Raw genomic sequence first — 57,671 nt, forward strand, 5'->3', positions numbered from 1 at the left:
AAATCGTTTGTTATCGAGTGCCACATAGCCACGTTTCTGAATGGTGTCAAGAGTCGGCGCATACGTAGAAGGTCTGCCTATTCCGAGTTCTTCCAAAGTCCGTACCAGTCTGGCCTCTGTATACCTTGGTGGAGGCTGTGTGAAATGCTGCTTCGGATCTACATCCTTTGAGAAGACATTATCGCCCTTCTCAAGTGCCGGAAGCAGGTTTTCCTTTTCTTCCTGCTGGTCATCACTGCCTTCAACATATACCTTCATGAAACCGGGAAACTTAACTGTAGAGCCTGTTGCACGGAACATGACATCATTTTGTGCAAGATCGATGGAAACAGTATCTAAAATTGCAGGTGCCATTTGACTTGCGACAAAACGTTCCCAAATTAGCTTATACAATCTGAATTGATCGCGGGACAAGTATTCCTTTACGGACTGTGGGTCTTTCATGGTAGAAGTTGGACGGATTGCTTCATGCGCGTCCTGGGCATTAGCCTTTTTAGTTTCTTTTCGTTGTTCAGTCGAAAGAAAATTCTGGCCAAATGTCTTTTCTATGTATTCTACCGCTTCCTTTTTAGCCGTCTCGGAAATCCTGGTGGAGTCTGTCCGCATATAGGTGATCAATCCTACGGTTCCTTCCTTCCCAAGTTCAATTCCTTCATACAACTGCTGTGCAAGCATCATCGTTTTCTTAGCACGGTAGTTGAGCTTACGGGCCGCTTCCTGCTGCAGGGAAGAAGTGATAAACGGCAGGGCCGGATTACGTTTGCGTTCCTTTTTCGTGACACTTTGGATTTCAAAGGCGTTGCCTTCCAATCTTCCAAGAACGTTTTTAACATCCTCTTCAGACTTCAATTCAGTCTTTTTTCCATCAAGTCCATAGAAGCTGCCCTCAAATTCCTTTGAATCATTGGTGATGAACGAACCCTTGATAGTCCAATATTCCTCAGGTATGAATGCATTGATTTCATTTTCTCGATCGATGATCAGTCGGACAGCAACTGATTGAACACGCCCTGCACTTAATCCTTTTTTAACCTTCTTCCAGAGAAGCGGACTGATATTATAGCCTACAAGACGATCAAGAATTCTTCTTGCCTGCTGTGCATCCACTACATCGAGGTTGATAGGCCTTGGATGCTTAAAGGATTCCTTGATGGCATCTTTCGTAATCTCATTGAAAACAACCCTGCAGTCCGAATGCAGATCAATATCAAGGCTATGTGCCAAATGCCAAGCAATTGCTTCCCCTTCGCGATCCGGGTCAGCTGCGAGATAAATTTTCTTGGCTTTTTTGGCTGCTGTCTTCAGTTCCTTAAGTACAGGTCCCTTTCCTCGGATGGTAATGTACTTTGGCTCAAATTCGTGTTCCACGTCCACACCCATTTGGCTTTTAGGCAAATCCCTGACATGTCCCATCGATGCTTTTACTTTATATTTTTTTCCCAAATATCGTTCAATTGTTTTTGCTTTAGCTGGTGATTCCACTATCACTAAGTATTCTGACATTCAATAATCCTCCTCAAGAGGGTAAATTCTTAGAAAAAATTGGCCTAATGCCATTTGTTTTCTCAAAGTTTTTAACAACCACTTTTTATATTCAATTTTTATCAAAAGGTAAATTTTCTCGTTTTTTAATTTTGGATCCTCTGAAAATAAGTGTATGCTGTATAACTCCCTGTTGATTTCCGTTCCAGGCGGCAGCGATCGCGGGAGTCTCACACCTTGCACTCCAATCAACAGGGGCGGCAGGTGACGCATAACGTCCTCACTATATTTTCATTTTTCACGCTGTAAATCTTTTACATGAAGGGCCCTGTTAAAAGAGAAGTGATGTTTATTGTGTATACTAGCTGTTGATTGGAGCAATAGGCGAAGACTCCGGCGGGTGTTGCGTTTAGTGGAGACCCCACAGGCGTAGCCGAGGAGGCTCCACTAACGTCCCGCGGAAAGCGAAGTCTAGTGCGGAAATCAACAGCGGTGTTCACAGAGTCTGTATTTAATTACTGAGTTCATTAAATCTTCACCATTATTAAATATTAAAGATGGGTTTGTCAAACAACTACCCATTACTACTTCTTCTTTTCCCTCCTATTTCTATCAAATAAACGAAGAAATCATTCTTTATTTGTGGAAAAGGAGGTTCGGCGCTTCCTTCTATTTACTATGTAGTCAGATATCGCGCTTTTCATACTTGCTTGCATGAAAAAAAGTACAACTTATGAATATCGTTGTACCCTATAATAATATAGACATATAATCATTTGTAAAGTAAAAATAGAAAATTATTATAAAAAATTGAAATTTATTTGTCATTTTATATGAAAATTTTAGAAAATTCCACTATTGCAGTTCATTTAGTATATCATGGTGACTCATCACCAGTTTGGCACCTTGCTGTATCAAGCTGTTTGTTCCTGCTGCGGTCGGTTCCATAATCGATCCCGGTACAGCAAAGACGTCCCTGCCTTGTTCTAGAGCCTGATCTGCGGTAATCAAGCTACCGCTTTTTTCTTTTGCTTCTATTATAATAACCCCTTCGCTTAGTCCACTGATAATTCGGTTCCTTTTTGGAAAATGCCACCTCACGGGAGATGAGAATGGAGGGTATTCTGAGACCAGCAGATGTTCTACTGTAAGATAGTCGGCTAGCTTCTGATTTTCTTTGGGGTAGACTTTCATTACCCCGCCACCTAGCACCGCAATGGTCCCGCCTTTATTTTCTACAGTCAGCCTATGGGCATGCGTATCGATCCCCTTTGCCAGACCGCTTACGGTGACAAACCCTGCTTTTATTAACGGCGGTATTATTTTCTGAAGGGATAACCGACCATTTTCCGTCATATTTCTTGTCCCGACCACCCCCAGAATCCTTGCTTTCAACAATTGTGGGTTACCTTTTGTATATAAAACCAATGGTGGACCGTATATCTCCTTCAGTAGAGGAGGATATTCTTCATCAAATATTGTGATTATACGAATCTTTTCCTTTTCATAGACGTCAAGTAGGTGGTCAAATTGGAGGTTTTTCATGTAATCAAAGATGGTAAGAGATTTTTGATGAGAAAGAGAAGTGAGCCGGGAGATTTCAGAAAGAGAAAGTTGGTGAAAGTTTGCAAGGGTAGGGTCCATTTTAATCAGTTCAATAATCGAAGAATCGTTCAGAAAAGGGCAATGATGAAGGGCAATGAATCTTTTTTTCCATCGTTCCATACGGTCGCAGCACCTCATTAAATTTTTTTTGGATATGATAAATAGGAATAGCCGTCTCCGACTATTCCTTTTCAATCAATTATTAATGTGTTTTACATTTATCGTAAATGCCTTGTTCTTTGATCACTTTGATAAGTGTTTCTCCCATTACAGAAGGAGTATCTGCAACTTCGATTCCACACTCATTCATTACACGGATTTTCTCATCAGCTGTACCTTTACCACCAGAAATGATTGCGCCGGCATGGCCCATACGTTTTCCTGGAGGAGCAGTACGCCCACCGATGAATCCAACGACAGGTTTTGTCATATTTTCTTTCACCCATAGAGCCGCTTCTTCTTCAGCAGTTCCACCGATTTCGCCAATCATGATTACTGCATACGTATCTTCGTCTTCGTTAAAAGCTTTTAACACATCAATGAAGTCTGTACCGTTGACTGGGTCTCCACCGATACCTACTGCTGTAGATTGGCCGATACCTTCTTGGGATAACTGGTGAACTGCTTCATACGTAAGTGTACCAGAACGGGAAACCACCCCTACATGGCCTTTAGTATGGATGTAGCCAGGCATGATTCCGATCTTGCACTCATCAGGAGTGATGACACCAGGACAGTTAGGACCCACTAGGCGAGTCTTTTTCCCTTCCATATACCGTTTCACTTTAACCATATCAAGAACCGGGATATGCTCAGTAATACAAATAGCCAAGTCCAATTCAGCGTCAACCGCTTCCATGATTGCATCTGCTGCAAACGGAGCCGGAACATAGATTACAGATGCATTGGCACCAGTAGCCTTTACCGCTTCTTCAACTGTGTTAAATACAGGTACACCTTCCACTTCAGTGCCGCCCTTACCAGGTGTTACACCACCAACGATCTGTGTACCATACTCCAGCATCTGCTTTGTGTGGAACAGAGCTGTAGATCCAGTAATACCTTGTACGATAACTTTTGTATCTTTATTAATAAATACACTCATGTATGTCCCCTGCCTTTCTTATCCTACTTGCGCTACGATTTTTTGTGCTCCATCAGCCATGGATTCAGCTGCAACGATATTCAGACCAGATTCACGTAAAATCTGTTTTCCTAAGTCAACGTTCGTACCTTCCAAACGTACAACCAGAGGAACTTCAAGTCCTACTTGTTTAGCTGCTTCCACTACTCCAGTAGCAATGATGTCACACTTCATGATTCCACCGAAAATGTTAACAAAAATTCCTTTTACATTATCATCAGAAAGGATAATCTTGAAAGCTTCTGTTACTTTCTCAGCAGTAGCACCGCCCCCAACGTCCAGGAAGTTAGCAGGGTCCCCACCGTAATGCTTGATGATATCCATTGTTGCCATCGCAAGACCGGCACCGTTAACCATACAACCGATGTTTCCATCCAGGGAGATATAGCTTAGGTCATATTTGGAAGCTTCGATTTCTTTTGCATCTTCTTCTTCCAGATCACGATATTCCACAATGTCTTTATGACGGTAAAGAGCATTTGCATCAAAGTTCAACTTTGCATCAAGTGCCATTACCTTCGCATCACCAGTTACAACTAGTGGATTGATTTCAGCAATCGAGCAATCTTTTTCTACAAAAGCGGTGTATAAACTCATCATGAATTTAACAGCTTGTCCCACCAATTCTTTCGGGATGTTGATGTTGAACGCAATACGACGAGCTTGGAATCCTGTTAATCCAACAACAGGGTCAATTACTTCTTTGAAGATTTTCTCAGGCGTATGCTCAGCCACTTCTTCAATCTCTGTTCCACCTTCTTCAGATGCCATTAACACAACACGGGAAGTTGCACGGTCCAATACTAACCCGATATAATATTCTTTCTTAATATCGCAGCCCTCTTCAATAAGTAAACGTTTTACTTCTTTACCTTCAGGGCCTGTTTGATGAGTAATCAATGTTTTGCCTAAAATCTCGTTCGCATATTCGCGGACTTCATCCAGATTCTTCGCAACTTTAACGCCGCCGGCTTTACCGCGACCACCTGCGTGGATTTGTGCTTTTACAACACAAACTTCTGTTCCTAATTCTTTCGCAGCTTCTACTGCTTCTTCTACAGTAAATGCAACGCGGCCATTTGGAACAGCTACCCCGTATTTTCTGAGGATCTCTTTTCCTTGATATTCATGGATATTCATTTCCCATCCTCCAATCTTATGTATCGCAAAAATAATAGTTAAAGGGTCTTTTCGCATACATTGTTGTTTTTGACGTAGCCAATGTAAACACGCAAGATTACTTACTTTCGTGCTCTTTTCCCGTGTAATAGATTTATTTTCATTTAATTTAACAGGGATAAATGCAGCAGAAAATCCAAAAGCCGATTTTTTACGGGCAAAAGCAACAAACTTTACGAAAAGAGCCTAGTTAAAAAATAGACTGCGCTTTCATTTTATTAAAAGGTTTGGCAAATGTCTACCTTTCTGCAAAAATATTATACTATTTTCAAAAAATTATCATTTGACACCTAGATTTTGTATTAAATGAGCTTTAAAAATGGCGATAATCGAATTTTTGACAGATTATTCAATTATTTTGTTATTTTAATAAACCTTCTTGATTGACCAATTCGGATGTTTCAGCTTTCTCCTTTTGATTCAACTGATACACAAAGGACAGCACTTCCGCTATCACCTCATACAGCTCCTCCGGGATGCTTTCGTTCAATTCGATTTCGAGAAGCATCTCTATCAGAGCTGAATCCTCCTGAACCGGGATATTGTGCTTCACTGCTTCCTGAATGATGTTTTCCGCTACAATGCCCCTTCCTTTTGCACTGACAACCGGCGCGGAATGCTTCGCTTTATCATACTTCAAAGCAACTGCTTTCTTTCTTTCCATAGACGCTTTACCTTGACTATTGCTCATATTCGAAAGTCCACTCCTTCCCCGGAAGTGCTGAATATCTTTTTGACAAAATCCAGAGGTAACTCTTCAAGCCCATCTTCTTGCTTATGAACTGTTTTAATCGCTGAGAGAGTATAACCCTTCTGGTAGAGATTTTCTTTTAGCTGAGGGAGCCCCTTCTCCACCAAATCACCTAATGGAGGGTAGGAGTGGTGGATGGACAAGGTAATCACTCTTTGTTGCACGAACAAGTCGACCAAAGTGGTGGAAAAGAGCGGTAAATCGAGATAAAGGACAATACGGCAATAATCAGGATCAATTCCCTCGCCCTTTTTCTTTTTGGAACTCAGATGAACATACCACTCCCTGGATTCTTTCTCGACCACAACCGGAATAGGAAGGAATAGGTGTTGGAATGACCCCTCTTCCCTGCTAAGAAGCTGAAAACCTGTTAATTTATTTACGAGCTTTGCAACAAAGCCGCTTTCCTCCATATTCATCATGCCCTTCGCATATTCGAGCAGTAAGGGCTTAAGCTGTTCTAACGGCTGGCTTGATAAGGGCTGTTGTGAGTGGAGTCTTTGAAATAGGGTATTTTCATAATCCAACCCCGTATTAGAAAATAGTTGTTTCAAAAACAGCACTATTTCCTTTTGTGATTGGAGAGGGGCGGGAATTGCAATCTTTTCAAGCTGCGCTTGCAGTTTCAATGTTTCGGGGCTTGCTTCCTTTGACACACTGATTAGTTGTTTCACCTTTTCCATAGTACTACCCAAAGATTCATCATCGAGCAAGGCTGCAGTCAGGAATGGCAGATTTTTATGTACAGCTTCAGGTGTGGCAGCATTTCGAACGATCAAGAATTTAGTCAGCTCCATCGTGATTTCCTTTTGAGCCCCTTGATACCGATCAATCACTTTGGCCAGCTGTTGAAGGTCAGGGGGAGCGAGCTTCACCCCCACTTCCCTTATATGGTGCTCCAGCCTATGTATAGTAGACTGCGCTTGAAGATGTTGCAGCCCTTTTGATGGCGTTCTGTTCCCGGGCAAGGATTGTGTAGCATTTTCAATGGCTGATATGGTGCGGTCCACTCTGAGAACCAACCCTTTTTCTTCCCTCATACTATGAAACACATATTCTTTTCCCACTTCAACAACCCCTGAGATCTTGGCTGAAAAAGAGACTCCCCCTTTTTGAACGGTAAAAAGAGCACCATTCAGCTGCTCTGTCACCTTTGCCTGAAATATGTCCGGCAGCTTATGTTTGCCCTTTTCCAGTTTATTTAATAGACCGTCCGGAATTCTATGCTGTATAAGCTGCCAAATATTCATCGCGCTATTCCCCTTTTTCTCAACTCACAACCAATTCTTTTACCGGGGAAAAGGAATGTCGATGCTCCTTCATGATTCCCACTTCTTTTATTGCCTCAAGATGTTCACTTGTTCCATATCCCATGTTCTTTTCGAAACCATATTCAGGGTATTGTGCCGCAAGTTCTTTCATATACGAATCACGGGCCTCTTTGGCAAGCACAGAACTTGCTGCAATCGAAATACTCTTAGCGTCCCCTTTGATAATGGAAGTCTGAGAAATGTCAAGGTCGAGTTTCATGGCATCGATCAGGAGATGATCCGCTTTAACTGATAACTGTTCAATCGCCAACCTCATCGCAAGCTTTGTAGCTTCGTAGATATTAATCCTGTCGATCGTCCTGGAATCCACAACACCAATACCAAAGCTTACCGCATGCTCTCTTATATACTCATTGAAAAAAGCGCGCTTGGAAGCTGATAACTTTTTGGAGTCTGTCAGACCTAGAAGTTGAAAATCTTTCGGCAGGATGACCGCTGCTGCAATCACAGGTCCTGCCAGCGGCCCGCGGCCGACTTCATCTACCCCTGCAATATGGTGACACCCTTGTTGATAAAGGGAATTTTCATATTGGCTCATTTCTTCAAACTGTTTATGTAATTGCATGTCCAGCTCGATTCCTTTTTCCCATCGCTTCACTAGAGCCTTTACGCCCTTCCGTTCGTCGCCTTTCAGGGAGTCCAGAAAGGGATCATCGGCGCTTTTCAACTCTCTCAGCTTTGCTTCTATCTCTTTTATCGGAGTATTCTTCATTGTGTTTACCTCTCATTTTTCATTATCTGGTATAAATAAAAAAAGGCAGCAAAAATTGCTGGCCTCCTATAACTGTACAGGTGCTTCAAAGCTAAGTTTTCCGAGCTTCTCTTGTCTTATTTCCCTGATGACAAGCTCTGCAGTCTTATCGTAGTCCACATGGCCGCCACTCATCATACAACCACGTTTGGAGCCGATTGCATCGAAGAGATCCACTATATCTTCAGGGATTTCCTCCAGTGCATAGCGTTCACGCAGTCTGTCCGGGTAGTGCTCCGTTAGGAAACGCAACGCAAAAACTGCAATATCCTGAAGATTGATGATGGTATCTTTGATGGCCCCTGTAGTCGCAAGACGATATCCGACCATCTGATCTTCAAACTTCGGCCAAAGGATACCAGGGGTGTCCAATAGCTCGAGCTCTTTTCCAACCTTCACCCATTGCTGGGCTTTGGTCACTCCGGGACGGTCACCGGTTTGTGCGATATTCTTTTTTGCCAGCCTGTTGATCAAGGTGGATTTCCCTACGTTCGGAATACCCACAATCAAAGCCCTGATCGCTCGGGGTCGAATCCCGCGGGACTGCATTTTATCGAATTTTTCTTTCAGCAGCTCTTTTGAAAGGGAGGATATCTGCTGAAGGCCCTTCCCTGTCTGGGAGTCGATGGCTATCGCCTTTGTTGTTTCCCCTTTGAGGTTGAAATATTCCAACCACTGCTTGGTGATTCTTGCATCTGCCATATCCGCTTTATTCAACAGGATGATACGAGGCTTGTTTGCCACAATCTCATCGATCATCGGGTTGCGTGAAGATACTGGAATACGAGCATCCACCAGTTCGTAAACGATATCTATTAATTTTAGTTTCTCTGTTACCTGTCTCCGGGCTTTTGCCATATGCCCCGGGAACCATTGAATTGTCATTGCCTGATGCCTCCTGAAATCCTTACCGAAATATTGCCTTAATCCACCATTCTAAGATCAGCCAATGGCCAGTATACGATATTCGTCTTGCCTAGCACTTCCTCTTGACTTACAGTGCCAATATGACGGCCATCCCTGCTGTAACGGCGGTTATCCCCCATGACAAAGATGTGGCCTTTTGGAACAACCTTTGATCCGGTGCGCTCTTCCAAAGTGAAATCCTCGGTTAGAGGACCGTCCCCTTGCAGCTGTTCCTTGTACTTGTCCAAATATGGCTCTTCGTACGGTTCACCATTGATGTACAGCACATCATCACGGTATTCTATTTCATCACCCGGCAATCCGATTACACGTTTGATATAATCCTTGTCTTGTGTTGCATGGAAGACGACAATATCAAATCGTTCCGGATCACCAATTTTATATCCGATTTTATTGACAATCATTCTGTCTTTATCATGAAGAGTCGGCATCATGGATTCTCCGTCTACCACTATAGGTGCGAAAAAGAAATAACGAATGCCTGCTGCCAGTAAAACAGCGATTGCCAAAGCTTTTACCCATTCCCAAAGCTCATTTTTAGAACGTGCCATATCAGTTCCTCCGCTACTCTCAATTAGTGTGTAACAACATGGATGAAAATATATGCCAGACCGGCCAAGCATTAACGATCGGTCTGAAACTCCCCGAATATAACCTTGTCTATCAATTGCCTATATGTATTCTCTTCCTATTATATACCTTCTTTTGGGTTTGGGAAAACTCCAAGCGCCATAGATTTCTGATTAACAAAAAAAGAGCTTGTCACCAAGCTCTCCCTTTTATTATCGAATTTCTTTGATACGCGCTTTTTTACCACGTAATGCACGAAGATAGTAAAGTTTCGCACGACGTACTTTACCACGACGAACTACATCGATTCCTTCAATCTTAGGAGAATGAACAGGGAATGCACGCTCTACACCTACACCGTAAGAGATCTTACGAACAGTAAATGTTTCGCTGATGCCGCCGCCACGACGCTTGATTACTACTCCTTCATACACCTGAATACGCTCACGTGTACCCTCGACAACTTTAACGTGTACACGTACAGTGTCTCCGGAACGGAAAGCTGGAAGATCAGTTTTCAATTGACCTTGCGTAATTTCTTGAATTAATTTTTGCATAGTTTTCTACTCCTTTTCCACAGATGTTCATTCCATACTTCTGATGCAGCGGAACATCGTTTTAAGACATAGCTAGGCTAAGTCACAAAGAGTATAATAGCATATTGAATAAAAAAAATCAATATCTCTTATCCTCTTTTTTAATCTCCTGCAACCATTCTTCCTGTTCTTTCGTCAACGAATATCCTTCAAAAAGATCTGGTCTTCTCTCCCATGTTCTCTTGAGCATTTCCTTGGAACGCCATTTTTCGATGTGCGCATGATTGCCTGACAATAATACATCCGGCACCTTCATCCCCCTGAAATCAGCAGGCCGTGTATAATGGGGGTGTTCGAGCAGACCTGTGCTGAAGGAATCCTGCTCATGAGATTCCACTTTTCCGAGGACATCAGGTAAAAGCCTTACCACACTGTCCACGATGACCATGGAAGCCAGTTCCCCGCCAGTCAGGACAAAATCCCCGATAGACAGCTCATCTGTTACGATGTGTTCTCTGATTCGCTCATCATAGCCTTCGTAATGGCCGCAGATGAAGATCAGATGTTCTTCCTTGGAGAGCTCCTCCGCTTTCTTCTGTGTGTAGCGCTCGCCTTGAGGGCACATAAGGATGACACGGGGCCTTTTGGCAGTGGTGGATGCCCTCAGGCTTTCCACCGCATCAAAGATGGGTTGAGCCTTCAGTACCATCCCAGCACCACCCCCAAATGGGTAATCATCTACTTTTTTATGTTTATCCGACGCGTATTCACGAAAATCCGTCACCCGATACTCCACAGCCCCCTTGTCGGCCGCCTTTTTTAAAATGGAGGATTGCAGGACACCTGGAAACATTTCAGGGAAGATGGACAGTATATCGATCTTCATTATCAGAACAGCCCCTCTAATGGCTCGATGATGATGGTCTTTTCTTTTACATCCACCTTTTTAACAACCGATTCGATGTAAGGGATCAGGATGTCTTTCCCTTTTTGAGGCTTCACTACCCATACATCATTTGCCCCAGGTGTCAGCACTTCCGATACCTTGCCGATTTCCTCCATGTTTTCCTGCAGCAACACCTTGCAGCCGACGATTTCATGGAAATAGTATTCCCCTTCTTCCAAGTCCCCTAACTGATCCTCAGGAACCTTGACAATGGCTCCTTTCAGGTTTTCCACTTGATTGACGTTATGAAATCCTTCAAACGTCAGAAGATCAAAGGACTTGTGAACTCTTCTCGTCTCCACCACTACTTCAAGCGGTTCCTTCTGATCAGGCAGGAATAGATAAAGGCGGTTTCCTTTTTTATAGCGCTCTTCCGGGAAGTCGGTTCTTGATACAATCCGGACTTCTCCCTTGATTCCATGCGTATTCACCAATTTTCCCACATTATACCATTTCGACACACGTAGCACCTCCATATACATTTTCCTCGGACATCTATGTAGCATTATTTTACCCTGATTCACTTAAATAACCTATTAAAAATGAATTCCGTAACATATGGAACATCCTCTAAAACAGGAAAAAGGGAAGCTATAAAGCCTCCCCTACTCCAGTATTTCTAATTGCACTCGTTTATTTTCATGAGAGGCAGCAGCGAATAATACAGTTCGAATCGCTTTTGCAATTCTTCCCTGCTTGCCAATCACTTTCCCTAAATCATCTTGATGTACTGCGAGTTGATACGTGAGGGCATTACCTGTTGCCTTTTCAGTAACAACCACCTGCTCTGGATGATCTACCAACGACGTCACAATTGTTTTAATCAGTTCTGTCATCTGATCTCTTATTTGCTTAATTTAGCATTGTGGAATTTTTCCATAATACCTTCGTTAGAGAAAAGGTTACGAACAGTGTCAGAAGGCTTCGCGCCATCTTGTAACCATTTTAAAGCTAGATCTTCATTGATTTTAACTTCAGCTGGTTGTGTTACAGGATTGTAAGTTCCAACTGTTTCAATGAAACGTCCATCACGAGGAGAACGAGAATCTGCTACTACGATACGATAGAATGGGGATTTTTTAGAACCCATACGTTTTAAACGAATTTTAACTGCCATAAATATAAGCACCTCCGAAAATATTTCACACAAGATAGTATGATAACAAGTAGTTACTTGTTTGTAAAGTGTTTTTTCTTGTCACTTGATTTATTAAGAGAAAAAATGGTGTGAAAGGCTTACATGAAAGGAAACTTGAATCCGCCTTTTTTGCCTTTTCCTTTTTGCATGTTCGTCATTTGTTTCATCATTTTTTTCATCTCTTCGAATTGTTTGAGTAGACGGTTCACTTCCTGTACAGGACGTCCGCTTCCTCTTGCTATCCGTTTTTTTCGGCTAGCATTGATCAGATCTGGATTTTCTTTTTCTGCTTTTGTCATGCTTTGGATAATCGCTTCCACATGACCAATCTGCTTTTCATCTACCTGGACGTTTTTCAGGCCTTTCATTTTGTTCGCACCAGGTATCATCCCCAAGATTTCATCGAGAGGGCCCATGCTTCTTACCTGACCTAACTGCTCCAGGAAATCATCAAACGTAAAGCTCATCGTACGCAGCTTCTGTTCCAGCTCTTTCGCTTTCTCTTCGTCTACATTCGATTGTGCCTTTTCAATAAGTGTCAGCACATCCCCCATACCTAAAATACGGGAGGCCATACGCTCAGGATGGAAAGCTTCAAGGGCATCCAACTTTTCTCCCATACCAATAAACTTGATCGGAGTATTCGTTACCGCCTTAACAGAAAGCGCCGCACCACCACGAGTGTCTCCATCCAGTTTTGTCAATACAACTCCCGTCAAGCCCAGCTGTTCGTTGAAGCTTTCCGCTACATTGACAGCATCCTGACCAGTCATCGCATCCACCACCAGGAAGATCTCATCCGGTTTGGAAATTTCTTTCACCTGTTTCAACTCGTCCATTAACGCTTCATCAACATGCAGACGTCCGGCAGTATCGATCAGCACATAATCATGGTGCTCATCTTTTGCCTGTTGGATGGCCTGCTTCGCGATTTCCACTGGACTAACCTTGTCTCCAAGGGAGAAAACCGGCATGCTTAATTGTTTTCCTAAGGTTTCAAGCTGTTTGATTGCTGCAGGACGGTAAATATCGGCAGCTACTAGAAGAGGCTTTCTATTGTGTTTTTTACGCAATAGGTTTGCCAGCTTTCCGGTAGTGGTCGTTTTACCAGCACCTTGTAGACCTACCATCATAATGACGGTTGGCGGGCGGTTGCTTACAGCAATTTTACTTTGTTCCCCACCCATCAGTTCAGTCAGTTCTTCTTTAACTACCTTGATGACCTGCTGACCGGGTGTAAGACTTTTCATGACTTCTTGTCCAACTGCACGTTCATTAACACGTTTGACAAAGTCTTTCACTACTTTGAAGTTTACGTCCGCTTCTAGCAGAGCCAGTCGAACCTCACGCATCATTTCTTTTACGTCTTGTTCACTGACTTTACCTTTTCCACGAATCTTCTGTATCGTATTTTGCAAACGGTCGGCTAAACCTTCAAATGCCATGTATGCCGCCCCCTAATCTAATTTCTCGAGCGATTCGATAAATGTTAAAAGCTCTTCTTTTGACGGATTGGTCAAAAGTGTACCCTTCAACTGATTTATCAGCTCTTGCCGCTCTTGAAACTTTTGAAATAACAAAAGCTTTTCTTCATATTGTTCAAGCATCTGTTCCGTACGTTTGATGTTGTCGTACACCGCTTGACGACTTATGTTATATTCCTCTGCTATCTCACCAAGGGAGTTATCTTCTAGGTAATACAAAGCCATATAACTTCTTTGCTTTGGCGTCAACAACGATTGATAGAAATCATAGAGATAGTTCATTCTCGTTGTTTTTTCTAGCATCCTACTCACTCTCCCTTGTTAAGTGAAATGCCTTTACAATAAGTTAGTTTACATTTTGTTTGAGGGGATGTCAAGTTTTTTTCTTGTCATGGGGTCTCGTTGGGAGGTGGTGCATTAATAAATTTGTGTAAAATGGGATGCAGGTATCGTTCGAAGGGTTCGTTGATTCCCTCACTCCCTCTTTTCGCGATGAGTGAAGGTATCATTCCTCTCTTTTGATTCCCTCACTTCCCCTTTTCGCAATGGGTGATGGTATCATTCCGGCCTTTTGATTCCCTCACTTCCTATTTTCACAATGAGTGAAGGTATCATTCCTCCCTTTTGATTCCCTCACTCCCTATTTTCGCGATGGGTGAATGCATCATTCCACCCTTTTGATTCCCTCACTTCTTCTTTTCGCGATGGGTGAAGGTATCATTCCTCCTTTTTGATTCCCTCACTCCCTCTTTTCGCGTGGATGAAGACATCATTCCGCCCTTCTGAACCAATAACAAGCTGCACTGGTACTCCTTTGTGCCAATAAATTGACTTGGATTTTCGTCCAGCGCTAATCATCGTCCCCTCTTCAATAAAGAAAAACCGCCCCAAACCGGAGCGGCCTCTACCTATTCTACTACTTCCTTATCCACCATATCTGCAAAGAGTCCATACACATACTGTTCTGCATTGAACTCTTGAAGATCTTCCACTTTTTCACCGAGGCCGACGAATTTCACCGGGATCTTCAGCTCGTTGCGGATGGCCAGTACGATACCACCCTTTGCTGTTCCATCGAGCTTTGTCAGAATGATACCGGAGACGTTTGTCACTTCAGAGAATATCTTTGCCTGGCTCAGTGCATTCTGGCCTGTAGTTGCATCGAGGACAAGCAACACTTCATGAGGAGCCCCTGGCACTTCGCGTTCGATTACACGTTTCACCTTTTCAAGTTCCTTCATCAGGTTCACTTTATTTTGCAGGCGTCCGGCCGTATCACATAACAGCACATCCGCTTTCCGGGCTTTTGCCGCCTGGATTGCATCAAACATTACGGCTGCAGGATCGGATCCCGAAGATTGCTTGATTACGTCGACACCTACGCGCTCACCCCATACCTCAAGCTGTTCAATCGCACCGGCACGGAAGGTATCCCCTGCTGCAAGCAGAACTTTTTTGCCATCCTGCTTCAATTTATTGGAGAGCTTTCCGATTGAGGTGGTTTTCCCGACACCATTTACACCAACTACAAGAATGACTGTTAAGCCTTCCTCCTGCATGTTGATGCGTGGGGAGATATCCTCGCCAGCTTCATAGATTTCCACCAATTTTTCGGAAATGACTGCCTGTACCTCGCGCGGGTCCTGGATGTTGCGGCGCTTCACTTCCATTCTGAGTTCATCAATGAGCTCCATAACGGTATTGACGCCGACGTCTGCCCCAATCAGGATTTCTTCCAATTCTTCGAAGAAATCCTCATCCACTTTACGATATCGGGCAACAAGATCGTTTACTTTACCTGAAAAGGAATCTCTTGTCTTAGTCAGACCTTCTTTGAACTTTTCTGAAACAGATTCCGTTTGAAAAGTGATTTTTTCTTTCAACTTTTTAAAAAAGCTCATTCTATCTCTTCCTCTCTAATAACGCTTTTTTATTGGACTAGTTCCCTGGATTCTTCCAGCCTTACGGAAACGAGCTTGGAAACACCGGATTCCTGCATGGTCACTCCATAGAGTACATCACTGAATTCCATCGTTCCCTTACGATGTGTGATGACGATGAATTGCGTGTCCTTACTGAACTGCTTCAGGTATTGCGCAAAACGGTGGACATTCGCTTCGTCAAGCGCCGCTTCCACCTCATCCAGAATGCAGAACGGTACCGGTCTTACCTTCAGAATGGAGAATAATAGGGCGATTGCGGTCAATGCCCGCTCCCCTCCAGATAACAGCCCTAGGTTCTGAAGTTTCTTTCCTGGTGGTTGTGCGACGATATCTACACCTGTATTCAGCATATCATTCGGATCGGTCAGTACAAGATCCGCTCGTCCGCCGCCGAACAAGGAACGGAAAACATCATGGAAATGGGCGCGGATATTTGTAAACGTCGTTTCAAAACGTTTTTTCATCTCTTCGTCCATCTCTCCAATGACTTGGAACAGTGTATCTTTCGCTTCCTGCAGATCATCCTTTTGCTCTTTCAGGAAATAGTAACGTTCACTTACTCGATCATACTCTTCGATAGCCGCAATATTAACTGTTCCAAGCTCTTCGATGGCAAGCTTGATCAGCTTCACTTTTTTACGCGCTTCCTCAATTTCCACATCAAGGGATACGCTTCTTTCGCCGCTTCAAATGACAGCATATACTCTTCCCTTAAATGATGAAGTCTATTATCAAGTTCCACATCCAGACGGTTCAGCCTTACCTCTTCCGCTTTCAAAATATCTGTGAGCTGCTTGTATTGCCTTTTCAGCTCTTTTAGCTCCAGCTCTTCATTTTCAACCTTTTCATAGATGGTCAGACGCTGTGCTCTCCGCTCGGCAATCAACTTCATTGTCGTATTTTTGTCCTGCAGCTTTTCTTTTGCAGCCACTTCCAGCTTCTGTTCCCCGGAAGAGTTGTCATTCATCTCGCTTTGAAGCAGCGCCAGGTCTTCCCGGATCTCTGTCAATTTCTCTTGTGCTGATTCAATTTCCTGTGAGATGTTTTCCACTTTTTCCGATTGACTATGAAGCTTTTCTTTCTTTCCTGCATAATCAACTTTAAGTTGGGTAAGTTCGTTTTGGACAGCTTCCTTTGTTGTATGCTGTTCATTTTTCTTGGTATGCAGCTCGGTTATTTCCCTATCAAGCTCCACAATGCCAAGACCTACCTCTTTCAGCTCTTTCTCTAGGACAGTTTTGCGGTCGACCGCTTGCTGGATAGAGGTGGAAAGCTGCTGTTTTTCGTAATCATACAAGCTAAGATGCTCATTGACATTTTTCTCTTCCAGCTCCACTTCCCTGATCTGGCTCAGGACTTCCTGCTCCCTATAGCGTAGTTCCTCTCCAGCTTCTTTCAACTGTTGGACCTGTAACTCTTTTTCCGAGATTTTCTGCTTGAGTGTTTTCACTTGATCTTCAAGAAGGGACGTTTTCCCTTCCATCTCCTCAAGCTTGGAAGCAATCGTATCCAGCTCACGGCCCCTGCTAAGGAGACTGTTGGACTTTTGCTTAACAGCTCCACCGGTCATCGAGCCCCCGGATTCACCACATCACCATCGAGCGTGACAATCCGGTAGCGATGCTGAAGTATGGAGGCTAGTGCATTGGCCCCTTTAAGATCCCTTGCAATTACGATGGTACCTAAAAGATTGAGAACAATATTTTCATAGGCCGGATCACTTTCCACAAGTGATGCCGCTACTCCAACAAATGCATCATGCTGGCCAATCTGCTTCAGCTGATACTCCGGCATTGTTCGCGGCTTCATCACGCTAAGAGGCAAAAAGGTGGCTCTTCCATAGCCGTTCTTCTTCAGATACTGGATGGAAGACCTGGCACTCTGTTCATCCTCCACCACAATGTGCTGGGTTGCGCTCCCGAGGGCTATCTCAATGGCTGTCTCAACGATCTGATTCACCTGGATCAGTTCAGCGACCGCCCCTTTGATACCGGATAAGCGGTTTTCATCACGGGCTTTCAGTATCTCTTTGACACCCTGGAAAAAACCTGCAAAATCCCCTTGCATGGTTTCGAGCATTTCCTTCCTGGATCTTGTCTGCTGAAGGAACTGGTATGCCTGGTATAGGGTGGTTTCTTTCTTTTGATAGGATTCCTTGTATTGATCTAAAGTTGCCTGCTCTTTTCGAAACGAAGCAATGGTTTGATGAAGATCTTCACTGACAGCCTTATGCTTACTTTCGATTTCCAGCTTTTTCTGTTCTGTGGCATGACGCTGGTTCACATACTTCTGATTCCCTTCGTCAAGCCTCTGGATTTTCAATCCTTCTTGTTTTTCTTGTTGATCTAAATAAGTCAGCTCGTTACGAACAGTAGCTTGCTTGTTTAATAGTTCAATATATTCACTTTTGAGTGCATCAATCTTCTCTTCGATGTTCAAATCGAACTGCTCATTGATCAGCTGCTTCTCCTTGAGCTGCTGTTCCGTTAAAATCAGCTCCTGATGAAGAGTTTCAAGCAAGGCTTTTTCTGTTTGCCATTTCTCTTTATGCGACTTCAGGAACTCATCCAGCTCCACCGATGATTTTTCCAGCTGCGCCCTGTTTGAACTTGCATTCTTTTTGCGTTCCTTCAGGACTTCCTTCCGTCCTTCCAGCTTTTCAAGCTCCGAGCTCGCAACAAGCAATGCCTGCTGGAGGGAGTCGACGGATTCGTCGAGTGCAGCCACTTGGTCTTTATACTTTTCAAGTGTCGCTTCCTTTTGTGACAGTTCAGAAGAAAGGGTCAATTCCTTTTCCGTACTTTCCTTTACTTCCTGTGAGGTTCTTTCCCACTTTTGGTGCAGTTCTTCAATTTCGTAGACGGTTACCCCTACTTCGATCTGCTCAAGCTCTTCCTTTTTCTCCAGGTAATCCTTCGCAATGGAAGCCTGCATTTTCAGCGGCTCCACCTGCCCTTCCAGTTCATGCAGAATATCCGATACACGATTCAGGTTTTCCTGTGTGTCCCAAAGCTTGCTTTCCGCTTTCTTTTTACGGGATTTATACTTCAGCACACCAGCCGCTTCCTCAAAGATGCTTCTTCTCTCTTCCGCCTTGCTGCTCAGGATCTCCTCGACTTTCCCTTGACTGATGATGGAAAACGCTTCTTTACCAAGTCCGGAATCCATGAACAGGTCGACAATATCCTTCAGGCGGCACGATTGCTTGTTAATCAAGAACTCGCTGTCACCGGAACGGTAGGCGCGCCTTGTTACACTTACCTCCATGTAATCGATGGGCAGGATGCGCTTGCTGTTATCAAGTGTGAGGGTAACTTCGGCAATATTCAAAGCCTTCCTGCTGTCACTACCTGCAAAAATGATATCTTCCATTTTCGACCCACGCAGAGATTTGGCTGACTGTTCTCCCAGCACCCATCTGATGGCATCGATGATATTGCTCTTTCCACTTCCATTTGGGCCAACAACGGCTGTTACCCCAGGTACAAAATCTACCGATATCTTTTCTGCAAACGACTTAAATCCAACCACTTCTAATCGTTTGAGGTACATTATCCTTCACCTCTGTTTTATGTATAGGCTTTATTCGCATACATTGTTGCTTTTTCGTATACAATTACAGCCCGTAATTTTACTCGTCTTCGTGCTCTTTTCCAATTCGGAACATTGTATCCCTAATAAACTTGAAGTAGTTAATGCAGTAAAAATCCAAAAGCCGATTTTTTACGGACAAAAGCAACAAACTTTAAGAAAAGAGCCTATGTAAAAGAGAAAGAAGGCGACCCATATAGCCGCAGCGGAGGCACCATCGGATCGCCCTCTATTCTCCATTCCTATTATTTCGATTGCTTGAGCTTATCTAATGCGAACTGTGCAGCGTGCTGCTCGGCTTCCTTTTTCGATCTGCCGACACCAATTCCAAGCTCCTCTTTATTTAAACTGACCTTGGAGACAAATTCCCTGTTGTGAGCAGGACCTTTCTCCTCAAGGACTTCATATTCAATCACGCCAAGAGCATTGCGCTGAATCAATTCCTGCAATTGACTCTTATAATCCATCACATGAGAAAAAGCACCTTCATTTATTTTAGGGTACACGTATTTTTCCAGGAATAAGAATACGGCTGGCAGTCCAAGATCCAGGTACAGTGCCCCAATAAAGGATTCAAACACATCCGCAAGCAAGGCTGGTCTGGCTCGTCCACCGGTCAATTCCTCCCCTTTCCCGAGCAAAACGTAAGAACCGAAAGAAAGCTCATTTGCAAAAGAAACAAGTGATGGCTCGCACACGATAGATGCACGCAATTTCGTCAACTGACCTTCACTCATCATAGGAAATTTCTTATATAAGAATTGAGAGACCGTCAATTCAAGCACTGCGTCCCCCAAAAACTCCAATCGTTCATTATCCTCATATGGCTTTCTCCGATGCTCATTCACATACGATGAATGTGTAAATGCCTGATACAGTAATTTATCATTTTGAAAATCGATGCCCAATTCTTCTTGAAGCGTTTGGAACTTCTTTGAGATCGCTTCACTTTTCTTTTCATTTATTCGACTTTTATTTCTTGTCATAAAGGTGCCTCCAACATACATTCTTCTTTCTCTATGCTGACTATTAAATCATGTGACGAAAGATGTAAACAAAAACTATTTTAACAAATTATTTATAGGTTACAAATAGCATCTTACACCATTTGCTCATTTTTATGTAAAAAACTTATGTTAGCATAGATTTGTGCAGAAATACAGTCGGACATCGTTTGAATGGATAGGCTGAAAATACCCTTGAAAATAAATAAGAGTCCCACTTATAAAGTGGGACTTTCAAGGTGAAGCAATTATGTGTTTGCTTTTATGTAGTTGACCACATCTGCAACTGTAGTAATGTTTTCTGCTTCATCGTCTGAAATTTCCAATTCAAACTCATCCTCAAGCTCCATTACCAATTCAACTACATCTAAAGAATCTGCACCTAAATCATCTTTGAATTTAGAATCAAGATTAACTTCAGTCTCGTCCACACCTAAACGATCAACAATGATCTTTGTTACACGCTCTAAAACCTCTGCCATAACTTTCACCTCCCCTCAAGTATTATAGTTAAAGTTTGTGAAAAAAACCAGATTGTCTACAGTATTTCACAAGAATTTTGTTCGACTTGCTTGTCGGTCCGGCACGAATTGCCTTATTACATCACCATTCCGCCGTCCACGTGGATTGTCTGGCCAGTGATATAAGCACTCTTTTCACTTGCAAGGAAGGAAACAACGGAAGCAATGTCCTTTGCATCGCCAAAACGGGCTAATGGAATCTGCTTCAGCATTTCAGTTTTCACTTCTTCGTTTAATTTATCTGTCATGTCGGTTGTAATGAATCCTGGTGCAATCGCATTAACGTTAATGTGACGTGATGCCAATTCACGGGCAGTCGTTTTGGTAAGGCCGATGACACCTGCTTTGGCTGCCACATAATTGGCTTGTCCAGGGTTGCCGCTTACACCGACGATTGACGCGATATTGATGATTCTGCCTGAGCGCTGCTTCATCATCTGTCTTGTCACAGCTTTGGTAGTATTGAAAACGCCTTTCAGGTTGATGTTGATTACATCATCCCACTCGTCTTCCTTCATGCGCATTAGCAGGTTATCCCTTGTAATCCCCGCATTGTTTACAAGAATATCGATAGACCCGAATTGTTCCATGCTCTCTTTCATCATCGCCTGGACCTCTTCCATATAGGCTACATTAGCGCGAACCGCTATTGCATTCCCACCAATTTGTTTGATTTCTTCCACCACTTCATAGGCCTTTGCCTCACTGCCGGAATAGTTGACCACGATATTTGCACCCTGCTCCGCCAAGTCCAAAGCGATGGCGCGACCAATACCGCGTGATGCTCCTGTGATGACTGCTGTTTTACCTTTAAGCATTTGATGTATCCTCCCCTTGAAAGTGATCTAACGCTTTTTGCAACGTTTCCATGTCATAGACAGGGATGGTTGTTACTCGGCGGTTTATTTTTTTGATCAGGCCTGATAAAACTTTACCAGGTCCAACTTCGATAAATGTATCTACTCCAAGTTCGATCATGCGTTCGATCGATTGCTCCCATCTTACAGGAGAGTATAATTGCTGGACGAGCTTTTCATTGATATCCTCTAGTTCTTGCATTTCATGTGCATCCACATTCGCAATAACAGGGATCTCGGTATCTTTCACATCTATTTTTTTCAATGCAGCTGCAAGCTTCTCTGCCGCAGGCTGCATGAGACTGGAATGGAAAGGCCCGCTAACTACTAGTGGGATGACTCGTTTTGCGCCTTTTTCTTTCGATAGTTCGGACGCTGCCTGAACACCAACTCTTGAGCCTGAGATAACAATTTGTCCTGGACAGTTGAGGTTGGCAAGCTGGACTGGAGCAATGGTGCTTGTCACTTGCTCGGTTACCTCAAATAGAACTGCTTCATCCAAACCTAGGACTGCCGCCATCGTGCCTTCCCCTGCTGGTACTGCCTCTTCCATGAACTTTCCACGCAGGTGTACTGTATGGACCGCATCTTCAAAGCTGATGGAGCCTGCTGCAACCAGGGCGGAGTATTCTCCAAGACTGTGCCCTGCCACATAATCAGCTTTTATTCCAGCTTCTTTCAATTTTTCTAGTATGGCAATACTTGTCGTTAATAATGCCGGTTGTGCGTTATAGGTCAATGTAAGTTCTTCCTGCGGTCCTTCAAACATAAGGGAGGATAAGCTAAATCCCAATCTTTTATCCGCTTTCTTGATGATGTTGTCCACTTCCGCAAAATGACCGGAAAGCTCCTGCCCCATTCCGACAGTCTGTGAACCTTGGCCTGGAAAAACAAATGCTACTTTACCCATTATTCTCCTCCGTTCTCCTCTTTTGTAACGAATTCCGTTTTTTCAATCGTTTCTGTTATCACGCCAACCATGTTTGATTCCAGCATATTACGTGTTTGGCGTATCGCATTGTAAAAGGCATTGGCATCCGAAGATCCGTGCGCTTTGACAACAGGAGCCTTTAATCCAAATAAGGCGGCGCCTCCATACTCCGAATAGTCCATTTTATTTTTCAAAGTTTTTAGCTTCGGTTTCAATACCGCTGCTGCAAGCTTGCTTTTCAAATCGCTGGTCAATGCTTCCTTCATCATGGCGAAGACGGAAAGTGCCGTTCCTTCGATCGTCTTTAATGCAATGTTCCCTGTGAAGCCGTCTGTTACAACTACATCGGCTACTCCATTCAAGAGATCGCGTGATTCCACATTTCCGATAAAATGTACAGCACCAGACTCTTTAATCAGTTCAAAAGCGGCTTTGGTCAGTTCGTTCCCTTTTTTATCCTCGGTACCCACATTCAACAATCCTACACGAGGCGCTTTAATCCCTCTTACTTTTTCGGCATAGATGGAACCCATGAGTGCATATTGGAAGAGGTGCTCCGGCTTTGCATCCACGTTCGCTCCCACATCAAGCATCACAAACCCTTCTCCGCCGATGGTGGGGAATGTCGGTGAAAGTGCCGGGCGCTCTATTCCTTTGATTCTTCCGACCACCAATAGTCCGGCAGTCATCAAGGCTCCTGTGTTTCCTGCAGAAATGCAGGCATCCGCTCGGCCATCTTTTACTTCCTTGGCCATCAGAACCAAAGAGGAGTTTTTCTTTTTGCGGACCGCCTTTACCGGCTCTTCATCCCCTGAAATCGCTTCTTCTGTATGTATAATGCTTATATTCTTATCATTGGTTAAGTATGGTCGTATTTTCTGCTCATCGCCAACTAAAGTAAACGTTAGATCAGGATAAGCCTCGACCGCTTTCATTGTTCCTTCCACCATGGACTTCGGTGCATGATCTCCGCCCATTGCATCTATTGCAATTTTCATGTTTTACTACCTGCCTTTACTAGATTAAAAACTCGTAGACCGGAACATTTCAAACTCCCCGTGAAATACCTTTTCGCTACCAACGGTGCTTTTCACTTCAACGGTTGTTCTGCCCTTTTCCTTGTCTACTTTACTGACCACCGCTTTGGCTACGATGCGTTCCCCGAGCTTTACGGGTCTTGTAAAGCGTATGGTCGCTTTAGCTGTCAATGCCAATTCGTCATTGATGACGGCAACGGCCAACGAGTTTGCCTGTGCGAATAGGTGATGGCCACGTGTAATATTGTTTCTTTTAAATACATGCTCGCTCTGAACGTCAAAGATGGAAATGGCAGATTGATCCAGCTCCAGATCAATGATCTCCCCGATTATCTCTTCAATCGGCAAGGAGCGGACTTCTTTTTCTAACGTACGGGCCGCTACATTTTTTATTCTTTCCCTTAATTCAGGAATACTAAGTTCCAGTCGATCCAATCGGATCGTTTGAATGCTCACTTGAAAAAATTCCGCCAATTCTTCATCCGTAATAAAAGGATTCTCTTTAATCTTGTCTTTTAACGATAATTGGCGCTCCTTTTTATTTCTTCTCATCTATTTACACCATCCGAACTATTATGACTAGGTACTAATAGTAGTATATATAGGAGTCCTTTATAATGCAAGAAAAAATCTTTATATAAAGGCGATTTACAATTAAAATCATACTTTTAATCAAAAAGGGAAGCTAGCAGATTTCTGCTAGCTTCCGAGATTATGTGGTGAAATCAATCCAGTTTTTCGCCATCCAGAACGCCTGATTCCTCAATCACGGTCCTTAAACCCTCATATTGGTCTTCTTCCCAAAATCTTTGCGAATGAAGAAGATCGTAGGCATCCTGTCTGGCAACTTCTAAGGCGCGGTAATCATGAACCATGTCGGCCACTTTAAACTCAGGAACACCGCTTTGCTTTCTTCCAAAAAAGTCACCAGGCCCTCTGAGTTCGAGATCTTTTTCAGATAGGACGAAGCCATCATTCGTTTCTGTCATGATTTTCATCCGTTCTTTCCCTACTTCAGATTTAGGATCTGCGAGCAGAATACAGTAAGACTGCTCGGAGCCGCGTCCTACTCGTCCTCTTAATTGATGGAGTTGTGATAAGCCAAACCGCTCTGCATCGTAGATCACCATCATCGTAGCATTCGGGACGTTGACTCCCACCTCTACTACAGTAGTGGAAACCAATACCTGTGACTCGTTGTCGCTGAATTCCTGCATAACCTTTTCTTTCTCATCGGAATTCAGACGGCCATGCATAAGACCAATTTTCCATTTACCCCGGTAATAGTGGGTCAGCATATCATGGACATCAATGGCATTTTGCACATCGAGTTTTTCCGATTCTTCTATGAGGGGGCAGATCACATAGGCCTGTCTTCCTTTCAGCAGTTCTTTTTCCACAAAGCTCAGTACCCTATCAATCATTTGGTGTTTAGCCCAATAGGTTTCAATCGCTTTTCGTCCTGCAGGCATTTCATCAATGATGGAGACATCCATCTCTCCGAAGGCAGTAATGGCAAGAGTTCTTGGAATAGGGGTGGCAGTCATGAACAACACATCAGGACTCTCCCCTTTTTCTCTCAAAATTCTCCTTTGCCCTACGCCAAAACGATGTTGTTCATCCGTGATGACAAGACCTAATCTGGCAAAATCCACTTCGTCCTGTATCAGTGCGTGTGTTCCTATCAAAATATCTATTTCCCCATTTTTCAATTGCTCCAGAATCTCTCTTCTTCTCTTTCCTTTTACAGAACTCGTCAGAAGTTCAACCCTTAAAGAGGTAGATGCAAACAGCCCTGTCAGGGATTGTGCATGCTGTTCTGCAAGAATTTCAGTTGGGACCATCAACGCTCCCTGATAGCCGGAAAGATAAGATGCATACAGACCAATTGCCGCAACAACGGTTTTCCCGGATCCCACATCCCCCTGGAGCAAGCGGTTCATCCTGTAAGGAGAAGCCATATCTCCAAGAATTTCTCTCAACACCCGAGCTTGAGCACCCGTCAGAGGAAAAGGGAGACCCTGAATAAATTCATTCAAGCTCTTCTCAGCAAATTTTTGGGAGATTCCTTTGGAATGCTCTCGTTGATATTTACGCAGCGCCTGTATTTTCAGCTGAAACATCAGAAACTCTTCATAGACGAGATAGCGTCTGGCTCCTTTCAGCATTTCTTGATTGACGGGATTATGTAAGGCGGAAATGGAGTCCTTCTTTGATGGCAGTTTATACTTTTGCAGCAGAACAGGCGGCAACGAATTATCGATTCGGTCGCCGTACTCTTTTAGGGCAGAGTGGATGAACTTTCTCATCTGCTTGACCGTAATATTCCCCTTTACAGAATAGACCGGCTCCACTTCCCTCTCTTGAGTAAAAGGACCAAAATGTATTTCCAGAACCGTGATGGTCTGTCTATGCTGGTCCCACTTACCTGTAATGGTGATGGTATCATTGATTGCCAGTTTGTTTTTGTAGAACGGTCGGTTGAAACAGACTGCCTTTACTAGAAAACTTCCTACAAAAACCCTAAAAGTCAGTCTTGATTTCTTCTTCCCATAATACATAAGAGAAGGCTCACCATGAACCTTCCCTTCCACTGTTATTTTCTCATCATGTTTCACTTCGGAAATATCCCGCAAGCGATAGTCTTCATATCGATATGGTAGATGCATGAGAAGATCCTCTACGGATTCAATTCCCATGCTATGAAGGGAATTCGCTGTCTCTTCCCCAATACCTTTAACATTTGTTATTGAAGTTTCAGATAGTTTACTCACCTTTTTGTAAGGGAACACCAAATATTTTCGCTTCTAGTTCACGTCCAGTTGGTGTTGCCGCCAACCCTCCTTGCGCCGTTTCTTTTAGTGCAGTCGGCATCGTTTGACCGATTCTGTACATCGCGTCAATCACTTCATCGCAAGGAATTCTACTTGTAATTCCTGCTAGCGCCATATCTGCTGCTACCATGGCATTGGCCGCTCCCATTGCATTTCTTTTGACACAAGGGACCTCTACCAAGCCAGCTACAGGGTCGCATACTAATCCTAACATGTTTTTCAGTGTAATGGCCATTGCTTGTGCACATTGATCTGGTGTGCCCCCTGCCATTTCCACGATTGCGGCAGCAGCCATACCGGAAGCTGAGCCAACTTCAGCCTGACATCCACCAGCTGCACCTGATATGGAGGCATTATTTGCTACAACAAACCCGAATGCTCCAGAAGTGAACAGGAAATTGATCATTTCCTCACGTGTTGGATTTAACACATTCTTTACGGCAAATAGTGTACCAGGAACTACTCCTGCAGATCCTGCAGTCGGTGTAGCACAGATCGTTCCCATTGCTGCATTAACTTCATTGGTGGCAACAGCTTTACTAACCGCATCCAGAATATTTTTACCAGTCAAAGACTTCCCGGATTCAATATACTTCTGTAATAGGACTGCATCTCCTCCAGTAAGACCTGAAACGGATTTCACCCCTTGCAGCCCTCTTTCCACCGCCTGTTCCATCACCTCAAGATTTCGATCCATCTGCGAAATGATGTCCTCTTTGCTCTTACCGGTAAACTCCATTTCCTGTTCGATCATGATCTGGGATATTTTCTTACCGGTGCTTTCGGCAAGCTCAATTAATTCTGCTACATTTCGAAACATACTAAGTTCCCCCTTACCTCTACTTGAAAGCGCTAACATTATTATACTGAAAGTTAATCCACTATTTTCGTTACTTGTGTAATATGAGGCAACGCAGACAGCTCATTGATTACCGCATCATCAATATTCTGATCCACTTCTATTGTCATCAATGCCTGTTTCCCTTTTTCTTTGCGGGAAACTTCCATATGTCCGACATTGATGGCAAATTTCGCAAGTACATTAGCTACTCCAGCAATCGCACCATATCGGTCATTATGCACTACCAAGAGCGCCGGATGGTTCCCTGAAAGCCTCAATTCAAAGCCATTCAGCTCTGTGATTTCAATCTTTCCTCCACCGATGGAGATGCCTACAAGCTCTAGTTCTCCCTGTTCGTCACCAATCCGAACTTTTGCAGTGTTAGGATGATCCGTTATTGCTTCTTCCTCTATGAATTCAACTTTCATGCTCAATGAGTCAGCAATGGATAGGGAGGTTTTGATTCGTTCATCAAATGTATCGAAATCCAGAAGTCCGCCGACAATCGCAACGTCCGTCCCGTGACCTTTATATGTTTTAGCAAAAGAGCCATAAAAGGAGATGCTTGCCCATTCAGGCTGTCTGCCAAACAGACTTCTCGCAACACGACCAATTCTGGCAGCTCCCGCTGTGTGAGAACTTGATGGACCAATCATTACAGGACCAATAATATCAAAGACGCTTTTATACTTCATTTCCCCACTCCCCCTCTATGACAAATGTAATTGCCTCTTTAAATACCGCTGTTGATTTCCGCACTAGGCACTTAAAATAAACAGAGATTTCCAACACCTTGGTTGATAAAAAAACATACAAAAGAAGGGTATTTACCCCTTCTTTTGTATTGATTCTTTTTTCCTGATTATAGGACTTTATTCAATAGAGAAGATGTAGGAGTATAACGGCTGTTTTCCGTTGTGAACTTCCACTTCAGCATCCGGATACGCCTGCTCAAGTTCTTCCACCAATTCGTCTACTTCTTCCTGGGAAACATCTTCACCATAAATGACAGTCAGGATTTCTGCATCATCATCCATCATCGTATCAAGCAGATCTTTGGCAGCCTGCCTTCTATCTTTGCTGGTAATGACAATTTTACCGTCAGCGATTCCCATGAAATCATTTTTCTGGATTTCAATTCCATCGATGTTGGTGTCTCTTACAGCAAATGTAACCTGACCGGTTTTAACAGATGTAAGAGCCTCTTTCATTGTCTCTTCGTTGTCTGCCAGCTCACCTGTAGGATTGAAAGCAAGAATGGCTGCCATTCCTTGTGGAACCGTTTTGCTCTCAATTACTGCAACATTCTGGTCGGCAACTTCAGCAGCCTGCTTAGCAGCCATGATGATATTACTGTTGTTAGGAAGGATAATGACGTTGTCGGCATTTACTTCCTCAATTGCCTTTAAGATATCCTCTGTACTCGGATTCATCGTTTGGCCGCCTTCAATAACAGCCTTTGCTCCGATGCTCTTAAATAGCTCCGCAATACCCTCACCCATTGCAACAGTGATTATTCCAAACTTCTCACGCTTTTTGTTCGCTTGTGGTGCAACAGTCGGTGCAGCATATTCATCTTCTTCAAAAAGTAGGTTGCTATGCTGCTCACGCATGTTTTCAATCTTCATGTTGATAAGACTGCCGTAGCGCTGACCGTAAGTCAACACATCGCCAGGCTGCTCTGCGTGGATATGAACTTTTACAATTTCATCGTCAGCGATGACCAGTAAAGAATCTCCATGTTGAGATAGGTCATTGCGAAATTTATCTTCTGTAAAAGGATTCGCCTTCAATTTATCCGCTTCGAATTTAACCATGAATTCTGTACAGTAACCGAATTCTATATCCTCTGTATTGATGGCCGCATGGACATTTTTATGGTGTTCTGCACTAACCAGTTGGTTCATCGAAGTGGTTGGTACGATATCTTCAATTCTTTGGCCTTTCAATTCAGCCAGGAAGCCCTCATAAATATAAACGAGACCTTGTCCACCACTGTCGACTACACCAACTTCCTTAAGAACTGGCAGCAGGTCAGGAGTACGCTTCAAAGATGCATTCGCTTCCTTTAGCGTTTCTTCCATTAAAACAATGATATCGTCTTCGTTCTTTGCAACAGCGACCGCCTTTTTGGCTGCATCTTTCGCAACCGTTAAAATAGTTCCTTCCACAGGCTTCATAACAGCTTTATAGGCCGTTTGAACTCCTGCTTCAAGCGCATGTGCAAAATCCTTGCTTGTGATTGTTTCCTTTGATTCGATATGCTTGGAGAATCCACGGAATAGCTGAGAAAGAATAACCCCCGAGTTACCTCTTGCCCCCATAAGCAGGCCTTTAGCCAGAGCAGAACCAACACTACCGATATGCTCGGAAACATTGTTTTTTACTTCCTTTGCTCCTGATGTGATGGAAAGGTTCATGTTTGTACCTGTATCTCCATCCGGAACCGGAAACACATTCAACGCATCCACAGTCTTGGCGTTGTTAGATAAATGATTTGCACCCTGGATAACCATCTGTGCAAAACGTTTCCCATTTAGAACTTTTACTGACACTAAATTTTCCTCCTTATTACGGGTTCGTAACTCGAACTCCCTGTACATAAATGTTTAATGAATCAACGGAAAGACCGAGCATTTGATTAAGGGTATATTTTACTTTAGTCTGTACATTATGCGCCACTTCTGAAATTTTCGTTCCATAGCTTACAATGATGTACATATCAATATGTAGTCGATCTTCTTCCTGGCGTACGATAACGCCCTTTGTAAAGTTTTCTTTTCGAAGTATTTCTGACAACCCATCTTTAAGCTGGCTTTTGGAAGCCATTCCTACGATGCCATAGCAGTCTACAGCTGCTCCACCTGCGATTGTTGCAATTACATCATTAGAAATATCTATTTGACCATAAGATGTTTTTAGTTCGATGGACATAAAGGTTCCCCCTTCGATTGGTTTATTCACCTTGTCTACTCGTTATTTTACTATAAAAGAAAGGTTTTTGAAAGCAGACGAATACTATTGTAATAATACTATTATTATACTGAATGCTAGAAACATGTATGTCAAGGCTTTTTTCTTGAAAGCTTTCTTCAGAACTATTGCATTGTGCGGGGTTGTATGTTAAATTATATAAGTATTTTCAACTGTTTTATCTATGAATAGAAAGACACTGTATGGACCTGCTTCCTTTTGACGGAGGTCCCGTGCATCGTTTTTCTGACACTAAATGAAAATATTGATTGATGTTTCTTTGTAGTTAGGAGGGAATTAAACATGGCACGTAAATGTGTAATCACTGGCAAAAAGACTGGTTCTGGTAACTCACGTTCTCACGCAATGAACTCTTCAAGACGTACTTGGGGTGCAAACCTTCAAAAAGTTCGTATCTTAGTAGATGGTAAGCCAAAGCGTGTATACGTATCTGCAAGAGCCTTAAAATCAGGTAAAGTTGAGCGCGTATAATTTTATAAGCGCACATGCAAAAGCGACAGGGACAATCCCCTGTCGCTTTTTACTTGTTCCCTTTTAGTTAACATAATATTATTATCGGAATATTTATCAAAAAAGCACCTCATAAAGGTGCTTTACTCTTTTTTAAACGACCCCAGCATGGCACGGATGATACCACCTAAAAACCTCGGCAACTTTATTGTATAAAATTTCATTCCATTTCCCTCCCCGGAACTTTTTAACCATAGTAGATATGAATGAATACGTGCAGATGAAGAATGCCGTCACATAAAATGGGATAAATCACGGCTCCTTATCATCATTAATATGCCATCCTTAAATGAAAAAGTACCATTTTCAGTATCTAGTTCATTACTTATACATAGTGTGTCGCCCCATTTTATATTCCTATTTTTTAGGGGATATTTAAATCCATCCAGGGTGATTCCGCTAACGGTAGGGCTTATGGGAAGGAATGAAATGTATGGGAGGTTCTCATCCTTTTTCATGGTATAAAAGCCGGGATTGACCAGGGTAAGGATATTTTGATTATCCTGGATTTCAATGGTGATCCCGTTTTGGTTCCCTTTTAACATGAGCTGCACATTGCCGAGAAAATGGTCCAGTCTTCCTCCGGTTACACCAAACATGGTAATGGATGTAGGGTTTTGTGCCATGGCCCAGTTGACTGCAAGCTCTGTATCCGTTTCGTCCTTTTCACTTGGAAACAAGTCAAGGTCAGTTATTTTCCTTTTCATTTCAACCAGTTCTGCAGGTGTAACAGAGTCAAAATCCCCGAAGGCCTTCGATGGGATAATATTTTGTTCCAATAGGTAGTGGACGCCCCTGTCGACTCCGACCCAGGTGACGGTTTCAGAAGTGTCTGCTCCAAAGGCCGGGATATTTTCCGGTGGTCCACCTGCCACGATATTAATAATCATTTTCTTTTTCTCCTTTATTCATGTGCAATTTCCGCAAAGACTAATGTGCGCTTCCAACACCCCTGTTGGTTGCAGCGAGAGGGGTTCGCTTATCCAGGGCGGTCCGGGAGCCTCCTCGGCGCATTCGCGCCTGTGGGGTCTCCCTTGGACTCGCTTCTCCCGCAGGAGTCTCACCCCTTGCGCTCCAACCAACAGGGGGATAGTTCAATAAATTTTAATCCTCTCTATCAATAGATAAAAACGGTTTATTCATTTGCTTATAAACATTCAATAATAAAAAAAGCCTTCTATAAGAAGACCTTTTAAATCGATGAATCATCGTAGTCGTAGCGAAAGCCGTCCATCTGCGTTTGATTCTTTTTATGGAATTTTGACAGTACCTGTTCATACATGCCTATCTCCTGATAGTCGGTACTGTTAGCCAAAGCAAATTGAAGTGCCTGTTCTAGAATTGCTGCCTCATCCTTGGAATTATTCATGAAAAAACCTCCATTCATAACTTTAGCATTCCACTCAAGTTTCAGGTTTATGTCATGTTTCCACGTATGGATGAAATGGCTTTTTTACGGTCTGTTTGTTGATAGATGGCCGAACCTGCTACAAGTACATCTGCTCCAGCTTCAACGCAAAGGGCAGCAGTTTCTGGATTGACTCCGCCGTCTACCTCCACTTCAACCGATAAACCCCTTTCCGTTATGAGAGATCTTACCTGACTGATTTTTGGCAGGACACTTTCAATGAATGCTTGTCCACCAAAGCCAGGATTGACTGTCATAAGCAATACCAGATCCACATCATTCAGGATGGGGATGATGCTTTCCACAGGAGTGGCGGGATTGATGACAACCCCTGCCTTCACTCCTTCAGCCTTGATGAGTTGAACTGTACGATGAAGATGACGGCAAGCCTCTACGTGTACCGAAATGATATCAGCTCCAGCTTTTGCAAAAGCTGAGATGTATGTGTCAGGATTTTCAATCATCAAGTGGACGTCCAAAGGAAGCTTTGTTATCGGACGGATCGCTTCCACAACAAGTGGACCAATCGTGATATTTGGTACAAAGTGACCATCCATCACATCAATATGAATATAGTCGGCTCCGCCTTGCTCCACATCTTGTATGTCTTTTTGCAAATTGGCAAAGTCTGAGCTCAGGATTGAGGGGGCGATTTTTATCATATTTTAGTACCTCGGCTTTCTGTCTTTTATTTCTTCCACAAAGGAAACATAATGCTTGTAGCGGAAAGCTGCAATTTCTTCCGCTTCCACAGCAGTTTTCACCGCACATTTCGGTTCTTTCAGATGGGTGCATTCCCTGAACTTGCATTGATCGCTTATACTCACAAACTCAGGAAAGCACTCCTTTACTTCCTCTGCCGCCATTTCCAGGAATTCAAGCGAACTGAACCCTGGTGTATCTGCTACAAAACCATCATTGATTTCCATTAGTTCCACGTGTCTGGTTGTATGCTTCCCGCGGCCAAGATGCGAGGAGATGTCATCTGTTTTCAATTCCAGTTCAGGACGAAGAACATTTAGAAGGGAGGATTTTCCCACTCCTGACTGTCCTGCAATGACGGATGTCTTATCCTTGAGGTACGGAAGTATTTGTTTTAATTGTTCCGGCTCTTTGGTTGACGTCAGGACCACTTCATATCCGATTTCCCGATAATAGTTGGCAAATCCCATCAGTTTTTCATCTTCTTCAAGCAGATCCATCTTGGATATGCAAATAAGTGGTGTCACTTCTTTCGATTCAATCAGCACAAGGAACCTGTCCAGAAGTACCGTACTGAACTCGGGCTCCATGGCGGAAAAAACCAGGATGGCCTGATCGATATTCGCAATGGGAGGTCTCACCATTTCATTCATGCGGGGCAGAACCTCAAGGATATACCCTTCCTGGTCGTTGTCCGCTTGGAATACCACCATATCCCCAACTAGGGGCGTGATCTTATTTTTGCGGAAAACTCCTCGTCCCCTGCATTGGGTTATATGGCCATCTGCTGTCAAAACGTAATAAAAACCGCTTAATGCCTTGACAATCTTGCCTTCAGGCATACACTCACTCCTTAATAATTACTCAATATCATCGTAATCGATTGTCACTGATTGAACTTCTTCCCCATCTACAAGCACTCTATATTTCGCTTTCTGTTTATAAGGAACGGTTATGGTGAAGCTTGTGATAAGATCTTCCGTAATGATATAGGTTTCTTTCGGCTGATCCATATTGGTGTTCAAATCTTCCACAAAGAGCTCCACTTTTTGTTCTGCTCCTTCTTCGGCAGGTTTATACGTTATTTCAAGCGGAATGTCTGTTGTCTTATCTTCAGGCTGCGGACCTTTGGAAACAATCAGCTGGATTTTATCGCCTTTTTTCACCTGTGATTCCGGAGCGGGATCCTGTTTGATTATATTTCCGGCAGAAACCTCAGCATGGAATTCTTCTTGAATGACCGGTTCAAGAAGCAAAGTTGCCAGATGCCTTTGGGCAAATTCAATCGATGAGCCCTGGTAATCATCAAGGATAATCGGGCTTGCACCCTTGGATACGACGAGCTTCACTACCTCATCTTCAGGGATGACCAATTCACCTGGAACAGGAGTCTGACGAATGACCGTCCCCTCTTCCGCTTCCTCGGAAAACACTTCTTCTACCGAATAATCTTTATATTTCGGTTCCACCAATTTAATTCTGCGTATCGCATCATCAACCTGTAGGGTTGTATAATCATCCACTTCCACTTTTTCTTTGCCTGCACTACGGTAGATAGTTATTTCAGAGCCTTCTTTTCTTGTTTTACCGGCTTCAGGGGATGTTCTTGTAACAAAACCTTCTTCTATCTCATCATTCGGCTCATCCTCTGTAGCTTTAATGACAAAGCCCTCATCCAACAGTTCATCCCTTGCATCCTCATATTCCATGTTTGACACATCAGGAACGACGATATCCTTTGGAAGAAGTATGGATGGGAGGAGGGTAAAGGCAGCAACAGAACCTACTCCCAGTAGCAAAAGCAGAATAAGTAAAAACATCATCCACTTTTTCTTTTTCTTTTTCTTCTTTTTGGGAGGCTCACCCTCCTTAGGCGGTGGAGCGATGGTATCTGTAGGGACCACCTTGGTTTCATGATTGTTCAATAGATGCTTGGATAGGTCACCTTTTATGACTGGGATCGCCTTTGTCGCTTCATCGTCGTCATTCGGAATAAAGAACTTCGGTTCGTTCACTCGGTTTGATTCCAATACCGTAGTCAGATCCTCAAGCATTGCCTCCACCGAACCGTAACGATGATTCGGGTCCTTTGCCATGGATTTCAATACCACATTCTCCAGGCTTTGTGGAATGGCAGGATTCCATCTTTTGGGTGATGGCGTCTCAGATTGTAGATGCTTCAACGCAATGGAAACGGCAGATTCACCTGAAAAAGGCAATCTTCCTGTAAGCATTTCAAACATGACAATCCCAAGGGCATATACATCAGATTTCTTGGTAGCAAGGCTTCCCCTGGCCTGCTCCGGTGATAAATAATGAACGGACCCCAACAAGGAATTTGTCTGCGTTATGGTAGTGGAGCTAAGCGCCATTGCAATCCCGAAGTCAGTCACCTTTATCGTACCGTAATCATCTATAAGAATATTCTGCGGTTTAATATCACGATGGATGATTCCATTTTCATGTGCATGTGCAATCGCAGATGTGAGTTGTTTCATGATTTCTACTGTATTGTACTGTTCAATTGGAGCAAATTGCTGGATGTACTGCTTCAAGGTTTTGCCTGATACGTGTTCCATGACGATATAGTAGATATCATCCTCTTCCCCGATATCATAGATGCTCACGATGTTTGGATGATCCAGGCTTGTTGCAGACTGTGCTTCTCTGCGAAATCTACGAATAAATTCTTCATCATTGGCAAAATCTAAGCGTAGTACCTTTACGGCTACATCCCTGTCAAGAATCATGTCATGGGCAAGGTAGACATTGGCCATACCCCCGCCGCCAATGACTTCCATTATTTTATAGCGATCATTTAATCTTTTTCCAATTAACAAAGATATCACCCACTTCCCTCTTCGGTGACAGATAATTCGACTATAGCTACCGTTATGTTATCTTCTCCGCCATTTTGATTGGCAAGGAGTATCAGTTTCTCGGCTTTACTTTCCAGAGAATGATGTTCACTTTTTAAGACTTCCACTAGCTCTTTATCATTCACTTTATTGCTCAATCCATCTGAGCAAAGCAAAAGATAGCCAGGGTCATCATATGTAATAGTTTTCAAATCAATCTTCACGGTTTTCTCTGTCCCTAAAGCTTGTAGTATAACATTTTTTCGCGGATGATGCTCGGCATCCTCTTTAGAGATCTGGCCACTTTTCACCAATTCATTCACAAATGTCTGGTCCTCAGTCAACTGCTTAGCCTGACCATTTGATACAAGATATACCCTGCTGTCACCAACATGGGCAATGGTGAAAAAGGAATCCCCGATAATGGCCGCAACGATGGTTGTTCCCATTCCATGACACTCTTCATGCCGGTTTGCATAGTCAAATAAGAACTGATTGATTTGACCTATATATGTTTTAAACCAAATTTCAGCAGGTTCAGGAGAAGAGACATTGATAGACTCCTCCCACAATTCCCTGATATGGTCCACCGCTTTCTGGCTTGCCACATCACCTGCTTGATGACCCCCCATTCCATCACAAACAACTGCTAAAATGGTTCCGTCTTTATTAACAAAAATTCCCCCGTTATCTTCATTATGCGAACGAACTCTCCCTTTATCTGTTAAAAAGACCATTAACACTTGTCACCTCGTTTCTTCTTTTCGCTCCTTCGCACGTAGCTGGCCACACGCAGCATCGATATCATGCCCCTGCTCACGACGAACTGTTACATTTACACCTAGATTTTTCAATGTTTTCTCAAAAAGATTGATCTGTTCCTTCGGCGTTCTTACATAATCACGCTCTGGTACATAGTTAACTGGGATAAGATTGATATGACACTTGATCCCCTTCACTAGCTTAGCCAATTCTTCAGCATGCTCCACCTGATCATTGACCCCACCGAATAAGCCGTATTCAAAGCTGACTCTGCGTCCTGTCTTCTCGATGTAATAGTGCACAGCTTCCATCAGGTCAGGCAGTTTATACGCTTTGTTGATCGGCATCAGACGGGAACGGATTTCCGTATTAGGCGCATGCAGGGAAATAGCAAAGTTGATCTGCATGTTTTCATCTGCAAACTTATAGATTTTCGGTATAATCCCACTAGTGGATACCGTAATATGACGGGCACCGATATTCAGTGCTTCATCATGATTGATAATTTTAAGGAAGCTCAGCATTTCGTCATAGTTGTCAAACGGTTCACCGATTCCCATGATTACCACATGGCTGACACGTTCCTGCAATTCATCGACCGCTTGTTGTACTTTTACGACCTGGGCAACGATTTCTCCTGCTTCCAGATTTCTTTTCAGTCCTCCAAGCGTAGAAGCGCAGAACGTACAACCGATGCGACAGCCGACCTGGGTAGTGACGCAGACGGAGTTTCCGTATTCATGTCTCATCAATACTGTTTCAATGGAGTAGCCGTCATGAAGTTCAAATAGAAACTTCATCGTTCCATCCGAGGATGTTTGCTGCACAATCGTTTTGAGCGTAGTTAGAGTGAAGTGCTCCTCCAACTTTTCGCGCAGTTCCTTCGATAGGTTTGACATATCCTCAAAGGACGTCACTCTTTTTTTATAGAGCCATTCAAAAATCTGTTTTGTTCTGAATTTCTTTTCTCCATTCGTCACTAACCATTCTTCAAGTTCGTGCAATTGGAGTGAATAGATGGACGGTTTATGTGTCGCTTCTTCTTTTTTCTTGATGTTCGTTGTTTTTTGTTCCATCTTCCTTACACCTGCCTTTTTAGTCTTACTATAAAGAATCCATCAGTTCCGAAATAGTGCGGCAAAAGTTGGAGCATGCCGTCCTGGATGTATGTTTCAAGCTTATGCGGTACTAAATCTTTGATGGACATATCTATCTCAAAATCCTGGTTGTTCTCCAAGAAAGCATTTACAACTTCTGTATTTTCTTCTTTATCAATTGTACATGTACTATATACTAAAGTTCCACCTTTTTTTACAAGTGGAGCAACCTCATCCAATATAGCAGATTGAATGCTTGCCAGCTGTTTGACATCCTGCATGGTCTTTGTATATTTCAGATCCGGTTTTCTTCTTATTACGCCAAAACCAGAGCAAGGAGCATCCACCAGGATTTTATCAAACATTTCATTTTGGAATACTTCTTGTGCTTTTCGGCTATCCATTGCCTTTACTTCAATATTAGAAAGGCCCAATCGGTCAGCCTGTTCTTTTATCAGCTTTACTTTGTGCTCATGAAGGTCTGTCGAAATGACAGTACCTGTCCCCTTCATCAATTCTGCGATATGGGTTGTTTTCCCACCTGGGGCTGCACAGGAATCATAAACAGTCTGTCCAGGTTCTACATCTAGTGTTCTGGCAACAAGCATCGAGCTTTCATCCTGAATGGTGATAAAGCCGTTTTTAAAGGCATTGGAATAAGCCAGGTTTCCTTTTTTGGACACTATGCTCTCTTGTGCAACCTCGCCTTTTTCCACATCAAATCCTTGAGCCTTCAACATGGAGATAACGTCCTCGACAGAAGCTTTAGCTGTATTTACCCGAGCAGTCTGGCTAGGGGGAACCAAGTTCATTTCACACAATCTTTCGGTATTTTCCACGCCGTATTGCTCTATCCACTTTTCCACCATCCAGCGAGGATGGCTGGTGGCAATTGATATTCTATCCACATCATTTTTCATCGTTTCCAAATCGGGAACACCTTGGCGCTGTATGGATCTTAGCACGCCGTTAACGACAGATGCAACGCCTTTGTGCCCTTTCTTTTTTGCGATTTCAACGGCTTCGTAAATTGCTGCTCTTTCAGGGACTTTATCCAGGTAGAGCATTTGGTACAAGGTAAGACGCAACAGCACCTTCACCCAATCCTCAAGTTTTTTCTGCTTTTCTATATAAGGAGTCAAATAATAGTCGATTGTCATCGTCCGCTGAATCGTCCCGTACACAATTTCCGTAAATAACCCAGCGTCTTTTTTATTCAACTTACCTGAATCCAAGTAGTTGTTAACAAGCAAATTACTGTATGCCTGCTTTTTCTCCACATTTACCAGTGCATCCAATGCAAGCTCTCTCACGTTTTTCATTTTATTCTCCTAGCTGTATGCCCTCTGATAACGACGCTCCTGCACCGTTTAAATATTGCATCCCGGTCATTCGTTTTTTCCCTGCAAGTTGAAGGTCAGTTATTTTGATACTAATAGTATTACCAGTTTTCACAATGAATCCATCTTCTTCTTTTCCGATAATCGTACCAGGTGTTTCCATACTGCTTGTTTCAACCTTTTCTCCCCACCATACTTTCATGACTTGCCCTTCAATTGTTGTGTATGCGACTGGCCAAGGGTGTAAACCTCTTATATGATTATAGATTTCCTCGCCTGTACGTGACCAATCGATTCTTTCCTGTTCCCTTTTGATATTGGAAGCGAACGTTGCCTCTTCATCATTTTGTTTGATTGGTGTCAACTTTCCTTCAAACAGGAGGGGCATGGTTTGGGATAGCAGCAAGGAGCCGGCCTCACTCAATTTATTGTGGAGCGTACCTACATGATCCTTTTCCGTAATGCTGACTTCCACTTGAGTCAGGATATCCCCAGCATCAAGCTTCTCCACCATATACATGATGGTCACTCCAGTCTTCTTTTCTCCAAGAAGTATGGAATAGTGGATTGGAGCACCGCCTCTAAGTTTCGGCAATAGGGAGGCATGCACATTGATACATCCGTATTTTGGAGCTTCCAGCAAAGCCTTTGGTAGAATCTGGCCGAATGCCGCTGTTACAATAAGATCTGGCTCCAACCTGGTGATCTTTTCATACTCTTCAGCCAATCTGATTTTTTCAGGTTGAAAAACAGGAATGCCATGCTTTTCCGCCTCCACTTTAACAGGGGGAGGGGTCAGGACTTTCTTTCTGCCTTTTGGACGGTCCGGTTGAGTAACGACCGCGATCACCTCATAGCCATCCTTGAGTATTTGCTGTAGAACCGGAACGGCAAAGTCCGGTGTTCCCATAAATACGATACGTTTCATCTAATCACCCTTCTAACTCTTGTTCTTCAAAATATCTGATGACCTTGCTCGTAAAAAGCACTCCATTCAAATGATCTATTTCATGCTGAATAGCTCGCGCCAAGAAGCCTTTCGCTTCTAACTCATACCATTTCCCCTTGCGGTTCTGAGCTTTCACTTTAATATAGTTGGAGCGGCTGACCTCCCCAAAAAGACCTGGAAAGCTCAAGCATCCCTCTGGTCCTACCTGTTCGCCTTCTGAAGAGATGATTTCAGGATTTATGAGCTCTATTTTCCCTGCCTGTTCATCCGTTTCCACAATTGCAATCTGTTTTGCAATGCCGATTTGTGGCGCAGCAAGTCCTACACCATCCGCCTCTAGCATCGTATCATACATATTGTTCAGCAGGCGAATCAGGCGCTTGTCGAATGTCGTCACAGGTTCACATTTCTGCTCCAGCACTGCCGCTGGATATTCCACTATCTTTAAAATTGCCACTATTTTTCTTCCTCCAAAAATTACATTAACATGTAAGGATTTAAATCGATATGGATCGCCAATTTTTCCTGGTCCATTTGTGATTGGTATTTTTCCACAACACTCTTTAAGGCATGATGAAGATTTGGTTCCCTTTTATATTTAATGATGCATTGATATCGATATCGGTCTTTAATTCTTGAAATCGGGGAAGAAACCGGCCCCAGAATGACCGCTTCCCTTGAAAGCTGTCCACCAAGGTAGCTCGTAATCCTTTCCGTTACCGCCACTACCTTTGTCAGCTCCTGATGAGTGACTGTAACAAGGGCAAGGTAGTAGAAAGGAGGGTACTGGTGATTTTTTCTTATAAGCATTTCTTTCTGATAAAAGCCGAGATAGTCGTGTGTACTTGCTAATTCTACACTATAATGCTCCGGGCTGTAAGTCTGAATGACCACTTCGCCAGGAAGTAGATGCCTTCCAGCACGCCCGCTTACCTGTGTCAGAAGCTGGAAGGTTTTCTCCGAAGAACGAAAATCAGGGATGTTCAACATAGTATCTGCTGTTAAGACCCCTACCAATGTTACTTGTGGAAAGTCCAGTCCCTTCGCAATCATTTGTGTCCCGAGCAATATATCCGCTTTTCTGTCCCCGAACTGCTGAAGTAGTTTTTCATGAGATCCTTTTCTACTGGTGGTGTCTACATCCATTCTTATGACCCTTGCACTCGGTAGCAATTTTGTCAGCTCTTCTTCCACTTTCTGCGTTCCGGTTCCAAAAAAACGGAAATGGTCACTTTCACAACTAGGACAAGTTGAATGCACTTGCTCTTCATACCCGCAATAATGGCACTTCAACTGATTGTTAATTCGGTGATAGGTCAAGGAGATGTCGCAATGTGGACATTCCACTACATAGCCACAGTCTCGACACATAACAAAGGAGGAATACCCTCTTTTGTTCAAAAATAATACGGACTGTTCCCCACGCTCAAGCCGGATCTGGAGTTTTTCAAGGAGGTCCCTTGAGAACATGGAACGGTTGCCTTCCCTTAATTCCTCTCTCATATCCACTATTTCTACAGTCGGCATTCCCTGTTCGCTCATTCTTTTGTCCATCGTCAGCAACTGATAGACTCCTTTGGAAGCTCTCGCGAAGGTTTCAAGTGTTGGCGTAGCACTTCCCAATACAACTGGACACTGATGAAATCTCCCTCTCTCCATCGCGATGTCACGTGCGTGATAACGTGGTGTATCCTCCTGTTTATAGCTCGTTTCATGCTCTTCATCTATAATGATGATTCCCACATTTTCAAAAGGTGCAAAAATGGCAGATCGTGCACCTACTACCACCTTCACCTCTTTGCGGTGAATCTTACGCCATTCATCATACTTCTCCCCCATGCCAAGTCCACTATGCATAACAGCCACATCGGAGCCAAAGCGTGATTTGAAGCGATTCACCATCTGTGGAGTGAGGGAAATCTCAGGAACTAGTACAATTGCCTCTTTACCTTTTTTCAGGACGGCATCCACTGCCTGCATATACACTTCCGTTTTCCCGCTTCCAGTTACCCCGAACATGACATATCCTTCATGCTTTCCACTTTCGATCGAGGAGAGGATAGGAGATATTGCTTGTTGCTGCTGGGAAGTAAGGGCTAAAGGCTCAGACTTAGCAAATTCCCTGTTTGCATAAGGGTCCCTGTATCTTTCATCATCCACTTCCTGCAGAATATCCAGTTTCACCAGCGCTCCAACTGCACTTGTACCTATCTGGAGGTCTTCAAGGAGCTGTTTTTTTTCTATTTTTTTCTGTCCTGTTTCCAAAAAGAAATCCAACAGACGGTGCTGGGCTTGCGCGCGCGTGGATACTTTGTTTTTTGCTTCCTTTAGTTCCTCTTTGGTGGCAGTGAGCACAATGGCTTTTACCGTTTTCTTGGAAAGTTTGTCTTTGACTTCATAATAGACTTCCAAAACCTCATCATCAATTAGGTGTTTAATAAGTCTGTAATGACCAGTACCTTCAAAATCTTCGAAACGGGCCCTGTTGGACGAATCGAAAAACAGTTCCAAATGCGGAGGCAGATTATTCCTGTCCTTTACTATGATCCATTTTTCATATTTAGCTTTCAGCGCAGCAGGGAGCATCGCCTGAAAGGCTGAAATGGTAAAGCATAATGTATGGTCTCTTAGCCATTCGGCGAGCTGCAGGAGCTCCTCTGTCAAAATTGGGCTAATATCTATCAGGTTCGAAATGGGCCTCGTCTTCTTTACAGACGTTGTTTCTTTCAGACCTACAACAAACCCCTGTATCTGGCGGGGGCCAAAAGGAACTACCACTCTCATGCCAGGCTGGATAAAACCATCCCACTTTTCAGGGATTTCATAATCGAACGCTCTGTCTGTCTGTTTTGCCGGAACATCTACTATGACACTTGCATATGTCATGCTTTTTCCTCGAAATTGGAGGCTATCTCTTCTAGTAGGGAGGCGGCGACTTCCTTCTTGGACATTAGTGGCAGGGATAGGTTTGAGCCGTCCTTACGATAGATCGTGACAATATTCGTGTCTGTTCCAAATCCCGCTCCATCCATCGTTACATTATTGGCCACAATATAGTCGAGGTTTTTCCTATCGAGTTTTCCTACTGCATATTCCTCCACATTATTCGTTTCTGCAGCAAAACCTACCAGAATCTGGTGTTTCTTTCTTTCACCGAGTGCTTTTAAAATATCTTTCGTCCGTTCCATTTCCAGTACACTGTCGCCATCCTGCTTTTTCATTTTCGTATCTGATATATGCTTTGGTCTATAATCGGACACTGCTGCTGATTTGATGACTACATCAGATGTGTCATAGTTCGCAAGGACTGTTTCGTACATCTGTTCAGCAGACTCCACCCTGATGGTATGGACCTTTGGGGGATCTGAAAGTGCAGTCGGTCCGGATACCAAAGTAACCTCTGCACCTAGATCAGCCGCTACCTCAGCAATCCGATAGCCCATTTTCCCAGTAGATCGATTCGAAATGAAGCGGACCGGATCAATTTTCTCCAAAGTCGGTCCTGCGGTTACCAGGATTTTTTTACCTCGAAGTGGAGAAGCCTTAGAAAAATCAGGGGTAAAATAATCTATTACGGCTTGCACGATAGATTCAGGCTCCTCCAAACGCCCCTTGCCTACATAGCCGCAAGCCAGGAAGCCTTCACCTGGTTCAATAAAGCGGTATCCAAATGCCGCTAAGCGTTTCATGTTTTCTTTTACAGCGGGATGGTCGTACATATGTACATTCATGGCAGGTGCAACCCAGATTGGAGCAGTTGCCGCAAGCAGAGTGGTGGTGACCATGTCATCCGCCAATCCATTTGCCATCTTGCCTATTGTATTGGCGGTTGCGGGCGCTACCAGTATCAGATCGGCCCAATCAGCGAGGTCAATATGGGAAATCACAGAAGGGTTTTTTTCTTCGAACGTATCGGTGAACACTTCATTTCTTGATAATGCCTGAAACGACAGCGGTGTGACAAACTTGCAGGCGGACTGGCTCATGATAACCTTAACTTCTGCACCCTGCTGAACAAGCTTGCTAGTAAGAGCAACAGCTTTATATACGGCGATGCCGCCAGTTACACATAAAAGGATTTTCTTATTTGTTAACAGCATTTTTCTATCCCCCGATAAGAAATTTTACGTGTCTAAAAAAATAACAACCTATCGCTAGGTTGTTATTTCAGACTGTTGGAAAACGATTGGCATTATTTGTGGTTTAAGATTCCTTCGCTTCTTTCCGCTGTTTTAATCGTCTTGGCAGAAAGCAAACCAGCATCGATTTCTTCCAAAGCTTTTCCTACAAACTTGTGGGAAACCGTCTTTTCGATCATTTGGTCGTTCACTTGCTGCAATTCGCGAGCACGTCTTGCCGAAACCGTTACAAGTGTATATTTGGAATCCAGTTTTTGCATCAATGAATCAATAGATGGGTATAGCATAATTATTCAGCCTCCAGCATTTGTTTGTATTTTTCGCGTAATCTTGTTCTTTTGCAATGTTCCGCTTGTACGATGGCCTGAATTCGATCGCATGCCAGATCTACTTGATCATTCTCCACCACATAATCATAAGCATCCATCATTTCGATTTCCTCTTTTGCAACCGTCATTCTATTATTAATGAGGTCTTCTGTTTCTGTACCTCTTGTTGTAATTCTATTTTTCAGCTCCGAAAGACTTGGAGGCATCAGGAAGATGAAAACTCCCTCAGGGAATTTACTTTTCACCTGGATGGCACCCTGCACTTCGATTTCGAGGAAAACATCCTTTCCTTCTGATAGACATTGTTCCACATAATCAACCGGTGTGCCGTAGTAGTTCCCTACGTACTCTGCCCATTCGATGAATTTGTCCTGTTCAATCAGTTCTTCGAATTCCTCTCTAGTATGGAAGAAATAATCCGTACCATGCAACTCTCCAGCTCGGGGATTCCTTGTTGTCATCGAGATGGAATAATGCAGACTTACATCATCTTTTGAAAATAGCGCTTTTCTGACAGTTCCCTTTCCAACTCCGGATGGACCGGAAAGAACGATTAATAATCCTCTATCTCTCATTTATTAATAAATACCTACCCTTCATCAGACATATCATCTTTATTTACAAGTCGTTGTGCAACGGTTTCCGGCTGGACAGCTGACAAGATTACATGATCGCTGTCCATGATGACTACCGCCCTAGTTCGTCTTCCATAGGTTGCATCTATAAGCATTCCTTGATCCCTTGCGTCTTGGATGATCCTTTTGATCGGTGCAGATTCAGGGCTTACAATAGATATGATCCGATTTGCTGAAACAATGTTGCCAAAGCCAATGTTAATCAACTTAATACTCATAGTTTCCACCTCTAGTTACCAACTATATTCTAACCCCTTTAAGAGGTTAGTAATCAAAGATTATTCGATGTTTTGCACTTGTTCTTTGATTTTCTCGATGCAAGCTTTCATTTCCACCACAAGATTCGCTATTTTGGCATCATTCGCCTTGGAACCGATGGTGTTGACCTCCCGGTTCAATTCCTGCACAAGGAAATCCAGTTTTCTGCCAATTGCTTCCCCACTCTTCAGGGAGAGCGTAAATTGCGCAATATGGCTATGAATTCGTTTTAGTTCTTCATTGATGTCCGCCTTATCCGAGAAAATAGCAGCCTCTGTGACAAGTCTCTGTTCATCAATAACCGATCCCACATATTCTTTCAATCTCTTCTCCAGGCGTTGTCGATAGGCTTCTACTACCATAGGGGCATATGAATGAAGTTCAATCGCGGTCTTTTCGATATGGGAAACAAGTTCGATGATGTCTTTTTGCAGTTGCTCCCCTTCAATGGAACGCATCGATACCAATTGCTTGGTTGCAGTATGTACATTTTCTAACAGTGAGTCTTCCAATTCATGGTGAATCGTTTCTTCTTCCGTAACGGAAAACACATTCTCTAATTTTAGTATATCACTTATTTGAATGGAACTAGAAATTTGATATGTATCTTTCACCTGCTGCAAGGATTGCATATATCCCGATAGCACGGACCAATCTACATTCACTTGCTTTTCGGCAAGCCCTTGTCCTTCTATTGTAATAAAGACTTCCACTCTTCCTCGCAGGATGGTGGAGGAAATCACGCGTTTGATCTTATCCTCAAGCGAAAGAAACTGCTTAGGCATCCTTATATTAATTTCACAAAAACGATGATTCACCGATTTCATTTCCACCAGGATCCGATAGGTTTCAGCATTCGTTTCTGCCCGACCAAAACCTGTCATACTCTTTACCATCATACTCACGTCCGTTCCCTAAGTATATAATGGCTCTTTTCAAGTACTCCATTTAATGAAAAAAGAGCCTTGTAGTGGCTTATTTCGATGCTAAGCAAACACTATATTAGCATTGTTTCACCTTTTTTAAAAGCTGTTTTCGTAAATTGTTTCTTCAGCAAGTTGAGACACGAAAATAATATCTTCACATTAAACACCCTGTTGATTTCCGTTCCAGGCGGCAGCGATCGCGGGCGGCCTCGGGAGCCTCCTCGGTGCTATGCACCTGCGGGGCTCCCTTGACACACTGCTCCCGCAGGAGTCTCACGCCTTGCACTCCAATCAACAGGGGAAACCCAATTCAACAATGTACCTTTGCAAATAAAAAGAAAAATTTGTTTTTTATTTTTTCTTTTCATTCAAGCTTTCCGCCAAAGATAAAATCTTGAGTTGATTGTAGCGGAGGACACTTGACGCCTGCGGGAGAATAGAAGGAAGTGGGAGACCCCACAGGCGAAGCCGAGGAGGCTCCCACCCTCCCCGCGGAAAGCAAGTGTCTGGAGCGGAAATCAACGGGCAAAATTAGTTGGCTATATCTTATAAATGCAACAAAGTATGCAGAAGAAATCCTAGTAAAGGAGTTATATTATTACATTATAAAACAAACGAAAAGGTAATAGAGTTTACCTCTACTACCTTTTTTATACTATACCATATTTTTCTTTGTTTTTCCTGTGAAAAGCGTTCCCACCAGTAAAAAAGTAGGAAGCGAAGCTAATCCCATAATTAACAGCCATTCCTCCGGTGCAAGAGAAACTGTGTGGAAAATGGTTTGCAACGGCGGGTAGTAGATGACAATGAGCATCAGGATGACACTTGAAATGACAGCCCCTACCAAGTATAGGTTCTGGAACGGATTACGATGATAAATGGACCGCTCACTCCTACAGTCGAATACATGTATCAGCTGTGCCATTACCAAGGTTGCAAAAGCCACCGTCTGGGCATATATCAGCTCGTCTGGATGCTGCTTATACACGATGATAAAGGCAATCAAGGTCACGAGTCCTATCAGGAAGCCTCTGCTGATGATTTTCCACCAAAGTCCTCTCGCAAACACTCCCTCTTTCGGATGTCTTGGCCTGCGTTTCATGACATTGCTTTCCGCCTGATCCAAGCCAAGTGCCATGGCAGGCAGTCCATCTGTAACCAGATTCACCCATAGGATCTGGATGGGTACGAGCGGCAATGGCAAGGCAAGCAGCATGGCAAAAAGCATGACCAGAATTTCACCGACATTGGAGGCAAGCAGGTATCTGATGAACTTTCTGATATTTTCATAGATGTTTCTTCCCTCTTTGATGGCAGATTTGATGGTAGCGAAGTTGTCATCCAATAATACAAGAGATGAAGCCTCTTTTGCCACGTCAGTCCCTGTTATCCCCATGGCAATACCTATGTCGGAAGCTTTGATAGCAGGGGCATCATTGACGCCATCCCCTGTCATTGCGACGATATGCCCTTTTTTCTGCAACGCTTTTACAATGGAAAGCTTGTGCTGGGGGACACCCTTGCAAACACATAGACATCATCCACCATTTCCTCTAGCTCTTCCTGTGTCATCTTCTGAAGCTCTTTCCCTTCAAGAACCTTTCCACCCATCGGAAGTATGCCGATGTCTGATGCTATCGCTTTGGCCGTAACAATGTGATCTCCAGTTATCATAACTGTTTTGATGCCTGCTTCCTTGCATTCCTTGACAGCTTGTTTCACTTCCGGTCGAGGTGGATCGATCATTCCTTGTATTCCTATTAGTATCAATTCTTTTTCCACATCTTTTTCTGTCATGCTATGGTGATAGTGAGTTAGCGGTTTAAAGGCGACTGCTATGTTCCTCAGTGCTTGTGACGCCAGCACATGGACAGTATCCTTTACAATGGTTTCAAATTTGGCTGTAAATAGCTGCTTTTTGCCCTCCCACAAAATAAATTCACTGACTCCACTGATGACGTCAGGTGCACCTTTTGTAATCAGGAACAACTTCCCCTGTTTATCTTCCACTACCATACTCATCATTTTTCTTTCGGAATCGAATGGGTATTCCTTTACAATTGCAAATTCCTTTAGCAGCCTTTCTTTTGTATAGCCAGCTTTCATTGCCGCAACCGCCAGGGCTCCTTCTGTCGGATCCCCATCTAAAACAAATTGATTATTCTTTTCAAGTATATTGGCATGGTTACACATCAATCCGAATGTCAAAAGTTGCTGCAGGGATTTGTTCTGGGTGGGATCTTTGGCATCATTTGCAATGAACTCTCCTGCAGGATCATAACCGTTTCCGGTAACAGTCCAGGTATTCCCCCCTGACCAGGCATGCGTCACCGTCATCTTGTTTTGTGTCAAAGTTCCTGTCTTATCAGAACAAATGACCGAAGCGCATCCAAGGGTTTCGACTGCTGGAAGTTTCCTTACGATGGATTTCTGCTTGATCATTCGCTGTACACCGAGCGAAAGTGCTACTGTCACGATTGCAGGAAGCCCCTCAGGTATGGCTGCAACCGCCAATGATACTCCGGCAAGGAACATATCGTACATATTATGTCCCTGGACTACCCCAAGGATTACCACAAGCAATGTAAGGAATAGTGCAACGATAATGAGGATTTTTCCAAGCTGCTCCAGTTTCCGTTGAAGCGGAGTGATTGTTGTTTCTGCCGATTGAAGAAGATCGGCAATTTGCCCCATTGCCGTATTCATTCCCGTTGCGACTACAATCCCCACGCCTGATCCCCTTGTGACAAGCGTACCCATAAAGGCCATATTCTCCTGATCTCCGATAGAAATATCGCCGCCTTGTACTGGTGTGTCCCTTTTCACAGCAGGAACAGACTCACCAGTCAAAGCAGATTCCTCTATTTCCAACGAGCTCGCCTGTACGATTCTCATGTCGGCACCTATCCGGTCCCCACTGGAGAATTTCACCACATCTCCTGCCACTATTTCGCGGGAGGCAACCTTACGCCATTCTTTATCCCGCAAAACAGCTACCTGCGGGGCAGAAAGTTCCTTCAGCGCCTGAAGGGATCGCTCCGCCTTCCGCTCCTGAAAGAACCCCAAAACCCCATTGATAATGACAATTGCAATGATGGCAACCGCATCGATATATTCACCAAGTAAACCCGATATTAAAGTGGCGGCCAGAAGTACAACTACCATAAAGTCTTTAAATTGCTCCAAAAACACTAAAAAGGCGTTGGGACGCTCCGCCTCTTGAAGCTCATTCGTCCCAAACTGCAACAGACGATTTTTTGCTTCTGATTCACTTAATCCGTTTTCTACATTTGAATTAATTTTTTCTACAACCTCTTCTGTTCTCATCTCATGCCATTTCATCTGTTTCACCTCACAACCTTTGCACAAAATCTATCTAACAAAGCTTATTCAGACTCGTCCAAAAAAATGATATACTTTTTAGTGTGTGTTCAAAAAGGAGGATAAAAAGAGCAAAGAAGTTCGAGGAAGCGCAGAAGCAAGCTGACGAAGAAATTCGAAGCTATATTTACCGGACTTTTTGAACATCCTCTATTAGGACTTCTGAAGATTGCTTGTATATAATTGATTTAGTCTAAAAGAAATTTGGATTGTCAAGGAAGGGAAGTAATATAGATGTCGTTTGATGGTATTTTTACATATGCAATGGTTAGAGAATTGAAGGAAAAGTTAGAAAGTGGACGGATTACGAAAATTTATCAGCCTTATAAGAATGAACTGGTGCTGACGATACGTTCCGGCAGAAGCAACCATAAGTTGCTGATCTCTGCCCACCCAAGCTACGCTCGCATTCATCTCACAGAAGAAAGCTACGATAACCCAAGTGAACCACCGATGTTCTGCATGCTCCTCCGTAAACATTTAGAGGGAAGCATCATTACAGATATCCACCAGATTGGAATGGACAGAATCATTGTTTTTGATGTGAAGGCAAGAAATGAAATCGGTGATGTGTCATACAAACAGATAATTGTGGAGATCATGGGACGCCATTCCAATATCATTTTCATTGATAAGGAACGTGGAATGATCTTAGACAGCATCAAGCATGTATCCATGTCACAGAACAGGCACCGCAGCCTGTCACCAGGACAGCCTTATGTACTGCCTCCAGAGCAGAATAAAATTCATCCTTTTGAAGCAACAGAAGATTTGGTGCAGAGGAAGATTGACTATATCGGAGGTAAGCTCGATAAGCAGCTCGTCCATACCTTTGCCGGCATCTCACCCCTTTTTGCGAAAGAGGCAGTATACAGGGCCGGTCTTGCAAATAGGCAGACACTTCCACCAAGCTTTGCCGGTCTCATAGAGGATGTCAAGTCGGGTTCCCTTGAGCCGCAGATCATAACGGCTGATAACAAAGAAATTTTCTACCTTCTCCCACTGACACATATAAAAGGAGAAAAGAAAACGTTCTCCACTTTAAGTGAACTGCTTGACCGCTTTTATTTTGGCAAAGCTTCCAGAGACAGAGTCAAACAGCAGGCAAATGACCTTGAACGATTCATTGCCAATGAAATCGAGAAAAACAAAAAGAAAATCATCAAACTTGAAAAAACTTTGGTTGATGCTAAAAATGCGGAAGTGTTCCAATTGTATGGCGAGCTGCTGACAGCAAACCTCTATCAGATAGCCCGCGGTGACAAAGAGGTGGAAGTGCTCAACTACTATAGTGAAGATGTGGAGAAAATAACCATTCCTTTGGACCCGCAGCGCAGCCCTTCTGGGAATGCACAACGGTACTTCCAGAAGTATCAAAAAGCAAAAAATTCCTTGGCTATTGTCGAGGAGCAGATTTCAAAGGCTGAGGAAGAAATCAACTATTTTAGTTTGATTCTTCAGCAAGTGGAGACAGCCTCCCCTAAAGACATACAGGAAATTCGTGAAGAGTTGGCCGAGGAAGGCTATATGAAAATGAAGCAAAAACGAAATCAAAAGAAACCAAAGCCGCAAAAACCGGTTTTGGAAGTTTATCAATCAACCGACGGCACCGAGATTCTGGTCGGAAAAAACAACAAGCAAAACGACTTTTTGACAAATAAGGTAGCAAGACGCGATGATGTGTGGCTCCATACAAAGGATATTCCTGGATCACATGTCGTGATCCGCAGCACAGATCCGACGGAAGAAACCATCAACGAAGCCGCAACCATCGCCGCCTACTTCAGCAAAGCGCGCCATTCCGGCTCCGTCCCTGTCGACTTCACAAAAGTCAGAAACGTCAAAAAACCATCAGGCGCAAAACCCGGCTTCGTCATCTACGAACAGCAACAAACCATCTACGTCACACCTAACGAAGAGATGATCATTGCGTTGAAAAAATAATTAACATGTGGAAACAGTTTAACAAAGTTCTTTTCTCAAGCCGTACAAAGGAATAATTTAGAATATAGGTATCTAGCTGTTGATTGGAGCAATAGGCGAAGACTCCTGCGGGAAGCCAACGTTCAGTGGAGACCCCACAGGCGAAGCCGAGGAGGCTCCACTAACGTCCCGCGGAAAGCGAAGCCTAGTGCGGAAATCAACAGCGGTGTTTAATCAGAAGCATAAAAAACACCAATTCAAATGTGCATATACAATTCACCCTTTTCATGAAAATTAAGAAGAATAGGGGAAATCATTTGCTTCCTTATAAAAACCATGTTTAAATGGAAAAATAGTTTTAAATGTTTCTAATGGAGGTTTCAACATGAAAAATAAACTTACAATCTTGTTAATCACTCTAATGTCCACTCTCCTTCTGGCAGCTTGTGGCGGAAATGATGACAAAGCAGCTGACAAAGATGCAAAGAAGAATGAGGACCAACCTACTGAACAGGCTCAGGCTGAAGAGGTCGATCCCAAGAAAGTCGTAGTGAAAGTAAATGGCGAAGAAATCAAAGGTGAAGAATATAACACAATGATGAAGCAGACTTCCATGATGATGATGCAATTTGGACAAGGTACTGATCCTGAAGCTATTAAAGAGCAGACTTTAAACTCTTTAATCGAACAAAAGCTATTATCACAGGAAGTAGCAAACAAAGGCTACAAGGCTTCTGAACAGGAAGTGGAAGACTACCTGGCAGAAATCAAAGCTAGCTATGAAAGTGAAGAGAAATTTGAAGAGGCCCTTAAAAGCAGCCCTCTTACAATCGACACACTTAAAAAGCAGATTGCAGATGAACTGGCTTTAGAAAAATATTTGGAAAAGGAAGTCGGTAAAACCGAAGTGACCGATGAGCAGATCCAGGAATATTATGATCAAGCCAAAGCACAAAACGATGCACAATTAAAAGAACTCTCCGAAGAGGAAAAGAAACAGCAGCAGCCATTCCCAGAGCTTGCTGATGTGAAAGAAGATATCAAAGGCCAATTGGAACAGCAGGAAACTTCCAAAAAGCTTCAAGCTATCGTAGAAGACCTGAAGAAAAAAGGCGAAATCGAAAAAATGATCTAAACATATTATAGAAAAAGGTCCACCTCATAAATCGGAGGTGGACCTTTTTCTATGTTCATTTTTCAGTAGAAAACTTCAGACTGCCTCATAATATATTTAGGTCTCCCCTGTTGATTGTAGTGCAGGGTGTGAGACTCCTCGAAAATGCGAGCATTTTCTTCGTGCGATGTATCGCTGCCGCAGCCTTCCTTGTCCTGCGGGAGCAGCGTGTCAAGGGAGACCCCGCAGGCGCTTTAGCGCCGAGGAGGCTCCCGAGGCCGCCCGCGGAAACCGAACACCCGGAACGGAAATCAACAGGGTGTTGAAAGAGGACACTTCATTTTTAGATACCTTCTTGCTTTTGCAAGATTAGTTTCGAAATGAGCCTAAATCAAAACCTCATCCACGTCTCACTCGTCGGATTCTCGAGCCATTTCCCGAGCTTCAATCGGTCGGATTCCTGCAGATAGCCTTTATCAATTGCGACATTCAACAATGTCTGATAATCACAGATGGCGTCCGCTTGAATCTGATGAGTAGTCAGATTATCCTTTGCCACTTCCAGTCCATATGTAAAGATTGCCACGACCCCAAGCACCTCACAACCGGCCACTCGCAGCGCTTCTACCGCATTGATGGAACTGCCTCCAGTGGATATGAGATCCTCCACTACAACCACCTTCTGGCCTTCCTGCACCCTTCCTTCAATCTGCTTCCCTTTTCCATGCTCCTTTGGCTTGCTTCTGACATAGCACATCGGAAGGTTCAGCTTTTCGCTCACAAAAGCTGCATGAGGAATACCTGCTGTAGCGGTCCCTGCAATCACATCCGCATCAGGATACTTTGCCTTTACAAGCTCTGCTAAAGATGTCGCAATATTATTTCTTACATCAGGATAGGAAATGGTTAAACGGTTATCACAATAGATTGGGGATTTAATTCCGGATGACCAGGTGAATGGATCACTTGGCTGGAAAAAAACCGCTTTTATTCTTAGAAGATCCTCTGCTACTGTTGTATTCATATTGTCTCCACTCCTTGCCAATGTTGTAGAATCTCTTGATATGCCTGTTTCGGATCTGCAGCTCTTGTGATGCTTCTTCCAACTACTATTTCTGTTGCACCAAGCTTCCTTGCGTCCGACGGTGTTACAATTCTGATTTGATCAGCTTTATCATCGTCTTTCATGCGGATGCCAGGTGTCACTTTTTTGAAGGTGCTTCCAAGCTTCTGTGTTAAAAGAGGCGCTTCGAGGGAGGAACAAACCACACCATCCAAACCGCTCTCCTTCGCATTATTCGCATAATGTAGCACAACATCATGAAGCGGTCGCTCTATCAGGAGTTCCTCTCTCATTCTTGCCTCTGAAGTACTGGTCAGCTGCGTCACGGCGATTAGAGCCGGCCGTCCATTGGAAGTGCAACCCTCTTCTAGGCCTTCGAGTGCTGCGCGCATCATTTCTTTTCCGCCTGCTGCATGCACATTTGTCATAGTTACACCAAGCTTTGCCAATCCACGCATTGCTTGATGGACGGTATGTGGAATATCATGAAGCTTCAAATCCAGAAATATGTCATGGCCATGATCCTGTAGAAGCCTGATGATGTCGGGTCCCTCCTGGTAGAATAGCTCCATCCCCACTTTCACATATAACTGTTCACCTTTGAAATTGGCAAGGAATGCTGTTACCTTTTCCCTGTTCGGAAAATCAAGCGCGACTATAAGCGATTTTCGCATGCTGATTCCAGCTCCTTCCGGTACACTCTGAGATATGATCAAAACCAAGTTCATGCAGTTTATATGGAAGTTCCTCGATGATGGTTGGACAAATGAACGGATCTACAAAGTTTGCTGTTCCTACCGCTACCGCACTCGCGCCTGCGAAAAAGTATTCCAGGACATCCTCTGCAGACTGTACGCCTCCCATTCCGATTATCGGAATCGTCACCTTTTGACTCACTTCATGTATCATACGAATGGCAACTGGTTTGATGGCCGGGCCAGATAAACCCCCTGAACCGTTTGCTAAAATTGGACGTCCCGTCTTCAGGTCAATGCGCATCCCAAGAAGCGTGTTAATCATCGTTAAGCCGTCCGCACCAGCTTTCTCAATTGCCATTGCAATATCCACTATATTGGAGACATTCGGTGACAGCTTGACATACACAGGCACTTCAGAAACCTCTTTAACAGCCTTCGTCACTTCAAATGCGACTTCAGGATCTGTACCAAAAGCAATTCCGCCAGTCTTTACATTCGGACACGAGATGTTCAGCTCCAGGGCGTGAACATTCGGAGCCTTAGAGACCTCTTTGGCAACCAATACGTAGTCTTCTATCTTAGAACCTGCTACATTCGCAATAATTGGGACGTCATAGTTTGCCAGAAATGGCAGCTCCTCTGACAAAACCTTCTCCAATCCCGGGTTTTGCAGACCGATTGCATTCAGCATTCCTGCATTGGTTTCTGCCACCCTGGGAGTGGGATTTCCAAACCTTGGTTCAAGCGTCGTAGCTTTAATCATGATTGCACCTAAAAGGTTTAGATCATATAGCTTTGCATATTCTCTACCAAAACCGAAGCAGCCAGATGCGGGCATGATCGGATTTTTCAAGTCCAGTCCAGGCAATTTGACATTCAGACAACTCATAATACAACCTCCCTCGCACGGAATACCGGTCCATCTGTACATACTTTTTTATAGGAATATCCATCAGGGTCATTCTGGAGGTGACAGACGCATGCAAAGCATGCACCTATTCCACAACCCATCCGTTCTTCCAAGGATAGATACACATTTCCCTCAGGATAGAGGTTTTCCAGAGCTTTCAACATAGGGGTCGGTCCACAAGAAAAGAGGGTGTGAAAGCTAGGCGTTATTTCATCCAGTACGTTTGTGACAAAGCCCTTTGTTCCGTAGGATCCATCTACCGTTGCGATATAGGTGTCCCCGAAATATGCGAAGTCATTTTTATAAAAAACATCTTCTTTCGATTGAAAACCTAGGACATGAGTCGTACGAACCCCTTTCCGATTTAATTGCTTCGTCAATTCAAGGAGTGGGGGTACCCCGATGCCTCCACCGACAATCAGGGCATGATCTCCTCTTTGCAATTCATGCAACGGAAAGCCGTTACCGAGTGGTCCTAGCACATCTACAAGATCCCCTGGCAGTTTCTTCGCTAAAAGCATGGTGCCTTTTCCCTCAGCCCGATAGGTAATTTTACATTGTCGCTTAACATCATCGATGCAAGCGATGCTGATTGGTCTTCTAAGAAGTGGATCTAGCCCTTCGCCTACACGGATATGAACGAACTGTCCAGGAGAACTCATCAAATCGACGAGCTCCCCTTCCAGTGTCATTTCGTAAATATTACGTGCAATGTTTTTTTGAGAGATTACTTTCATCCATGCTTTTTTCATTAGCTGTACACCGCCTCATTTTCTTTGCTTTCCAATGCTTCAATGGATTCAATCGAGAAGGTCATAGATTCCAATACTCTAAGAATAGCCTTAGCCGTATCAAGGGAGGTTAAGCATGGAATGCCATTTTCTACTGATTCCCTGCGAATTCTGAATCCGTCACGTGCAGGCTGTTTCCCTTTTGTCAGCGTGTTAATGACAAACTGTGCCTGGCCTTTTCGGATGACATCGATCAGATTCGGTGATTCGCCACCAATCTTGTTCACTACCGTTACCGGGATATTCTCTTCCCCGAAATATCCAGCTGTACCTGCCGTGGCCAGGATCTTGTAGCCGATTCGGTGGAACCTTTTTGCAAGCTGCAACGCTTCTTCTTTATCTTTATCCGCGATGGTGAACAGCACAGATCCATATGTCTTGATGGATATTCCTGATGCGACAAGTCCTTTATACAGTGCTTTTTCGAGAGTAATATCTTTCCCCATCACTTCCCCGGTGGACTTCATTTCAGGTCCAAGTGTGATATCTACATTTCTTAGTTTTGCAAAAGAGAAGACTGGGACTTTTACGAATACTCCTTTTGTTTCAGGTTGCAGTCCGGAGCCATACCCTTGCGTTGCTAAGCTACTCCCGAGGATGATCTTGGTTGCCACCTTTGCCATTGGTACATGCGTGATTTTACTTAAGAAAGGCACAGTACGGCTTGATCTTGGATTCACTTCGATGACGTATACTTCATTTTTGTAGATGACGAATTGAATGTTCAGCAATCCGATAATATTCAAGCCTTTTGCCAATCTTGTTGTATAGTCGATGATCTGATCCTTGATCTTTTGGCTCAGAGTCTGAGGGGGATAGACCGCTATGGAGTCTCCGGAGTGCACTCCAGCCCGCTCTATATGCTCCATGATTCCTGGGATGAATACATCCATGCCATCCGAAATCGCATCTACCTCTATTTCTTTTCCAATCATGTATTTATCAATCAATACCGGGTGTTCCGGATTGATTTTGACTGCGTTCTTCATATAATGGAGCAACTCATCAGACTTGTAGACAATCTCCATTGCACGGCCACCAAGCACATAGGATGGGCGGACAAGGACCGGATAGCCTATCGATTCCGCAATTTCAATCGCCTCTGGAATCGAGATGGCCGTTTTGCCCTTTGGCTGTGGGATGCCAAGGCTTGTTAAGGTCTGTTCAAACTTATCGCGGTTCTCTGCCCGGTCCAGATCCTCCAGTGTGGTACCAAGGATCTTCACACCTCTTGCTTCAAGTTCCGCTGCAAGGTTGATTGCTGTCTGACCGCCAAACTGTACGACTACCCCTTTTGGTTTTTCCAGATTGATAATGTTCATGACATCTTCAATTGTCAGGGGTTCAAAATATAGCTTGTCAGAGATACTGAAATCAGTTGAAACTGTTTCAGGGTTATTGTTGATGATGATCGCCTCATAGCCCGCCTCTTTAATTGCCCATACGGAATGGACGGTTGCGTAGTCAAACTCGATACCCTG

52 protein-coding genes and 3 pseudogenes (2 of these 55 running past the window's edge) are annotated in these 57,671 nt (G+C 43.6%); 3 read left to right on the forward strand and 52 right to left on the reverse strand.

Annotated features, from left to right (window positions below):
- The 29 genes and pseudogenes from topA to ABN702_RS10385 form a co-directional block, all read right to left on the reverse strand.
- Positions 1–1,503, reverse strand: partial view of a type I DNA topoisomerase gene (topA, locus tag ABN702_RS10245; protein ID WP_417900567.1) — the 5' portion only. The gene continues 576 nt to the left of window position 1, outside the view; the window shows 1,503 of its 2,079 coding nt (coding positions 1–1,503); the start codon lies at positions 1,501–1,503; the stop codon falls past the left edge of the window.
- Positions 1,504–2,337: 834 nt separating this feature from the next.
- Positions 2,338–3,207, reverse strand: coding sequence for a DNA-processing protein DprA (gene dprA, locus ABN702_RS10250; protein ID WP_417900568.1), 870 nt, complete (start codon positions 3,205–3,207; stop codon positions 2,338–2,340).
- A gap of 82 nt (positions 3,208–3,289) precedes the next feature.
- Positions 3,290–4,192 carry a succinate--CoA ligase subunit alpha gene (gene sucD, locus ABN702_RS10255; RefSeq protein WP_417900569.1) on the reverse strand — a complete coding sequence of 301 codons (903 nt, stop codon included), beginning with the start codon at positions 4,190–4,192 and terminating at the stop codon, positions 3,290–3,292.
- A gap of 18 nt (positions 4,193–4,210) precedes the next feature.
- On the reverse strand, positions 4,211–5,371 hold the full coding sequence (gene sucC, locus ABN702_RS10260) for an ADP-forming succinate--CoA ligase subunit beta (protein WP_204413655.1): 1,161 nt from the start codon (positions 5,369–5,371) through the stop codon (positions 4,211–4,213).
- A 400-nt stretch (positions 5,372–5,771) separates the two neighbouring features.
- Positions 5,772–6,101, reverse strand: a complete 330-nt coding sequence (locus tag ABN702_RS10265) for an EscU/YscU/HrcU family type III secretion system export apparatus switch protein (protein WP_417900570.1) — start codon at positions 6,099–6,101, stop codon at positions 5,772–5,774.
- Entirely contained in the window at positions 6,098–7,411 is a 1,314-nt protein-coding gene (locus ABN702_RS10270; RefSeq protein ID WP_417900571.1) for a hypothetical protein, read from the reverse strand. The genes ABN702_RS10265 and ABN702_RS10270 overlap by 4 nt, the downstream gene beginning before the upstream one ends.
- 19 nt (positions 7,412–7,430) lie before the next feature.
- Positions 7,431–8,204: a ribonuclease HII gene (locus ABN702_RS10275; RefSeq protein WP_417900572.1), complete on the reverse strand. Its 774-nt coding sequence runs from the start codon at positions 8,202–8,204 to the stop codon at positions 7,431–7,433.
- A gap of 66 nt (positions 8,205–8,270) precedes the next feature.
- Entirely contained in the window at positions 8,271–9,128 is an 858-nt protein-coding gene (ylqF, locus tag ABN702_RS10280; protein WP_417900573.1) for a ribosome biogenesis GTPase YlqF, read from the reverse strand.
- A 38-nt stretch (positions 9,129–9,166) separates the two neighbouring features.
- Entirely contained in the window at positions 9,167–9,721 is a 555-nt protein-coding gene (gene lepB / locus ABN702_RS10285; RefSeq protein ID WP_417900574.1) for a signal peptidase I, read from the reverse strand.
- A gap of 231 nt (positions 9,722–9,952) precedes the next feature.
- The gene (gene rplS, locus ABN702_RS10290) at positions 9,953–10,297 is read right to left on the reverse strand and encodes a 50S ribosomal protein L19 (protein ID WP_417900575.1); all 345 of its coding nucleotides are present in this window, start codon (positions 10,295–10,297) and stop codon (positions 9,953–9,955) included.
- A 118-nt stretch (positions 10,298–10,415) separates the two neighbouring features.
- A complete protein-coding gene (trmD, locus tag ABN702_RS10295) occupies positions 10,416–11,162 on the reverse strand; it encodes a tRNA (guanosine(37)-N1)-methyltransferase TrmD (protein ID WP_417900576.1) in 747 nt (248 codons plus the stop codon).
- Positions 11,163–11,164: 2 nt separating this feature from the next.
- A complete protein-coding gene (rimM, locus tag ABN702_RS10300; protein WP_417900577.1) occupies positions 11,165–11,683 on the reverse strand; it encodes a ribosome maturation factor RimM in 519 nt (172 codons plus the stop codon).
- Between the two features lie 144 nt (positions 11,684–11,827).
- A complete protein-coding gene (locus ABN702_RS10305) occupies positions 11,828–12,058 on the reverse strand; it encodes a KH domain-containing protein (protein ID WP_417900578.1) in 231 nt (76 codons plus the stop codon).
- An 8-nt stretch (positions 12,059–12,066) separates the two neighbouring features.
- Complete coding sequence (gene rpsP / locus ABN702_RS10310) at positions 12,067–12,339, reverse strand: 30S ribosomal protein S16 (RefSeq protein WP_417900579.1); 273 nt, start codon at positions 12,337–12,339, stop codon at positions 12,067–12,069.
- A gap of 119 nt (positions 12,340–12,458) precedes the next feature.
- On the reverse strand, positions 12,459–13,805 hold the full coding sequence (gene ffh, locus ABN702_RS10315; RefSeq protein WP_417900580.1) for a signal recognition particle protein: 1,347 nt from the start codon (positions 13,803–13,805) through the stop codon (positions 12,459–12,461).
- Between the two features lie 12 nt (positions 13,806–13,817).
- The gene (locus ABN702_RS10320) at positions 13,818–14,147 is read right to left on the reverse strand and encodes a putative DNA-binding protein (protein WP_386637569.1); all 330 of its coding nucleotides are present in this window, start codon (positions 14,145–14,147) and stop codon (positions 13,818–13,820) included.
- A 605-nt stretch (positions 14,148–14,752) separates the two neighbouring features.
- Positions 14,753–15,745, reverse strand: coding sequence for a signal recognition particle-docking protein FtsY (gene ftsY, locus ABN702_RS10325; protein WP_386637571.1), 993 nt, complete (start codon positions 15,743–15,745; stop codon positions 14,753–14,755).
- A gap of 29 nt (positions 15,746–15,774) precedes the next feature.
- Positions 15,775–19,339, reverse strand: a pseudogene (smc, locus tag ABN702_RS10330) (chromosome segregation protein SMC).
- 284 nt (positions 19,340–19,623) lie between these two features.
- Positions 19,624–20,364: a ribonuclease III gene (gene rnc / locus ABN702_RS10335; RefSeq protein ID WP_417900581.1), complete on the reverse strand. Its 741-nt coding sequence runs from the start codon at positions 20,362–20,364 to the stop codon at positions 19,624–19,626.
- 266 nt (positions 20,365–20,630) lie between these two features.
- Complete coding sequence (acpP, locus tag ABN702_RS10340) at positions 20,631–20,864, reverse strand: acyl carrier protein (protein WP_417900582.1); 234 nt, start codon at positions 20,862–20,864, stop codon at positions 20,631–20,633.
- A 116-nt stretch (positions 20,865–20,980) separates the two neighbouring features.
- Positions 20,981–21,721 carry a 3-oxoacyl-[acyl-carrier-protein] reductase gene (gene fabG / locus ABN702_RS10345; RefSeq protein WP_417900583.1) on the reverse strand — a complete coding sequence of 247 codons (741 nt, stop codon included), beginning with the start codon at positions 21,719–21,721 and terminating at the stop codon, positions 20,981–20,983.
- A complete protein-coding gene (gene fabD, locus ABN702_RS10350; RefSeq protein ID WP_417900584.1) occupies positions 21,714–22,670 on the reverse strand; it encodes an ACP S-malonyltransferase in 957 nt (318 codons plus the stop codon). Before fabD ends, fabG begins: the two co-directional genes overlap by 8 nt.
- Entirely contained in the window at positions 22,670–23,689 is a 1,020-nt protein-coding gene (plsX, locus tag ABN702_RS10355; RefSeq protein WP_417900585.1) for a phosphate acyltransferase PlsX, read from the reverse strand. Before plsX ends, fabD begins: the two co-directional genes overlap by 1 nt.
- Positions 23,690–23,713: 24 nt before the next feature.
- Positions 23,714–24,280, reverse strand: a complete 567-nt coding sequence (fapR, locus tag ABN702_RS10360) for a transcription factor FapR (protein WP_417900586.1) — start codon at positions 24,278–24,280, stop codon at positions 23,714–23,716.
- A gap of 173 nt (positions 24,281–24,453) precedes the next feature.
- Positions 24,454–26,502 (reverse strand): ATP-dependent DNA helicase RecG, encoded by a 2,049-nt coding sequence (gene recG / locus ABN702_RS10365; RefSeq protein WP_417900587.1) that lies wholly within the window; start codon positions 26,500–26,502, stop codon positions 24,454–24,456.
- Positions 26,495–27,382, reverse strand: coding sequence for an L-serine ammonia-lyase, iron-sulfur-dependent, subunit alpha (sdaAA, locus tag ABN702_RS10370; RefSeq protein WP_417900588.1), 888 nt, complete (start codon positions 27,380–27,382; stop codon positions 26,495–26,497). The genes recG and sdaAA overlap by 8 nt, the downstream gene beginning before the upstream one ends.
- 53 nt (positions 27,383–27,435) lie before the next feature.
- On the reverse strand, positions 27,436–28,098 hold the full coding sequence (sdaAB, locus tag ABN702_RS10375) for an L-serine ammonia-lyase, iron-sulfur-dependent subunit beta (protein ID WP_417900589.1): 663 nt from the start codon (positions 28,096–28,098) through the stop codon (positions 27,436–27,438).
- Between the two features lie 177 nt (positions 28,099–28,275).
- Positions 28,276–29,958, reverse strand: coding sequence for a DAK2 domain-containing protein (locus ABN702_RS10380; protein ID WP_417900590.1), 1,683 nt, complete (start codon positions 29,956–29,958; stop codon positions 28,276–28,278).
- Positions 29,959–29,974: 16 nt separating this feature from the next.
- Positions 29,975–30,337 carry an Asp23/Gls24 family envelope stress response protein gene (locus ABN702_RS10385; protein ID WP_386637596.1) on the reverse strand — a complete coding sequence of 121 codons (363 nt, stop codon included), beginning with the start codon at positions 30,335–30,337 and terminating at the stop codon, positions 29,975–29,977.
- 342 nt (positions 30,338–30,679) lie between these two features.
- Between ABN702_RS10385 and rpmB the strand changes: the two genes are divergently transcribed.
- Positions 30,680–30,868, forward strand: a complete 189-nt coding sequence (rpmB, locus tag ABN702_RS10390; protein ID WP_204413591.1) for a 50S ribosomal protein L28 — start codon at positions 30,680–30,682, stop codon at positions 30,866–30,868.
- A 122-nt stretch (positions 30,869–30,990) separates the two neighbouring features.
- Here rpmB and spoVM read toward each other — a convergent pair whose 3' ends face one another.
- The 18 genes and pseudogenes from spoVM to ABN702_RS10480 all read right to left on the reverse strand — a co-directional run bounded on the left by spoVM (position 30,991) and on the right by ABN702_RS10480 (position 49,652).
- Complete coding sequence (gene spoVM, locus ABN702_RS10395; protein WP_060665857.1) at positions 30,991–31,071, reverse strand: stage V sporulation protein SpoVM; 81 nt, start codon at positions 31,069–31,071, stop codon at positions 30,991–30,993.
- A gap of 69 nt (positions 31,072–31,140) precedes the next feature.
- Complete coding sequence (locus ABN702_RS10400) at positions 31,141–31,797, reverse strand: thiamine diphosphokinase (protein ID WP_417900591.1); 657 nt, start codon at positions 31,795–31,797, stop codon at positions 31,141–31,143.
- A 302-nt stretch (positions 31,798–32,099) separates the two neighbouring features.
- Positions 32,100–32,276, reverse strand: a complete 177-nt coding sequence (locus tag ABN702_RS10405; protein ID WP_417900592.1) for a hypothetical protein — start codon at positions 32,274–32,276, stop codon at positions 32,100–32,102.
- Positions 32,277–32,323: 47 nt separating this feature from the next.
- Positions 32,324–32,977: a ribulose-phosphate 3-epimerase gene (gene rpe / locus ABN702_RS10410; protein WP_417900593.1), complete on the reverse strand. Its 654-nt coding sequence runs from the start codon at positions 32,975–32,977 to the stop codon at positions 32,324–32,326.
- 3 nt (positions 32,978–32,980) lie between these two features.
- Positions 32,981–33,859 carry a ribosome small subunit-dependent GTPase A gene (rsgA, locus tag ABN702_RS10415; protein WP_417900594.1) on the reverse strand — a complete coding sequence of 293 codons (879 nt, stop codon included), beginning with the start codon at positions 33,857–33,859 and terminating at the stop codon, positions 32,981–32,983.
- Positions 33,860–33,877: 18 nt separating this feature from the next.
- The gene (gene pknB, locus ABN702_RS10420; protein WP_417900595.1) at positions 33,878–35,866 is read right to left on the reverse strand and encodes a Stk1 family PASTA domain-containing Ser/Thr kinase; all 1,989 of its coding nucleotides are present in this window, start codon (positions 35,864–35,866) and stop codon (positions 33,878–33,880) included.
- The gene (locus ABN702_RS10425; protein WP_417900596.1) at positions 35,863–36,612 is read right to left on the reverse strand and encodes a Stp1/IreP family PP2C-type Ser/Thr phosphatase; all 750 of its coding nucleotides are present in this window, start codon (positions 36,610–36,612) and stop codon (positions 35,863–35,865) included. Before ABN702_RS10425 ends, pknB begins: the two co-directional genes overlap by 4 nt.
- A 9-nt stretch (positions 36,613–36,621) precedes the next feature.
- Positions 36,622–37,713, reverse strand: a complete 1,092-nt coding sequence (gene rlmN, locus ABN702_RS10430) for a 23S rRNA (adenine(2503)-C(2))-methyltransferase RlmN (protein WP_417900597.1) — start codon at positions 37,711–37,713, stop codon at positions 36,622–36,624.
- Positions 37,714–37,718: 5 nt separating this feature from the next.
- Positions 37,719–39,056, reverse strand: a complete 1,338-nt coding sequence (gene rsmB, locus ABN702_RS10435; protein ID WP_417900598.1) for a 16S rRNA (cytosine(967)-C(5))-methyltransferase RsmB — start codon at positions 39,054–39,056, stop codon at positions 37,719–37,721.
- A 1-nt stretch (position 39,057) separates the two neighbouring features.
- Positions 39,058–40,002 carry a methionyl-tRNA formyltransferase gene (gene fmt / locus ABN702_RS10440; RefSeq protein WP_417900599.1) on the reverse strand — a complete coding sequence of 315 codons (945 nt, stop codon included), beginning with the start codon at positions 40,000–40,002 and terminating at the stop codon, positions 39,058–39,060.
- 4 nt (positions 40,003–40,006) lie between these two features.
- Positions 40,007–40,480 (reverse strand): peptide deformylase, encoded by a 474-nt coding sequence (def, locus tag ABN702_RS10445; protein ID WP_417900600.1) that lies wholly within the window; start codon positions 40,478–40,480, stop codon positions 40,007–40,009.
- A gap of 20 nt (positions 40,481–40,500) precedes the next feature.
- Entirely contained in the window at positions 40,501–42,909 is a 2,409-nt protein-coding gene (gene priA / locus ABN702_RS10450; protein ID WP_417900601.1) for a primosomal protein N', read from the reverse strand.
- Positions 42,906–44,120: a bifunctional phosphopantothenoylcysteine decarboxylase/phosphopantothenate--cysteine ligase CoaBC gene (coaBC, locus tag ABN702_RS10455; RefSeq protein ID WP_417900876.1), complete on the reverse strand. Its 1,215-nt coding sequence runs from the start codon at positions 44,118–44,120 to the stop codon at positions 42,906–42,908. Before coaBC ends, priA begins: the two co-directional genes overlap by 4 nt.
- A 95-nt stretch (positions 44,121–44,215) precedes the next feature.
- Complete coding sequence (gene rpoZ / locus ABN702_RS10460) at positions 44,216–44,449, reverse strand: DNA-directed RNA polymerase subunit omega (RefSeq protein WP_060665844.1); 234 nt, start codon at positions 44,447–44,449, stop codon at positions 44,216–44,218.
- 2 nt (positions 44,450–44,451) lie between these two features.
- Positions 44,452–45,066 carry a guanylate kinase gene (gene gmk, locus ABN702_RS10465; RefSeq protein WP_386637619.1) on the reverse strand — a complete coding sequence of 205 codons (615 nt, stop codon included), beginning with the start codon at positions 45,064–45,066 and terminating at the stop codon, positions 44,452–44,454.
- Positions 45,067–45,080: 14 nt separating this feature from the next.
- Positions 45,081–45,344: an extracellular matrix/biofilm regulator RemA gene (gene remA, locus ABN702_RS10470; protein ID WP_204413556.1), complete on the reverse strand. Its 264-nt coding sequence runs from the start codon at positions 45,342–45,344 to the stop codon at positions 45,081–45,083.
- 60 nt (positions 45,345–45,404) lie between these two features.
- Positions 45,405–46,280, reverse strand: a complete 876-nt coding sequence (locus ABN702_RS10475; RefSeq protein WP_417900877.1) for a YicC/YloC family endoribonuclease — start codon at positions 46,278–46,280, stop codon at positions 45,405–45,407.
- A 685-nt stretch (positions 46,281–46,965) separates the two neighbouring features.
- A pseudogene (locus ABN702_RS10480) lies at positions 46,966–49,652 on the reverse strand (cation-translocating P-type ATPase).
- Between the two features lie 273 nt (positions 49,653–49,925).
- Between ABN702_RS10480 and ABN702_RS10485 the strand changes: the two are divergent.
- Complete coding sequence (locus ABN702_RS10485) at positions 49,926–51,635, forward strand: Rqc2 family fibronectin-binding protein (RefSeq protein WP_417900602.1); 1,710 nt, start codon at positions 49,926–49,928, stop codon at positions 51,633–51,635.
- A 364-nt stretch (positions 51,636–51,999) separates the two neighbouring features.
- Complete coding sequence (locus ABN702_RS10490) at positions 52,000–52,749, forward strand: SurA N-terminal domain-containing protein (protein ID WP_417900603.1); 750 nt, start codon at positions 52,000–52,002, stop codon at positions 52,747–52,749.
- Between the two features lie 370 nt (positions 52,750–53,119).
- Here ABN702_RS10490 and pyrE read toward each other — a convergent pair whose 3' ends face one another.
- From pyrE to carB, 5 genes and pseudogenes are all read right to left on the reverse strand, one after another.
- Positions 53,120–53,752 carry an orotate phosphoribosyltransferase gene (gene pyrE / locus ABN702_RS10495; RefSeq protein ID WP_417900604.1) on the reverse strand — a complete coding sequence of 211 codons (633 nt, stop codon included), beginning with the start codon at positions 53,750–53,752 and terminating at the stop codon, positions 53,120–53,122.
- Positions 53,749–54,465, reverse strand: a complete 717-nt coding sequence (gene pyrF / locus ABN702_RS10500; RefSeq protein ID WP_417900605.1) for an orotidine-5'-phosphate decarboxylase — start codon at positions 54,463–54,465, stop codon at positions 53,749–53,751. Before pyrF ends, pyrE begins: the two co-directional genes overlap by 4 nt.
- Positions 54,437–55,378, reverse strand: coding sequence for a dihydroorotate dehydrogenase (locus ABN702_RS10505; protein ID WP_417900606.1), 942 nt, complete (start codon positions 55,376–55,378; stop codon positions 54,437–54,439). Before ABN702_RS10505 ends, pyrF begins: the two co-directional genes overlap by 29 nt.
- A complete protein-coding gene (locus ABN702_RS10510) occupies positions 55,375–56,151 on the reverse strand; it encodes a dihydroorotate dehydrogenase electron transfer subunit (RefSeq protein ID WP_417900607.1) in 777 nt (258 codons plus the stop codon). Before ABN702_RS10510 ends, ABN702_RS10505 begins: the two co-directional genes overlap by 4 nt.
- Positions 56,151–57,671 (reverse strand): annotated as a pseudogene (gene carB, locus ABN702_RS10515) (carbamoyl-phosphate synthase large subunit) (it continues 1,694 nt past the right edge of the window). The gene ABN702_RS10510 and the pseudogene carB overlap by 1 nt, the downstream one beginning before the upstream one ends.

Source organism: Bacillus haimaensis, assembly GCF_048270625.1.
Classification (GTDB): domain Bacteria; phylum Bacillota; class Bacilli; order Bacillales; family Bacillaceae_I; genus Sutcliffiella_A; species Sutcliffiella_A haimaensis.

Excerpts from the sequence above, each read along its gene's own strand:
- rpoZ (WP_060665844.1), bottom strand. The coding sequence starts at position 44,449 with ATGCTATACCCATCTATTGATTCATTGATGCAAAAACTGGATTCCAAA.
- sdaAB (WP_417900589.1), bottom strand. The coding sequence starts at position 28,098 with ATGAAGTATAAAAGCGTCTTTGATATTATTGGTCCTGTAATGATTGGT.
- ABN702_RS10305 (WP_417900578.1), bottom strand. The coding sequence starts at position 12,058 with ATGACAGAACTGATTAAAACAATTGTGACGTCGTTGGTAGATCATCCA.
- rsgA (WP_417900594.1), bottom strand. The coding sequence starts at position 33,859 with ATGCCTGAAGGCAAGATTGTCAAGGCATTAAGCGGTTTTTATTACGTT.
- gmk (WP_386637619.1), bottom strand. The coding sequence starts at position 45,066 with ATGAGAGATAGAGGATTATTAATCGTTCTTTCCGGTCCATCCGGAGTT.
- ABN702_RS10265 (WP_417900570.1), bottom strand. The coding sequence starts at position 6,101 with ATGAGCAATAGTCAAGGTAAAGCGTCTATGGAAAGAAAGAAAGCAGTT.
- fapR (WP_417900586.1), bottom strand. The coding sequence starts at position 24,280 with ATGAGAAGAAATAAAAAGGAGCGCCAATTATCGTTAAAAGACAAGATT.
- rpe (WP_417900593.1), bottom strand. The coding sequence starts at position 32,977 with ATGATAAAAATCGCCCCCTCAATCCTGAGCTCAGACTTTGCCAATTTG.
- rlmN (WP_417900597.1), bottom strand. The coding sequence starts at position 37,713 with ATGGAACAAAAAACAACGAACATCAAGAAAAAAGAAGAAGCGACACAT.
- priA (WP_417900601.1), bottom strand. The coding sequence starts at position 42,909 with ATGACATATGCAAGTGTCATAGTAGATGTTCCGGCAAAACAGACAGAC.
- fabD (WP_417900584.1), bottom strand. The coding sequence starts at position 22,670 with ATGGGTAAAGTAGCATTTGTTTTTCCAGGCCAAGGTTCACAGACTGTC.
- rpmB (WP_204413591.1), top strand. The coding sequence starts at position 30,680 with ATGGCACGTAAATGTGTAATCACTGGCAAAAAGACTGGTTCTGGTAAC.
- ftsY (WP_386637571.1), bottom strand. The coding sequence starts at position 15,745 with ATGAGCTTTTTTAAAAAGTTGAAAGAAAAAATCACTTTTCAAACGGAA.
- rpsP (WP_417900579.1), bottom strand. The coding sequence starts at position 12,339 with ATGGCAGTTAAAATTCGTTTAAAACGTATGGGTTCTAAAAAATCCCCA.
- fabG (WP_417900583.1), bottom strand. The coding sequence starts at position 21,721 with ATGCTTAAAGGTAAAACAGCAGTCATCACAGGAGCATCACGCGGTATT.
- pyrF (WP_417900605.1), bottom strand. The coding sequence starts at position 54,465 with ATGCGAAAATCGCTTATAGTCGCGCTTGATTTTCCGAACAGGGAAAAG.
- sucD (WP_417900569.1), bottom strand. The coding sequence starts at position 4,192 with ATGAGTGTATTTATTAATAAAGATACAAAAGTTATCGTACAAGGTATT.
- fmt (WP_417900599.1), bottom strand. The coding sequence starts at position 40,002 with ATGAAACGTATCGTATTTATGGGAACACCGGACTTTGCCGTTCCGGTT.
- ABN702_RS10405 (WP_417900592.1), bottom strand. The coding sequence starts at position 32,276 with ATGAATAATTCCAAGGATGAGGCAGCAATTCTAGAACAGGCACTTCAA.
- rnc (WP_417900581.1), bottom strand. The coding sequence starts at position 20,364 with ATGACAAGAAATAAAAGTCGAATAAATGAAAAGAAAAGTGAAGCGATC.
- ABN702_RS10490 (WP_417900603.1), top strand. The coding sequence starts at position 52,000 with ATGAAAAATAAACTTACAATCTTGTTAATCACTCTAATGTCCACTCTC.
- ABN702_RS10510 (WP_417900607.1), bottom strand. The coding sequence starts at position 56,151 with ATGAAAAAAGCATGGATGAAAGTAATCTCTCAAAAAAACATTGCACGT.
- ABN702_RS10400 (WP_417900591.1), bottom strand. The coding sequence starts at position 31,797 with ATGATTATTAATATCGTGGCAGGTGGACCACCGGAAAATATCCCGGCC.
- ABN702_RS10425 (WP_417900596.1), bottom strand. The coding sequence starts at position 36,612 with ATGGTCTTTTTAACAGATAAAGGGAGAGTTCGTTCGCATAATGAAGAT.
- rplS (WP_417900575.1), bottom strand. The coding sequence starts at position 10,297 with ATGCAAAAATTAATTCAAGAAATTACGCAAGGTCAATTGAAAACTGAT.
- ABN702_RS10475 (WP_417900877.1), bottom strand. The coding sequence starts at position 46,280 with ATGGTAAAGAGTATGACAGGTTTTGGTCGGGCAGAAACGAATGCTGAA.
- sucC (WP_204413655.1), bottom strand. The coding sequence starts at position 5,371 with ATGAATATCCATGAATATCAAGGAAAAGAGATCCTCAGAAAATACGGG.
- ABN702_RS10485 (WP_417900602.1), top strand. The coding sequence starts at position 49,926 with ATGTCGTTTGATGGTATTTTTACATATGCAATGGTTAGAGAATTGAAG.
- ABN702_RS10320 (WP_386637569.1), bottom strand. The coding sequence starts at position 14,147 with ATGCTAGAAAAAACAACGAGAATGAACTATCTCTATGATTTCTATCAA.
- remA (WP_204413556.1), bottom strand. The coding sequence starts at position 45,344 with ATGAGTATTAAGTTGATTAACATTGGCTTTGGCAACATTGTTTCAGCA.
- plsX (WP_417900585.1), bottom strand. The coding sequence starts at position 23,689 with ATGAAAATTGCAATAGATGCAATGGGCGGAGATCATGCACCGAAGTCC.
- lepB (WP_417900574.1), bottom strand. The coding sequence starts at position 9,721 with ATGGCACGTTCTAAAAATGAGCTTTGGGAATGGGTAAAAGCTTTGGCA.
- spoVM (WP_060665857.1), bottom strand. The coding sequence starts at position 31,071 with ATGAAATTTTATACAATAAAGTTGCCGAGGTTTTTAGGTGGTATCATC.
- trmD (WP_417900576.1), bottom strand. The coding sequence starts at position 11,162 with ATGAAGATCGATATACTGTCCATCTTCCCTGAAATGTTTCCAGGTGTC.
- dprA (WP_417900568.1), bottom strand. The coding sequence starts at position 3,207 with ATGGAACGATGGAAAAAAAGATTCATTGCCCTTCATCATTGCCCTTTT.
- acpP (WP_417900582.1), bottom strand. The coding sequence starts at position 20,864 with ATGGCAGAGGTTTTAGAGCGTGTAACAAAGATCATTGTTGATCGTTTA.
- ABN702_RS10270 (WP_417900571.1), bottom strand. The coding sequence starts at position 7,411 with ATGAATATTTGGCAGCTTATACAGCATAGAATTCCGGACGGTCTATTA.
- ylqF (WP_417900573.1), bottom strand. The coding sequence starts at position 9,128 with ATGACAATTCAATGGTTCCCGGGGCATATGGCAAAAGCCCGGAGACAG.
- pyrE (WP_417900604.1), bottom strand. The coding sequence starts at position 53,752 with ATGAATACAACAGTAGCAGAGGATCTTCTAAGAATAAAAGCGGTTTTT.
- ffh (WP_417900580.1), bottom strand. The coding sequence starts at position 13,805 with ATGGCATTTGAAGGTTTAGCCGACCGTTTGCAAAATACGATACAGAAG.
- rsmB (WP_417900598.1), bottom strand. The coding sequence starts at position 39,056 with ATGAAAAACGTGAGAGAGCTTGCATTGGATGCACTGGTAAATGTGGAG.
- ABN702_RS10385 (WP_386637596.1), bottom strand. The coding sequence starts at position 30,337 with ATGTCCATCGAACTAAAAACATCTTATGGTCAAATAGATATTTCTAAT.
- ABN702_RS10275 (WP_417900572.1), bottom strand. The coding sequence starts at position 8,204 with ATGAAGAATACTCCGATAAAAGAGATAGAAGCAAAGCTGAGAGAGTTG.
- ABN702_RS10505 (WP_417900606.1), bottom strand. The coding sequence starts at position 55,378 with ATGAGTTGTCTGAATGTCAAATTGCCTGGACTGGACTTGAAAAATCCG.
- sdaAA (WP_417900588.1), bottom strand. The coding sequence starts at position 27,382 with ATGTTTCGAAATGTAGCAGAATTAATTGAGCTTGCCGAAAGCACCGGT.